The organism is Intestinimonas butyriciproducens (assembly GCF_004154955.1).
Lineage (GTDB): Bacteria > Bacillota > Clostridia > Oscillospirales > Oscillospiraceae > Intestinimonas > Intestinimonas butyriciproducens.
The window spans coordinates 1131187-1187253 of record NZ_CP011524.1 but is presented as its reverse complement, the minus strand read 5'-3'; the positions used below and the strand labels follow the sequence as shown (position 1 = coordinate 1187253).

Annotated in this window: 60 protein-coding genes and 1 pseudogene (2 of these 61 cut by a window edge); 28 read left to right on the top strand and 33 right to left on the bottom strand. The window is 61.3% G+C overall.

The annotated features are described in order from the left end of the window. The 6 genes and pseudogenes from SRB521_RS05845 to SRB521_RS05820 form a co-directional block, all read left to right on the top strand. On the top strand, positions 1-648 hold the 3' portion of the coding sequence (locus SRB521_RS05845; RefSeq protein WP_116721949.1) for a DUF6017 domain-containing protein. The gene continues 291 nt to the left of window position 1, outside the view; only the last 648 of its 939 coding nucleotides appear in the window; its start codon lies off the left edge, out of view; it ends in the stop codon at positions 646-648. Between the two features lie 139 nt (positions 649-787). After that, entirely contained in the window at positions 788-2503 is a 1716-nt protein-coding gene (locus SRB521_RS05840) for a ParB/RepB/Spo0J family partition protein (protein ID WP_165366583.1), read from the top strand. Between the two features lie 76 nt (positions 2504-2579). Next, entirely contained in the window at positions 2580-3437 is an 858-nt protein-coding gene (locus tag SRB521_RS05835; RefSeq protein ID WP_165366582.1) for a DUF3560 domain-containing protein, read from the top strand. Between the two features lie 13 nt (positions 3438-3450). After that, entirely contained in the window at positions 3451-5361 is a 1911-nt protein-coding gene (locus SRB521_RS05830; protein WP_129868811.1) for an LPD25 domain-containing protein, read from the top strand. Positions 5362-5454: 93 nt separating this feature from the next. After that, positions 5455-5613, top strand: a pseudogene (locus tag SRB521_RS16915) (Fic family protein); the annotation flags it as partial. 196 nt (positions 5614-5809) lie between these two features. Continuing rightward, positions 5810-6010 carry an LPD28 domain-containing protein gene (locus SRB521_RS05820; protein WP_116721945.1) on the top strand — a complete coding sequence of 67 codons (201 nt, stop codon included), beginning with the start codon at positions 5810-5812 and terminating at the stop codon, positions 6008-6010. A gap of 395 nt (positions 6011-6405) precedes the next feature. Here the strand turns inward: SRB521_RS05820 and SRB521_RS05815 are convergent, their stop codons facing one another. Beyond that, the gene (locus tag SRB521_RS05815) at positions 6406-7191 is read right to left on the bottom strand and encodes an NYN domain-containing protein (RefSeq protein ID WP_165366581.1); all 786 of its coding nucleotides are present in this window, start codon (positions 7189-7191) and stop codon (positions 6406-6408) included. Between the two features lie 115 nt (positions 7192-7306). Here SRB521_RS05815 and SRB521_RS05810 point away from each other — a divergent pair, with 115 nt between their 5' ends. The 17 genes from SRB521_RS05810 (at position 7307) to SRB521_RS05735 (ending at position 28423) form a co-directional block, all read left to right on the top strand. Further along, positions 7307-7615 (top strand): MobC family plasmid mobilization relaxosome protein, encoded by a 309-nt coding sequence (locus tag SRB521_RS05810; protein ID WP_242976542.1) that lies wholly within the window; start codon positions 7307-7309, stop codon positions 7613-7615. Beyond that, on the top strand, positions 7615-8169 hold the full coding sequence (locus SRB521_RS05805; protein WP_116721942.1) for a relaxase/mobilization nuclease domain-containing protein: 555 nt from the start codon (positions 7615-7617) through the stop codon (positions 8167-8169). Before SRB521_RS05810 ends, SRB521_RS05805 begins: the two co-directional genes overlap by 1 nt. A 272-nt stretch (positions 8170-8441) precedes the next feature. Then, positions 8442-8990 carry a hypothetical protein gene (locus SRB521_RS05800; RefSeq protein ID WP_116721941.1) on the top strand — a complete coding sequence of 183 codons (549 nt, stop codon included), beginning with the start codon at positions 8442-8444 and terminating at the stop codon, positions 8988-8990. After that, positions 8959-9453 (top strand): hypothetical protein, encoded by a 495-nt coding sequence (locus SRB521_RS16085; protein WP_165366580.1) that lies wholly within the window; start codon positions 8959-8961, stop codon positions 9451-9453. The genes SRB521_RS05800 and SRB521_RS16085 overlap by 32 nt, the downstream gene beginning before the upstream one ends. Continuing rightward, the gene (locus SRB521_RS05795) at positions 9437-10024 is read left to right on the top strand and encodes a PcfB family protein (protein ID WP_165366579.1); all 588 of its coding nucleotides are present in this window, start codon (positions 9437-9439) and stop codon (positions 10022-10024) included. The genes SRB521_RS16085 and SRB521_RS05795 overlap by 17 nt, the downstream gene beginning before the upstream one ends. A gap of 21 nt (positions 10025-10045) precedes the next feature. After that, positions 10046-10945 (top strand): hypothetical protein, encoded by a 900-nt coding sequence (locus SRB521_RS05790; RefSeq protein WP_116721939.1) that lies wholly within the window; start codon positions 10046-10048, stop codon positions 10943-10945. A gap of 309 nt (positions 10946-11254) precedes the next feature. Further along, complete coding sequence (locus SRB521_RS05785; RefSeq protein ID WP_116721938.1) at positions 11255-12172, top strand: hypothetical protein; 918 nt, start codon at positions 11255-11257, stop codon at positions 12170-12172. Next, complete coding sequence (locus SRB521_RS05780; protein WP_116721937.1) at positions 12169-12975, top strand: sortase; 807 nt, start codon at positions 12169-12171, stop codon at positions 12973-12975. The genes SRB521_RS05785 and SRB521_RS05780 overlap by 4 nt, the downstream gene beginning before the upstream one ends. A gap of 77 nt (positions 12976-13052) precedes the next feature. After that, positions 13053-13847 (top strand): hypothetical protein, encoded by a 795-nt coding sequence (locus SRB521_RS05775; RefSeq protein WP_116721936.1) that lies wholly within the window; start codon positions 13053-13055, stop codon positions 13845-13847. A gap of 138 nt (positions 13848-13985) precedes the next feature. Next, positions 13986-19733 (top strand): SpaA isopeptide-forming pilin-related protein, encoded by a 5748-nt coding sequence (locus tag SRB521_RS05770; RefSeq protein WP_116721935.1) that lies wholly within the window; start codon positions 13986-13988, stop codon positions 19731-19733. A gap of 44 nt (positions 19734-19777) precedes the next feature. Then, positions 19778-21547, top strand: coding sequence for a VirD4-like conjugal transfer protein, CD1115 family (locus SRB521_RS05765; protein ID WP_242976541.1), 1770 nt, complete (start codon positions 19778-19780; stop codon positions 21545-21547). After that, positions 21544-21852: a TrbC/VirB2 family protein gene (locus SRB521_RS05760; protein WP_242976540.1), complete on the top strand. Its 309-nt coding sequence runs from the start codon at positions 21544-21546 to the stop codon at positions 21850-21852. The genes SRB521_RS05765 and SRB521_RS05760 overlap by 4 nt, the downstream gene beginning before the upstream one ends. Positions 21853-21959: 107 nt before the next feature. Continuing rightward, positions 21960-22799, top strand: a complete 840-nt coding sequence (locus SRB521_RS05755) for a VirB6/TrbL-like conjugal transfer protein, CD1112 family (RefSeq protein ID WP_116721933.1) — start codon at positions 21960-21962, stop codon at positions 22797-22799. 366 nt (positions 22800-23165) lie between these two features. Further along, entirely contained in the window at positions 23166-23507 is a 342-nt protein-coding gene (locus SRB521_RS05750) for a PrgI family protein (protein ID WP_116721932.1), read from the top strand. After that, positions 23503-25827: a VirB4-like conjugal transfer ATPase, CD1110 family gene (locus SRB521_RS05745; protein ID WP_116722081.1), complete on the top strand. Its 2325-nt coding sequence runs from the start codon at positions 23503-23505 to the stop codon at positions 25825-25827. The genes SRB521_RS05750 and SRB521_RS05745 overlap by 5 nt, the downstream gene beginning before the upstream one ends. A gap of 193 nt (positions 25828-26020) precedes the next feature. Further along, complete coding sequence (locus tag SRB521_RS05740; RefSeq protein WP_116721931.1) at positions 26021-26284, top strand: DUF6514 family protein; 264 nt, start codon at positions 26021-26023, stop codon at positions 26282-26284. 66 nt (positions 26285-26350) lie between these two features. Further along, positions 26351-28423, top strand: a complete 2073-nt coding sequence (locus SRB521_RS05735) for a C40 family peptidase (protein WP_116721930.1) — start codon at positions 26351-26353, stop codon at positions 28421-28423. A 144-nt stretch (positions 28424-28567) separates the two neighbouring features. Here SRB521_RS05735 and SRB521_RS05730 read toward each other — a convergent pair whose 3' ends face one another. Together SRB521_RS05730 and SRB521_RS05725 are read right to left on the bottom strand one after the other, a co-directional pair. Then, positions 28568-29011 carry an RNA polymerase sigma factor gene (locus tag SRB521_RS05730; RefSeq protein WP_116721929.1) on the bottom strand — a complete coding sequence of 148 codons (444 nt, stop codon included), beginning with the start codon at positions 29009-29011 and terminating at the stop codon, positions 28568-28570. Continuing rightward, positions 29008-29385: a helix-turn-helix domain-containing protein gene (locus tag SRB521_RS05725; RefSeq protein ID WP_116721928.1), complete on the bottom strand. Its 378-nt coding sequence runs from the start codon at positions 29383-29385 to the stop codon at positions 29008-29010. The genes SRB521_RS05730 and SRB521_RS05725 overlap by 4 nt, the downstream gene beginning before the upstream one ends. 244 nt (positions 29386-29629) lie before the next feature. On the opposite strand from SRB521_RS05725, the gene SRB521_RS05720 reads away from it, so the two are divergent. The 4 genes from SRB521_RS05720 (at position 29630) to SRB521_RS05705 (ending at position 31955) form a co-directional block, all read left to right on the top strand. Beyond that, complete coding sequence (locus SRB521_RS05720) at positions 29630-30196, top strand: RNA polymerase sigma factor (protein WP_165366578.1); 567 nt, start codon at positions 29630-29632, stop codon at positions 30194-30196. After that, entirely contained in the window at positions 30193-30918 is a 726-nt protein-coding gene (locus tag SRB521_RS05715) for a DUF4367 domain-containing protein (protein WP_116721926.1), read from the top strand. Before SRB521_RS05720 ends, SRB521_RS05715 begins: the two co-directional genes overlap by 4 nt. Positions 30919-30994: 76 nt before the next feature. Continuing rightward, on the top strand, positions 30995-31396 hold the full coding sequence (locus SRB521_RS05710) for a hypothetical protein (RefSeq protein WP_116721925.1): 402 nt from the start codon (positions 30995-30997) through the stop codon (positions 31394-31396). A 181-nt stretch (positions 31397-31577) separates the two neighbouring features. Next, positions 31578-31955, top strand: a complete 378-nt coding sequence (locus SRB521_RS05705) for a sporulation initiation factor Spo0A C-terminal domain-containing protein (protein ID WP_116721924.1) — start codon at positions 31578-31580, stop codon at positions 31953-31955. A 956-nt stretch (positions 31956-32911) separates the two neighbouring features. Here SRB521_RS05705 and SRB521_RS05700 read toward each other — a convergent pair. The 17 genes from SRB521_RS05700 to SRB521_RS05620 all read right to left on the bottom strand — a co-directional run bounded on the left by SRB521_RS05700 (position 32912) and on the right by SRB521_RS05620 (position 46287). Next, positions 32912-33109 carry a helix-turn-helix transcriptional regulator gene (locus tag SRB521_RS05700; protein ID WP_129868809.1) on the bottom strand — a complete coding sequence of 66 codons (198 nt, stop codon included), beginning with the start codon at positions 33107-33109 and terminating at the stop codon, positions 32912-32914. A 375-nt stretch (positions 33110-33484) separates the two neighbouring features. Continuing rightward, the gene (locus SRB521_RS05690; RefSeq protein ID WP_129868808.1) at positions 33485-33973 is read right to left on the bottom strand and encodes a phage holin family protein; all 489 of its coding nucleotides are present in this window, start codon (positions 33971-33973) and stop codon (positions 33485-33487) included. A gap of 16 nt (positions 33974-33989) precedes the next feature. Further along, positions 33990-35510, bottom strand: a complete 1521-nt coding sequence (locus SRB521_RS16875; RefSeq protein WP_420810021.1) for a peptidoglycan recognition protein family protein — start codon at positions 35508-35510, stop codon at positions 33990-33992. Then, a complete protein-coding gene (locus tag SRB521_RS05680) occupies positions 35503-35826 on the bottom strand; it encodes a hypothetical protein (protein WP_129868793.1) in 324 nt (107 codons plus the stop codon). The genes SRB521_RS16875 and SRB521_RS05680 overlap by 8 nt, the downstream gene beginning before the upstream one ends. A 140-nt stretch (positions 35827-35966) precedes the next feature. Continuing rightward, the gene (locus SRB521_RS16075; RefSeq protein ID WP_207216001.1) at positions 35967-36104 is read right to left on the bottom strand and encodes a hypothetical protein; all 138 of its coding nucleotides are present in this window, start codon (positions 36102-36104) and stop codon (positions 35967-35969) included. 37 nt (positions 36105-36141) lie between these two features. Next, a complete protein-coding gene (locus SRB521_RS16780; RefSeq protein ID WP_243647719.1) occupies positions 36142-37500 on the bottom strand; it encodes a collagen-like protein in 1359 nt (452 codons plus the stop codon). Next, on the bottom strand, positions 37500-37631 hold the full coding sequence (locus tag SRB521_RS05670) for an XkdX family protein (RefSeq protein WP_195417317.1): 132 nt from the start codon (positions 37629-37631) through the stop codon (positions 37500-37502). Before SRB521_RS05670 ends, SRB521_RS16780 begins: the two co-directional genes overlap by 1 nt. Before the next feature lies 1 nt (position 37632). Beyond that, positions 37633-38013: a hypothetical protein gene (locus SRB521_RS05665; RefSeq protein WP_129868806.1), complete on the bottom strand. Its 381-nt coding sequence runs from the start codon at positions 38011-38013 to the stop codon at positions 37633-37635. Positions 38014-38027: 14 nt separating this feature from the next. Further along, complete coding sequence (locus SRB521_RS05660; protein WP_116722670.1) at positions 38028-39176, bottom strand: Kelch repeat-containing protein; 1149 nt, start codon at positions 39174-39176, stop codon at positions 38028-38030. Positions 39177-39188: 12 nt separating this feature from the next. Beyond that, on the bottom strand, positions 39189-39962 hold the full coding sequence (locus SRB521_RS05655) for a hypothetical protein (protein ID WP_129868805.1): 774 nt from the start codon (positions 39960-39962) through the stop codon (positions 39189-39191). A gap of 1 nt (position 39963) precedes the next feature. Beyond that, entirely contained in the window at positions 39964-40497 is a 534-nt protein-coding gene (locus tag SRB521_RS05650; RefSeq protein ID WP_116722671.1) for a putative phage tail protein, read from the bottom strand. Then, a complete protein-coding gene (locus tag SRB521_RS05645; RefSeq protein WP_129868804.1) occupies positions 40494-41537 on the bottom strand; it encodes a baseplate J/gp47 family protein in 1044 nt (347 codons plus the stop codon). The genes SRB521_RS05650 and SRB521_RS05645 overlap by 4 nt, the downstream gene beginning before the upstream one ends. Then, positions 41530-41958, bottom strand: a complete 429-nt coding sequence (locus tag SRB521_RS05640; RefSeq protein WP_075704232.1) for a DUF2634 domain-containing protein — start codon at positions 41956-41958, stop codon at positions 41530-41532. The genes SRB521_RS05645 and SRB521_RS05640 overlap by 8 nt, the downstream gene beginning before the upstream one ends. Beyond that, positions 41955-42230 (bottom strand): DUF2577 family protein, encoded by a 276-nt coding sequence (locus SRB521_RS05635; RefSeq protein ID WP_129868803.1) that lies wholly within the window; start codon positions 42228-42230, stop codon positions 41955-41957. The genes SRB521_RS05640 and SRB521_RS05635 overlap by 4 nt, the downstream gene beginning before the upstream one ends. A 166-nt stretch (positions 42231-42396) precedes the next feature. Then, the gene (locus tag SRB521_RS05630; RefSeq protein WP_129868802.1) at positions 42397-43398 is read right to left on the bottom strand and encodes an XkdQ/YqbQ family protein; all 1002 of its coding nucleotides are present in this window, start codon (positions 43396-43398) and stop codon (positions 42397-42399) included. Between the two features lie 10 nt (positions 43399-43408). Next, positions 43409-44170: a LysM peptidoglycan-binding domain-containing protein gene (locus tag SRB521_RS16650; protein WP_116722655.1), complete on the bottom strand. Its 762-nt coding sequence runs from the start codon at positions 44168-44170 to the stop codon at positions 43409-43411. A 2-nt stretch (positions 44171-44172) separates the two neighbouring features. Then, entirely contained in the window at positions 44173-46287 is a 2115-nt protein-coding gene (locus SRB521_RS05620; protein WP_116722654.1) for a tape measure protein, read from the bottom strand. 67 nt (positions 46288-46354) lie between these two features. On the opposite strand from SRB521_RS05620, the gene SRB521_RS05615 reads away from it, so the two are divergent. Then, a complete protein-coding gene (locus tag SRB521_RS05615; protein ID WP_116722653.1) occupies positions 46355-46564 on the top strand; it encodes a hypothetical protein in 210 nt (69 codons plus the stop codon). A 202-nt stretch (positions 46565-46766) separates the two neighbouring features. Here SRB521_RS05615 and SRB521_RS05610 read toward each other — a convergent pair whose 3' ends face one another. From SRB521_RS05610 to SRB521_RS05555, 13 genes are all read right to left on the bottom strand, one after another. Continuing rightward, positions 46767-47156: a phage tail assembly chaperone gene (locus SRB521_RS05610; RefSeq protein ID WP_075703956.1), complete on the bottom strand. Its 390-nt coding sequence runs from the start codon at positions 47154-47156 to the stop codon at positions 46767-46769. Continuing rightward, complete coding sequence (locus SRB521_RS05605; protein WP_075703957.1) at positions 47153-47479, bottom strand: hypothetical protein; 327 nt, start codon at positions 47477-47479, stop codon at positions 47153-47155. Before SRB521_RS05605 ends, SRB521_RS05610 begins: the two co-directional genes overlap by 4 nt. 12 nt (positions 47480-47491) lie before the next feature. Continuing rightward, the gene (locus SRB521_RS05600; RefSeq protein ID WP_075703958.1) at positions 47492-47920 is read right to left on the bottom strand and encodes a phage tail tube protein; all 429 of its coding nucleotides are present in this window, start codon (positions 47918-47920) and stop codon (positions 47492-47494) included. A 13-nt stretch (positions 47921-47933) separates the two neighbouring features. Continuing rightward, complete coding sequence (locus SRB521_RS05595) at positions 47934-49001, bottom strand: phage tail sheath C-terminal domain-containing protein (RefSeq protein ID WP_129868801.1); 1068 nt, start codon at positions 48999-49001, stop codon at positions 47934-47936. Between the two features lies 1 nt (position 49002). Then, on the bottom strand, positions 49003-49452 hold the full coding sequence (locus tag SRB521_RS05590) for a DUF6838 family protein (RefSeq protein WP_129868800.1): 450 nt from the start codon (positions 49450-49452) through the stop codon (positions 49003-49005). Between the two features lie 14 nt (positions 49453-49466). Then, positions 49467-49907: a hypothetical protein gene (locus SRB521_RS05585; protein ID WP_129868799.1), complete on the bottom strand. Its 441-nt coding sequence runs from the start codon at positions 49905-49907 to the stop codon at positions 49467-49469. A 50-nt stretch (positions 49908-49957) separates the two neighbouring features. Next, a complete protein-coding gene (locus SRB521_RS05580) occupies positions 49958-50515 on the bottom strand; it encodes a hypothetical protein (RefSeq protein WP_116722620.1) in 558 nt (185 codons plus the stop codon). A gap of 155 nt (positions 50516-50670) precedes the next feature. Further along, positions 50671-50958 (bottom strand): head-tail connector protein, encoded by a 288-nt coding sequence (locus SRB521_RS05575; RefSeq protein ID WP_116722619.1) that lies wholly within the window; start codon positions 50956-50958, stop codon positions 50671-50673. A 5-nt stretch (positions 50959-50963) separates the two neighbouring features. Further along, positions 50964-52211 carry a phage major capsid protein gene (locus SRB521_RS05570; RefSeq protein WP_116722618.1) on the bottom strand — a complete coding sequence of 416 codons (1248 nt, stop codon included), beginning with the start codon at positions 52209-52211 and terminating at the stop codon, positions 50964-50966. Next, a complete protein-coding gene (locus SRB521_RS05565; RefSeq protein ID WP_116722617.1) occupies positions 52208-52924 on the bottom strand; it encodes a hypothetical protein in 717 nt (238 codons plus the stop codon). The genes SRB521_RS05570 and SRB521_RS05565 overlap by 4 nt, the downstream gene beginning before the upstream one ends. Next, positions 52924-54210 carry a phage portal protein gene (locus SRB521_RS05560; protein ID WP_165366576.1) on the bottom strand — a complete coding sequence of 429 codons (1287 nt, stop codon included), beginning with the start codon at positions 54208-54210 and terminating at the stop codon, positions 52924-52926. The genes SRB521_RS05565 and SRB521_RS05560 overlap by 1 nt, the downstream gene beginning before the upstream one ends. Then, the gene (locus tag SRB521_RS16070) at positions 54207-54389 is read right to left on the bottom strand and encodes a hypothetical protein (protein WP_165366575.1); all 183 of its coding nucleotides are present in this window, start codon (positions 54387-54389) and stop codon (positions 54207-54209) included. The genes SRB521_RS05560 and SRB521_RS16070 overlap by 4 nt, the downstream gene beginning before the upstream one ends. 16 nt (positions 54390-54405) lie before the next feature. Next, a protein-coding gene (locus SRB521_RS05555) for a terminase large subunit (RefSeq protein WP_116722615.1) crosses the window boundary here: on the bottom strand, positions 54406-56067 show its 3' portion. 123 nt of this gene lie beyond the right edge of the window; the window shows 1662 of its 1785 coding nt (coding positions 124-1785); its start codon lies off the right edge, out of view — the gene reads right to left on this strand; the stop codon is at positions 54406-54408.

Here is a 56067-nt window from a genome sequence, read left to right as displayed (position 1 = left end):
CTTATCGAGCGCAAAAAGCAGGGGCAGGGCAAGCCCGCCCGTATCTATGTCAAGCGGTTCTATACCCAGGAAGACCGCCCGACACCGCCTTCTGAGCCGCTGGGCCCCGGTACGGGTGCTCCAGACTTCTCAAAATCAGAACCCCAGAGTGCTGAAAATCAGAAGTCAAGACTTCCCCTTTTCAGAAGTGCAGACTTCTCAACATCATCCCCTAATTATACTTACCCTAGTCAGCCTTACTCCAGCCAGCCTTACCCATCCATCTACCCCCCCTGCCCCCCACTGGGACGATTGGATGGATGGGACCGGCGGGAGGAGATAAAAGAGCAGATCGGCTACGGCGTATTGTCCGAGCGGTACGGTACAGAGGACATGGACGAGTTGGTGGAGTTGCTGGCCGACGTGCTCGGCACCACTCGGCCCACAGTCCGTATCGGCGGAGAGGATATACCGACGCAAAGAGTCCAGGAGCGGTTTACGCACCTGGACTTTTCTCATGTGGAATACGTATTCGACGCCCTGGCGGAGAACACCACGAAGATACGAAATATCCGCGCCTATCTGCTCACTGCACTGTACCGGGCCCCCACCACCAAAAACCGCAGCTATCAGACGCAGGTCCAGCATGACATGTACGGCGGCCCGTAATCATCCTAACAATTTGTCCAAAGAATGGACGCAAAACCACGCATTTGATACGTTTGTGGCATTGTTTCTATGGTTTGGACGTAACAATGCGAAAATAAAATACGGAGAAAATCTAAGATTATTTAGGGAGGTATTGACTATGGCAGACGAAGAAAAAACGAAAACCACCCCGCAGCCCCCGCCCCCTGATGCCCCGCAGAACATCAAGCTGGAGGACATCCACGACCTGCCCGGCGTGATGGTCCGCAAGCGCATCGACCGTGACCTGGGCGGACTGGTGCAGAGCATCAAGAGCCAGGGCGTGATGGAGCCTGTGGTCCTGCGCCAGCGGGAGGACGGCAAGTTTCAGATGGTTTCCGGCTACCGCCGCCTGTGGGGCTCTGAGCTGGCCGGCAAGACGGACATCCCGGCCCTGGTACGCGCCGCGACGCTGACGGAGGCCCAGGAATACTTTCGGGCCGTCAACGGCCCAAATCCCGGTAAGGTCCCCCTGCCCGGGAAGTCCGTGGCGCCAGAGGCACCCAAGCCCCCTGCCCCTCCTGAAGAGCCCAAGCCCAAAGTCAAAGCGGAGACTCCAGCCACCCCCGAACGCAAAGAGGAAAAGCCCATCACCCAGCCTGTGCCCAAAAAAGAGCTGGGGCCGGATGGCTTAAATGCGGAGGGAGGAAGCCAGGACGCCGATTCTACAGCCAATGCCGTGAAAAAGAAAATCAGGGAAATGGAGGCCGAAGCCGAAAAAAAGAGCAAAACTCCGGCCCCGCCTGTGGCATCCACCGCCGGTGCCAATGCGGCTAAGGGGAAAGGCGCTAGTCCCCAGGCTGCGCAAGAGGCCGGGCAGGCTTCGGAAGAAGCGGATTCCTTCTCTTTGCCGCTGTCCCAGGAGGGCAAAAAGGTCCGAATCAAAATCTCCGAAATCCATGACTTCCCGGGCCATCCCTACAAGGTCGTGGAAGATAAGGACATGAAGGACCTGGCCGAGAGCATCCGCAAGTTCGGCATCATGGAGAACACCACCGTAATCCCCAGACCGGAAGGCGGCTATTATATGGTCTCCGGCCACCGCCGAAAACACGCCGCTCTCCTCGCCGGATTGACCGACCTCCCGGCGGAGGTCAAGAATTGGGATATGGACGAGGCCATCATAGCGATGGTGGATTCCAACCTCAAACGGGAGACCATCTCTCCCATGGAGAAGGCCCGGGCGTATAAAATGAAGCTGGAGGCCATGAAGCGCAAGTCCGGACGGCGCACGAAGGAGGAGGCCGCTAAGGGCGCGCCGGAAAAGCGCTCTGACCAGCAGCTTGCCGAGCAGGTGGGTGAGAGCCGCAATACGATACAGCGGTTTGTGCGGCTCAATGAGTTGGTGCCGGACCTCCAGGAACTGGTGGACAGCGGCAAGCTGCCCGTCAATACCGCCGTGGAGCTGTCCTTTGTGCCGAAAGAGCGCCAGGAGGACGTGGCGGACATGCTCAACCGAGGACATACCATCTCCGGTACTCAGGCCGCACAGCTCAAGGAGGTGAGCCAAAAGGCCCCCATCACCCCCCAAAAGGTGGCGGAGATCCTGGACCCCGCCCGGAAGGAACCGGATGTGAAGATCGTACTCACCGGAGACCGCCTGCGAAAATATTTTCCCGATGTCTCTATGACCCCCAATGAAATCATGGAGAGCGTTTATGGGGCGTTGGAAGAGCGCCGTAAGCGCGAGATAAAGCGTCAACGAACCCAAGAGAAGGGGGCGCAGACCCCCGCCCCGAAGCGTGAAGACAAACCTGGGCAAAAGCCTGCACTGCTGCCCCCGCAAGGTCCTAAGAAGGCTGAGCCGTCCAAGAAAACACCCGGCCTGTCCCGATAGGTACATAACTCACCAAACAACCTGTCCAAAATAGGGACAGGTATTTTTGTGCCCATTTTACAGAAAGGACATGTACATGAACGACTACGAAGACAAAAAACAGGCTCGGATTGACTACTACCGGGAGCAGGCGGAGAAAGCCCGTGCCGAGAGCGGCGCACTGAGCCGGGAGGCCAGTAAGATGCTGGAGGCCATTCCCCTGGGTCAGCCCCTCATGCCGGACCATTATTCCTATAAGTCCGATCAGCGCTACCGGGAGCGGGCCTGGAACAAGCAGGCCAAGGCCGTGGAGGCCGAACGGAAGGCCGCCTATTATGAAGGGAAGGCCGAGGCGGCGGAGCTCAACACGGCTATTTCCAGCGATGATCCGGAGGCCATTGAAAAGCTCAGGACCAAACTGGCGGGGCTGGAGGACTGGCAGAGCCATATGAAAAGAGTCAACGCATATTACCGTAAAAACGGCACCTGCCTGGGGTGCGAGGGACTCACCCCGGACCAGGCCCTCAAGCTGGACCATGCCGTGGAGACGGGCTATTCCTGGGAGAAATGCCCCTACCCCAGCTATCAGCTCTCCAACAACAACCAAGAAATCCACCGTATCCGGGGCCGCATTCAGCGGCTGGAGGCGGCCCGGTCCACGGAGCATGTGGGGTGGGATTTTGAGGGTGGCAGCGTCAGTCCTAACCAGGAGCTCAACCGTCTTCAAATCTTCTTTGATGAAAAACCCGCGGAGGAGCTGCGGACGGCGCTCAAATCCGGGGGCTTCCGCTGGGCCCCGTCGGAAAAGGCGTGGCAGCGGCAGTTGAACCGTCAGGCCATTTACGCCGCCGGGCGCATCCCCGCTCTGCGGCCCCTGTCCGGGGAAGACCCACTCTCCCTCCGGCCCAGGCCGCCCAGACGGGAGCCTCCTGCCCGAGGCGGCCCCCAGCGATAGGAGGTGAGAGGTATTGTCGTTGGAATATTTGCTGGACCGCACCCTGTTCAGCCCCGGCCAGTGGGCGGAGATCCGGCGGGGTGACGATGAGGGCGTGGACATCCTGGCCTACGCCGATACAAAATTCACCGAAGGCCAGATGCACGAAATCTACCTCGGCCTCAAGGATGGGCTGGACGTGTCCATTTATGCCGACCCGGTATACAGCGAAGCGCAGATGTTTTGCCTCCGGCGTGGTCTGCACCGGGATCAGAACATCCTTCCCTATTACTCCCCGGCAAAAAGCCCGGAAGAGATGAAATTTCTCTATGACGACCAGCGGCGGGAAAACGCCCCCCCTCTGTGGGCAGAGCTGTTCCCCATGAGCCGTGGGACCGCGCAGCACATGCTGGAGGCAAAGGCGCAGGTCTGTCCCTTGCTTGCAGACGGCACCATGGGGCCGCCCCTGTCCGACTGGAGGGGGCTGGCGGACCACCCCGGCCTGTTCGCCGCCAAAAGGAATGATAAGCAGGCCGCGGCGGCCTACCGGGCCTATCGCGGGAAGCGTCGGGAGGAGGCCAACTTACTGACCTCCGACGTAGACAGGTTCGGTATCTACCAAATCCCGGACGGTGAAGCCCATCTTTCCCTGCTCTTCGAGCCTCTGGAACGGCTGGAGGCCTACGTTCTGTCCGTCCGCAGGGAGAATTACCGTCTCATTTATACAGGTTACCTGGACCCTGGCGATTCCCTGAACCGTATCTTTGAAGCCTTCAACCTCCGCCATCCGCCCGGCTATCGGGGCCGCTCCCTCTCCATCAGCGATGTGGTGCTCCTACACCGTGACGGGAAAAATGAGGCCTTGTATGTGGATAGCTATGGTTTTACCGGGATACCCCGTTTTTATGGGGAGCCCATGCGGGCCTGGAACGACGGCCGGACAGCGGCCTATGCGCTGGATCAGGGGCGCCATCTCACCCTCCGCTTCAACAGCAAAGGCGGGCCGGACTTTTTCCTGGACGGACCGGACTTTCTGGCCGTGGACGGCGGTGCGTTGGAATCCCCCGTTCCAGTCGTAGAGGAGGCCCGACAGGAGGCAGCTTCCCGTCTGGGCCTGACGGAGCCCATGCGGGAGGTCAATTACGAGGAGTACGAGCGCAGGGCACGGCTTGCTAACCAGGAGCCCACCGTCACCATCCTCTGGAGCGAGAGCAGAGGCGTCCACAGCGGCCAGACCTTATCACTCCACGAGGCGGACCGGCTCTTTCGAGAGCTGGATGCCCAGCGGCGCGCCGAAGCCGGGGGCCGCTACTACGACAAGACCAAATTCGAGATCGAGTATATGATGTGCGGCACGATAGAGACCTACCAGGGCCGCCAGGACTTCGGGGACGGGGACGGCAGCCTGATCGACCACATCCGGGGCCACTTCACGTATACCCGCAACGACCCGTATTGGCAGGATAGACTGGCCGCCAAGGGACTGAAGGGCCAGGCCAACGAGCGCTGCGACTATGCCTTGGACGTGTTCGTCCCCTTCCTGGAGCAGCACGTGGAGCTCGCCGCAAAAGCAGAGCATATCGCCGGGGTATACAACGACCTGCCGGACCCTCGGGGGAAAGACCAGCCTGTGGCGAACTATTGTCTGGCGATGCTGGAGCATATCAAGGCGTGCCGGCGGGAACTCAACACCGCCGAGCGCCCGGAATACCCCGCACAGCCGGAGCTGGCGGACTTTTTCAAGGACCCGGACATGGGCGCGGACAAAGAGCGGAGCAAGCGTGAGATATGGCATGAGGCCCGGAGCCTTGGCATGACTCCCTCGGAATACGCAGCCCAAGACTACCAGCCTCCCGGAGTATCCGAAGAGAGCGGCCATCGCAAGCCTCCCTCCCAACTGCCCCACCGCCGCATATCGCCCCGCCGGAGTGGCCCGGAGCGGTAAAGCGTCCAGACTTTGGACAAGTTTTCCCGTCCCTCAGCCGATGATGGAAGACGCCACATCGCCAACGTCAGCTTTGGCAAGGACCGTTTAGCCATGTTGTTCCGTCTGATCGCCAAAGGCTGGGCGCTGGACGAGGTGGTACGGGAGCTGGACCAATACTTCAAAATCGGCACCACCTATTCCAGCAACGCACTAGAGGGGAATTCCCTCACCCTCAGCGAGACGAAGGTGCTGCTGGAGGACGGCATCACCGCCCTCCAGGCGGCCCAGCGGGACGAGAACCCCACCGACAGCCCCTTCCAAAAGATAATCGCGGAATGTGGGCTGGAGGCCCAGCGGGACTACTGCCGCATGTTCCGCATCCCGCTTCAGGACAGAGCCGCCCACGCGCCCGAACGATAATAGCATACCACCCACCTGCCCGCCGTGAAAACGGCGGGCTTTTTCTATGACAGTCCCCTCGTATCGGACCAACGTAAGGAAAGAGCGGTTGGAGGAGGCGGAGCTTTTGGGCGTCCCCATTCTCTTCACCACGCTCCGGGTGGACCCGGCTACGGTCCCGTCCGGTATGTACGTCTACGACCTCCAGGCCCAGCCGGAGGACTGGGCCCAGCCCGGGCTGCTGGGCAGGCAAAGTAGACATAGGTGAGGCCATGGTGGCGGTCAAAGCCGCCGCTTTGAGCAACTATCCCGGTATGAACGTGTTTTCGGGGACCTGGGCAGGAGGGCGTACCTACCTGACGGCCCCCTCCTCATTTTGCGCAAAGTCACGGTAGCGGTATCGGCTGGCATTTCAGCACACCCCATCCCTTGAACAACAAAGGCGGCGGGGCCGGATACGGCATCCGGAAACGGCGCAAGGGAAACAGCCTCCGGCAACGTTCATGCGCGGCTTTGACGCGCATGAACAGCAAGTACGGCATGTGGACACCCACATGCCACTTGTTGGGGGCACAGCCCCCAAGCCCCGGCGTTTTTGTCCCAAGTTTGGACAGAACAACGGAGGGGCGGCAATGACGCCGCCCCTCCGTATCTATCCCTGATTCAGACCGGATATTCCCACAGTCCGGCAGTGTGCAGCTTCTCCCAGTCGGGCGACAGGGCCTTGATCGTCCTGTTAAATTCCACGCGGTAGTCCCCGCGGCGTACATAGCCCAAATCAAGCATCTGCTGGAGGGCTGCGTGGACGATCTGCTCCCCCATGCCGCTGTGACGGGCCACCGCCGCCACGGTATTCTGGAAGGTGGGTATGATCCGTTTCTCCGGGTGCTCCGCAATATAGTTGAAATTATCGACGATAAGGCGGTAGCACGCCGCGATCACCGTCCCCTCCGCCGGAAGCTGGACGGCGTTGGTGGCCGCCGCCTGGAGCTGGCGGCTGAAAGCCTCCCGGACTCCGTAGACCACCACCGTCTTATGCCGCTTCTGGGTCAGGTAGCGGACCACAGATTGGAAATGTCCGTCTCCTGTGAAAATAACATAAACCTCGTTTCTGTCATTCTCCAGCTCCCGCTGGTAGATGTAGTCCAGCATGATAAAATCCGTCATGTCCTTTTTGTGGAAGGGGCTCTTATTGTCCGTTGCTATGATCGTATTGGTCAGCGCCCTGATCTTAGGCGCTTCATACTTTAGGTCCGCCTGCGCAAACGCGCCGAAAAACATCAGTTCGGCTATCTCATAGGTCCTTGCCAGCTCGTCGTACCACCCGCGCAGGTCCGGCTCCATATGATAGAGCTTCTTATAGGAATAATACCAGTGTTCATAGTCTACGAATACCACAGCCCTGGGCTTTTGTCCCATTCTCCTGAAAAGCCGCTCGAAAATCGTCATTAATCCCCCCCTTGCCGCTTCCACGGGCAACCCCATTATAACACTCCCGGGCGGTAATGGGAAGAAAAACCAAGAAAACATCTCGTCCCAGGTTTGGACACAATAGGAGGTTGTCGTGAGAAGAAGACCCAACCGCATCGGCGTATGGTTGAGCGACGCCGAATATCGGTATCTGAAGCAGCAATCAGAGTTTTCCGGCCTGGGCATGGAGGCGTTCATCCGCAGCCTCATCATGGGCACGGAGATCCGCCCCCGTCCGCCTGAGCAGTACGCCGCCCTGCTCCGCCAGCTCTCCGGCATCGGCACCAACCTCAACCAGCTTGCCCACATCGCCAACGCCTCCAAGGCCGTGAACGCCGACCAGCTTGGGGAGGCTGAGGAACTGGCCCGGCAGGCGTGGCGGCTGTTGAAGGAGGCGTTTTGATGGCCTACGACAAGATCATCCCCATCCGCAACCGCCTGGACCGCTGCCTCAATTATGTGCTTAACGATGGAAAGACCGCCCTGGGCCGCGCATTGGAGTACATAGAGGACCAGGAGAAGACGGCGCTGGAGTGGGACGGCGGGACCGTCCGGCTGGAGACCGCCCTCAACTGTGAGCTGGATTCCGCCCGCAAGGACATGGAGGCCACCAAACGGCGCTGGGGCAAGGACGGCCCCGGCCACGTCCTGGGCTATCACCTGATCCACGCTTACACCCCCGGCGAGGTCACGCCCGAAGAGGCCCATGCCGCCAGCCTGGAGTTTGCCCGGCGGCTCCTGGGGGACCGCTATGAGGCCGTGGTCTCCACCCACCTGGACCGGGATCACCTGCACGCGCATATCGTCTTCAATTCCGTGTCCTTCGTGGATGGGAAGATGTACCGCAACAACTTCAAGGACTACTTTCGGGGACATCCGGGGGATCTCCAACGAGGTGTCGCGGGAGCGCGGCCTGTCCGTCATCGAGCCGGAGGGGCGGGGGAAGCAGTACGCTGAATGGGCGGCGGAGCAGGCCGGTCGGCCCACCCTGCGGGGCACGGTCCGGGCGGACATAGACGCCGCCCTGGTCGGGTCCGCCAGCCTGCCGGACCTGTTCACCGCGCTGGAGGTGCGGGGCTATACGGTGAAGCGCGGGCCCGGCGTCAAGCACACGTCCCTCCGGCCGCCGGGCGGCCAGCGCTTTCTGCGCCTAGATTCCCTGGGAGAGGGCTACAGCGAAAGCGGACTGCAAGCGCGTATGGCGGCCGCTCAGCGGGGGGGAAACACATGTGTCGCAGCCCATGGCACGGGCCGCACCCCTGCCCGTGAAATACTACCGCCTGCGGGGCCCCCGGCCCATCCGTGGCCACAAGTTCCACGGCCTCCGGGCCCTATATGTCAAATACCTCTATCTGCTGGGGAAGATACCGGTCTGCAAGCCGTCCAAGGGGGCGGCTTTTTTGTTGCGCGGCGAGGTGGTCAAATTCAACCGTTACGTGGCCCAATTCAGGCTCATTCAGCGCTACCGGATCGAGACTACGGGCCAACTCGGCCTATTGGCCGACGCGCTCCAGGCGGAAATAGACGCCCTAACGGACCGCCGCAAAGCCTTCTATCAACTGAGCCGCCGGGGGCGGGACGACGGTACGGTCACGCAGGCTATCAGCGCCGCCACTGCCCGGATCCGCTGCCTGCGGCGGGACCACGGGCTCTGTACGCAGGCCCTCGGGGACTTGCCCCGCATCCAATCACAAGTACCGAAGCCCCAAGAGAAAGAGAGGGGCCGCGTTAAGGAGGACAACAGACATGTTAAAAATCGTGGACACCGATCTCGTTGAGGCTCTGGAGGCCCTGGCCGCCCGCCGCCCTAGCCTGGACCGCCGTGATCTCGCACTGGACCTTCACCGTCTGAAGAAGGGAGATTCCCATCATTACCTGTTCCTGGCCCGCCGGGAAAAGACCTTTCTCTTTCCCTTGTCCGAGGTGTTTCAGGAGGGGAGCTATGCCAACCTCAGCTTTTTATCTCCCCTCGGACAGGTGCATAGACGGCCAGACGTACTTCTTCTCCAGCCCAAGCAGGCCCCAAAGACACGGCCCCGTGGAAATCTCACGGTTTTGAATTACCCGGACGTGGCAATGGATGTGGAGGTGTTCTCCCTCCTCACCTGCCCTTTGGACAAAGAGACCCATCTCCGGGCGTTTCTGCGCTCCTGCCGGAGAGAGGCAAAGCCGGGGAAATGGTCGGACTATCTGTGGCATCTCAGCATGGAAGGAGTTGAACCGTATGGGCATGGAAGGTGACGCCGCCGACCTCATGGCCCGCCAGTGCATCCAGATCGCGGAGGCTACGGCCAAGCTGGCCGGGGCAGGGGCCAAGCATCTGGTGGCATTTCTCTACGCGCTGGCTAAAAACCCGCACCAGCTCCAGGGTAAGACCAAAATGAAGAAGTTTATCAAGGGCTGCAACGGCGCGGCGCGGGTATTCCCCCTCCAGCATTCCGACCTCAAGCGGTTCGGCCAGTATGCCAGGAAGTACGGCCTTCTGTGGGCCCCCATCAAGCCCAAAGACCGGGACGGCACGGTGGACATCCTGGCCCGCTCCGAGGACGTGTCCGCCGTCAACCGTATTTTTGAGCGCATGGGCTACGCCGCCCCCGCCCAGGCTCAGGGGGATGAACCGCCAAAAAAGCCTGTGTCCCACGCTCCCCAAGGCAGGGACTCCGGGAGGCGCGGGAGTGGATCGGGCAGTTTGGAGGAGACTGCGACGGTTACGACCAGTGACCGCCCCACTGTCCACGGCAGGCTGGAGAGCCTGCGGGCCGCCAACGGCCAGAAGCGGCCCCCGGTGAAGGGGCCGGAGCTCACCAGATGAATGATGATGGGAGGAAATCAAATGGCAGACATCAGAGGTCTCCTGGCCAGCAAGCGGGCCAGCGATAAACAGTGGCAGGAGCAGCGGCAGGCCGAGCGAGAGAACATAGACACCATGCGGGACGCGGGTATCACGGACGTGACCAGCACCCCCGCGGCTTATCTCAGCTATCTGGACTTGCAGGCCGTGAACCCAGACTACAGCGCCGGGAACGTGGTGCTGGCTATGTACCAGCTCCCCAGCGTGATGGATGAGCCCGCGCAGATCGGCACAGCGGAGCGGTGGCAGGGGCTGGGCCGCTCGGTCATCCCGGCGGAGCGTGGGCACGGGGCCAAGATTTTTGTACGTCCCAAAGACCCCAAGCGGCGCGGATATGACATTGGGGAGGCGTTCACTCTGGACCAGACCCAGGGCCGCACCCTGCGGGAGCTCCGGCTTGCTGAGGATACCCATCAGATGGAGAAGGCGCTGGCTACCCTGATGAACTACGCGCCAGGCGGCAGCATCCGGGCGGTGGAGGGGCAAGAGGCCCCCGCCGTCTATGACGAGCGAAATATGGAGATCACCATCGACCCGGACGCACCGGAGGGGGAACTGTTCGCGGCCCTGGCCGTGGAGCTCGTCCATGCGCGGGCCCACAACCAGGGGCGCAACCCATACTACCGCAGGGAGGACACCCAGCTTGACGCGGAAAGCGTCTCCTATCTGCTCTGCAAACGGTTCGGTATCGACCGGGAGCCCCCGGACGCAGCCCAGGCGAGCAGCGCCTTCCTGGACTGGTCCACAGAGGACCGGGCCGAGGCGTTGAAGGCCGTCCAGGAGACGGCGAAGAAGATCGGCGGCAACATTGAGCGGTCTATCGAACCGCTCGGACGGGACCGGGGCCGGGGCTACACGCCAGCGGACAGGCGGGGGCGTTGACCCCTGCGGGAGCCTATCCCAACCCCCGCCCCCCGTCAAGGCTGGTCAAGCCGCGCTGCGGCTTGACCATGAACCGGTCCAGTCTGCGGACTGGCCCGGGCCTTGACTGGGGCCGTGGCCTGGGATAGAGGGTAATCAAGGGGGCATCGCCCAAGTGCGCCGGGCTCCGCTCGGCGCACTTACAAATATGGGGAGCGGCTCCGCTCCCCCCGCCCCGAGCAATACGGTACATCCAGCGCCCCCGCAGGAAGCGGGGGCGCGTCCCTACTTAGTAAACCGTCCAAACTTTGGACAGAAAAGAGGCGCGATATGAAAAGACTTTTGACTCTGCTGGCCTCAGCACTGATCCTCTCCAGCGTGGTGTTTGCGGCGGAGGGGGCGGCTTCCGAGACTTCCCCGCCCCCGGAGACGGTCCCGGATATTTACCCGGTGGAGGTGGTGGAGACCCAGGCGGGGGACTACCGCCGCATTGAAAAGGTGTATCTTCTGGAGTCCGGGACCGATCCCGCCGCCATCCCCACGTTGGATTTTCAGCGGGAGGGCTATGGCTATGCCCTGCTGGATCTGCTACGGGAGGACCAGACCGAGACGGAGACCAGGGAACACACCGAGACCGTCACCATAGACAGCGAGACCAAGGACATGTCGGCCATCCTGGAAAAGCTGGAGGCCAGCATGGAGCTTACCACCGACGACGGCTTTACCGGCACGCTGGATCTGGACCCCAAGAGCATCACCGTGGAGGCGGCGGGCTACCAGTCCAGCACACGGATCGTCTCCGCCACCCGCACCTATCCCGGCCTCTCCGACGCTGACACGGCCCTGCTCCCCAAGAGCACCGTGGAGAATGGCCGGACGCTGGAGCTGGCCGATGTGAGCTGGCAGACCGTTCCCGGCGGCAACGATACCCTGCCCCCCACCTATACCGCCACAGCCGTCTATTCCGGCACCGCCTCCAGCCGCTCCGCCACGGGCTACACCGTCACCGCCAGCTATACCGGGGAACTGATGTGTACTGTCAGCGGAGCGGTACGCTATACCGCCGTGTTCGCCGGGGCCCCGCTGGAGCCTTTAGAAGAGGCCGCCCAGGATATAAGCGAGACCCCGGCGCAACTGGCCGTTCACTACGGGCTCCCCGCCCTGGCCGTGGCCTCCGCCCTGGTTCTGGCGGGGCTGGGGCTCCACCATCTGATCAAATGGCGGAACGGCAGGAGGTATGCCGCATGAAGCTGAGACAGTTGTGTTTGACCGTCGCCCTGCTCCTGACCGCACTGACCCTCCCGGCCCAGGCCCTGGAGTACAACGTGGAGGCCCTGGACGGGGGGCTCTTCGGACGGCCCACCACAGACGATACCGTCTACGTGAACAAAGAACCAGTCAATCAGGACAGGAGCAAGAACAACGCCCTGGTGGCCCCGGCCTTCGGCAGCCCCACCAGCTACCTGCCCGGCAACGGCGAATACCTTACCCCTAGCCTTGCCGATGATACCGACTCCACATCTGGCGGCGCTGTGGGTAGCTGGACTGCCATCGGCGGCGGCTCCAATCCGGCGGACGCCGTACCGCCCGCCCAAGTAACCCCTTCCCCTGACTTTACGATCACCTGCCCCACCGCAGCCTTCACGGAAGTCACCAGCGACCTCTACTATTCCGCCGGGCACCTGGGGACGCTGAAGATCCCAGCCATCGACCTGAGCGTCAGGATCTATGAGGGCACGGGGAGCAAGCCCCTCTCCAAGGGCGCGGGCCATTTCGAGGACGCCAGCATTTGGGACGGCAACGTGTGTCTCGCGGGGCATAACCGGGGCGTGACGAACCATTTTGGCAGGATACATACCCTGGAGATTGGGGACAGGCTGACGCTGACCACGAGGCTGGGCACGCGCACCTACGAGGTGGTCTGCGTGGCACAGGTGAGCGAGACCGACAGGAGCGGACTTGCCGCCACGGCAGACAACCGTGTCACGCTCTATACCTGCGTCCGGGATCAACGCGATCTGCGCTGGATGGTCCAAGCCGTAGAGGTGTAAAAAAGCGACAAAATATGCTCATTGTGGTATCCTGTTAGTAGAAGAACAGGCCATCCGATTCTACTGGGGGTATACAGATGCACGGAAAGAGTCCATCCTTTGCAGCGGGGTTCACCGCCGCCGCGCTCCTGTTCGGCGGGGGCACGGCCCTGGCCGCCACCGTCCTCACCGCCGCGCCGTCCACACAGACCTTTTGCGTGGACGGCCAGGAGGCGGCGCTGGAAGCCTACGTTATCAGGGGCCATAATTATGTCCAACTTCGGGACATCGGACGAGCCGTGGACTTCGGTGTGACATACGACGGGGCCGCCAATATCGTCCGTATCGACAGCGCGGCCCCCTACGTGGAGGAATCCCCGACTACTGGCACACTCACCGTCCCACAGTCCGACGAGCCCTTCCGGCCTTTGGCCGGGGATGTGGTCCAGCTTGACGATGGCACTACCCTCACTGTCACCGGGCCCAAAAAGGAAGAGCCCGCCTTGCCCGAGCCCACCTGCGACTGGAGCCAGTTCCCGAACTTGGAGCTTCCCGTGGCCCGCACAATCCATTGGGAAAATGGCACGGTAACGATCCTGAATCTGCATGAGACGCGCAGGATGCAGTATACGATTTACAATTCCGTCCCCAACTGCCCGGAATTGTGGGAGAGCGGGAAACTCAGGCGGGATTCAAAAGGGGAACCGATTTTCCATCTTGCCCTGGGAATTGAGGTACCCACGGGAGTACAGCCATTCTGGCCATGGAGGGATGAACAGTCGACCCAGGTTTTCTATTCCGCCCCTGCCGCACAATTTGCCGTAGAAGCATGGGACACCTATAACAGCATGGGGAAGTTTCTATATACCTGCTACTATGTGCAAGGCTTATAACATTCTGTCCCAAATTTAGACGCGTCCTGGGGCCCCGTTTACAAAACGGGGCCCCTCTTTTGCGCCCATCGCCTCCATAATATTGAATTTCTTTTGGATTATTCCGTCCCGATTTGAGACAAAAAGGAGATGCATCCTATGAAGCGAATCATCAGTATCCTACTCGCACTGTCTATCGTCCTGCCGCTTTTCTGCACGTCTGCCGGCGCGGCGGAAACCCCGGACGAGGCGCTGGGGGAGGTCGGCATTTTCAGCGGCGGCTTTCCCATGGCGTATCTTGCTGTCAATGGCAAGGTACAGAAGCAGGAATATACTTACTTCCTGTTTCCAGATTCTACTTCGGGTGAGATGAAAGAGATCCCCGCATATTGCGTCAACCCGTCGCAGCACGGTGTCCCGCAGACGGTGGGAAAGGGAGAGAGCATCGAGTATCTGGCAGAGGAGCGGGCCAGCGACCCGAAGGTGGTGGGTCTCGTCGCCAACATGTACCCGCACCGCTCCCTGCAAGAGCTCAAGCTGGACAACCTATACCAAGCCTTCTACGCCGGAAAGATCGCTTTGTGGTGCTATCTCATTCCTGAATGGGATATCTCCAAGGTGACGGTTGCCCCCGGACTGTCCGGCATAGAGCGCGAGAGAGGCGAACGGCTCTTGGCCGCCGCCGTGGACATCTATAATCGGGGCATGGCCTGGGGCTCCGTCCCGGAGCCCCGGCTCACCACCACCCCGGACCGGGAGACCGCCTACCCCGTCACCATCGACGGCAAGGCATATAAGCAGCAGGTTTTCACCGTCACGTCGGACACTTGGGTATGCGACTATGCCGTCCATATCAAATTTCAGACCCCCAACGATGTGCCCCAGGGCGCACGTATCACGGATATGGACAACAAGGATATAGATACGCTCCTGGTGATGCCCAACGGCGGGAGCTACAACGGAAAATTTAAGGTGCTGTATCCCGCTGAGAGTGTGCAGGGTGAAAACGGCAGCGTCCAACTCGCCCTGACCGCCGAGGTCTACAAATATGCCGTCTTTTATGCACTGTGCCAAGAAAAGGACAAGTACGGAAATCTCCAAAGCTATCTCTGCGACACCGACCCGCAGACCACTCTGCTGCGGACGGCCATCAGCAAATTTGAAGACAGCTCCACACCCCCGCCGCCGGACACCCCTGATACCGCTTTGAAGATCGTCAAGCTGGATGAGGGGACGGACCGGCCCCTGGCCGGGGCCTCCTTTGAGGTGGTGGGGCCCTCCGGGGATACCATCGGTATCTACACCACCGGGGCGAACGGTACTATCACCATACCCCTTACCACAGTCGGAAATTATACCGTTTATGAGCGCGTGGCCCCAAAGGGATATCTGCTGTCAGAAGAGCCCGCTCAAAACGTCACAGTAACATACGGCCAGACGGCCACCGCCGCCTTCCACAACGCCCCCTATGGGAACCTCCGCATAGAAAAGATCGACGCCGACACCGGGGACAGCCTGGCCGGGGCCAGGGTACAAATCAAGCATATAGAATCGGGAGCCACCCATACCGGGATCACCGGGACGGGCGGCTCTTATACGTTCTCCGGCTTAAAACCGGGCGCTTACGAAATCCTGGAGCTGTCCGCCCCGGAGGGATGGCAGAAGGACCCGCAGACCTACACCGCCACCGTCGTTACCGGGGAGACCGTTGTCTTCACGCTGAAAAACGATGCGCTCCCCGGCCTTCGGATCGTCAAGTACGACCGGGAGACCCACGCCACCATGCCCGGCGTGTCCTTCCGGGTCTACCGGGACGCCGAGCTGCTGGGGAGCTACGAGACCGACGCTCTGGGGGAGATCGTCCTGACTGACCTGCGGCCCGGCACCTACCGTGTGGAAGAGGAGGACGCCGGGGGCAGCGGCCATATCAAGGACCCCATCCCACAGGAGGTGGGGCTGAGGGCCGGGGAGGGTATTAAAACCCTCTATTTTTACAATGACCGCAAGCCCGGCATCCATCTGGTGAAGGTGGACGCAGCGGACCCCTCCATGGTAATACCCAACGCCGTGTTTGAGATCAGGTCCGTGGACGGCAGCTTCGGCCCCCGTGAGTTCACCACCGACGAGCACGGGGAAATTGACTTGGCTGAGCTGGACCCAGGCGCGTATATGGTGACGGAAAAATCCTGCGCGGGGTATATCATCGACGAGGCCCAGCGCATCATCCAGCTCCGCCCCAATCACGACGAGCAGTTCGTGTTCACCAACGCAATCCGTCCAAGCTTGAGACTTATAAAGCTCAGCGCAGACGGCTCCCCGCTCCCCGGCGTCACCTTCCGCATCGCCAAAATCGAGGACGGCAGCCATTACCTGGACCGCACCACCAACGCCCAGGGCGAGATTCTCATTGCCGACCTTGCTCCCGGCGTGTACTCGGTGAAGGAGACTGCCACCAGGGAGGACCACCTGCTCGACCCAGTGGAGCATCACGTGGAGCTCTTCGCCGGGCGAACAAGCACTATCGTGCTCAACAACGACATGCGGCCTTCCCTCACCATCCACAAGAGCGACGCCGACACCGGGGCCCCCGTGGCCGGGGCCGTGTTCACCGTTAAGGCCGCAGACGGCCATACCGTCAACGAGGTGGAGGCCGGGCCGGACGGCACGGCCACTCTGGAAAATCTCCTGCCCATCGTCTACGAGGTAGCCGAGAAATCGGTCCCGGCCACCTACCTCCTGGACGCTCCTAGCCAGCTCATCACCCTGTACCCCAATCGAAACAGCGACATTTACTTTGAAAACCACAAAAAGCCGTCCCTGGTCATTGAAAAGCTGGACAGCATCACCGGGGACCCCATCCAGAGGGCCAAATTTGAAATTTGGTACGGCAGCAACGACACCACCACCGGGGAGCTTAACAGCCTGGGGACCTTCTTCACCGACGAGTCGGGGCGCATCGAACTGACCGGCCTCCAGGATGGCTGGTACAAGGTGACGGAGCTGGAGCCCGCCAAGGGCTACGCCATAAAGGCCCCGGATACCCAGGAGTGCTACATCAAGGGTGGAGAGGGCAAGGCACTTACCTTCCAGAACGTTCCGCTGTCCGCTTTGGTAGTCTACAAATACGACGAGAAGACGGGAGCTGCCCTGGAGGGGGCCGTCTTTGAGGTCCGTTACCTGGGCGGCACCAGCGGCACGGGGGGCACGGTCATTGGCAGCTATAAGACCTCCGCCAACGGCAGCTTTGTGGTGACGGGCCTAAAGGCCGGGGCTTACGTGGTGGAAGAGGTTCGGAGCAGCCCCCATTACACCATCGACTCCGCCCCACAGACGGCCTACCTCTCCGGCGAGGACCAGGATGTGGTGAAGCTTTACATTGGCAACCAGCCCCACGGGGCCGTGCTTATCAAAAAGCTGGCCGACGGCACCGGGCATACGCCTCTGGCCGGGGCCGTGTTCATGGTGACGGACGATAAGGGCGCGGTGATCGGCACGGGCAACGGCGCGTTCACTACTGACAAAAATGGCGCTATTCTCATTTCAGACCTCACGGCGGGTACGACCGTCATCGTCAAGGAGCTACGGGCCCCGGCGGGCTACGCCCTGGACGGCACGCCGCAGACCGTCCGCGTGGAGGCAGGGGAGACCCACACGCTCCACTTTTACAACAAGCCCCTGTGTGACCTCACCATCCTAAAGCGGGACAGCGCCACCAAACAGCCTCTGGCTGGGGCGCAGTTCCTGGTAACAGACGGCGCAAGCGCGCCTATCGGCCCCAACAACGGACGGTACACAAGCGGGGACGACGGGCTCGTTTCCATTACCGGTCTCACCCCTGGCCAGACTATCATCGTCCGTGAGGAACAGGCCCCTGTCGGCTACGTGAGGGATTGGGAGCCCAAGAGCATCACAGTTCAGAGCGGTATGACCAACAGCCTCACCTTTGACAACGCTCCCAAGGGAACGCTGATTATCGTCAAACGGGACAGCAAGACCAAGAAGCCCCTGGCGGGGGCCACCTTCAAGGTGACGGCTTCAAATGGCGAATTGATTCCCAACGCGGGCGGGGCGGTCTCCTCCAATGGGCTCTATACCACGGACGCCAACGGCCAAATCGTCATTTCCGGGCTGGAGCCCGGTACGCTGGTGGTAGCGGAGGAGCAGGCCCCTTCGGGGTACATGAAGGATCCCACACCGCAGACGGTAGTAATCAATACCAACGATACTCAGACGCTGACCTTCGAAAACACCCCCACCAGCACCCTCACCATCCAAAAGTACGTCGAGGGCACCACCACCCCCATCCGGGGCGTCACCTTCCTGGTCACGGACAGTAGCGGTGCCGTGGTAGGCCCCAACAACGGCGAGTATACCACCGACCGCAACGGGTGCATCGTCATCACCGGGCTTACACCTGGTACGACCGTTACAGCCAGGGAGACCAGAACCGCCGGGGGCTTCGTGTTGGACGGCACGCCACAGAGCATCCTGATTAAGGAAGGCGAGGCTCAAACGCTCACCTTCCACAACCGGCGGGAGGGCGGCCTGGAGCTTACCAAGGTGGATGCGGACAATCGGAGTGTACGCATCCCGGATGTGGAATTCGAAATCCACCGGATGAACGGCGGGCTGGTGGATACCGTGATCACGGACAGGCGGGGCCGCGTCCACGTGGACCTGGAGGCCGGGGACTACTACGCTCTGGAGGTCTCCTGCCCTAAGGAGTACAAGCTGGACCCCACGCCCCATTACTTCACCGTGGAGGATGGAGCCGTCACGGAGCTGATTGTAAAAAACACCGCTTTTTCCGGCATACTCATTCACAAGGTAGATAGCGTGACCGGGAAAGGCATCCCCGACGTGACCTTCCTTCTCTATGACGGCCAGCACAACCCTGTGGACCAGTTCACTACGGATCAACGCGGGTACGCCTACGTGGACACGCTGGACTTCTCCGGCCGGGTATATTTGCGGGAACTTGAGGCCCCTGGTTATGTAGTGGATGTGAGGTTAAAGACGGTCTATGTCAAGCCCGGCGAAACCACGGAAATCACTTGGAAGAACACCCCCATCACGGGACAAATCCAGATCGCAAAAAAGTCCGCCGATGATAACCCCATCAACGGCCTGCCCGCCGGAACGGGCCTTGAGGGGGCCCGGTTCGAGGTCTACGATAAGGCGGGAAATGTGATGGACACCATCGTCAGCGGGAGCAATGGATTAGCCGTGTCCCAGCCTCTACCGCTGGACCGCTACACCATCCGGGAGGTTCAGGCCCCGGCCTACTACTCTCTGGACGGAACACCCGTGACCGTCTATCTGGATCACTCCGGCCAGATCGTCCGGCTGGAGATGGCCAACAAGAGCGTGAGCACGGGAGTGAGCATCGACAAGACAGGCCCCAGGGAGGCCATGAGCGGCCAACCTGTCCGATATGTCCTCCGGGACATCGCCAACACCTCCACCGTGCCTCTCAGTTCCTTCTACTGGAGGGACTACCTGCCCTCAGCCGTCCGGCTGGAGCAGGTGGTGACGGGCACTTATAACAAGTCCCTCACCTATAAGATCGTCTACCGGGTGAACGGCGGGGACTACCGTACCCTGGCCGACAGCCTGAGCACGACGAAAAACCATACTCTGGATGCCTCTCCCGCCGCCCTGGGGCTGGCCGTCAACGAGAAGGTGACGGAGCTCATGTGCGTATTCGGACAGGTCCCGGCAGGCTTCGCCCAAGTGGATATCCCCTATCTCTATACCACGGCTCTGCCCGGCCTTGCCCCTGGCTCCAGCTTCACCAACACGGCGGAGGCGGGCGGCGTCTTCAACGGGGTGTGGGTCCAGGCGGTGGCCCGCTGGGTGACAGCCGTTTACGGCAAGCCCGTGCCCCTGCCCAGGACAGGCTATTGAGCGCCGCGCATCGTGTCCCAAGTTTGGACAGATAGGAGCCGGACGTGAAAGCGAACCATACCGATACGAGCTGGAAGAGCGCCGCCCTCACCTGGGCGGCGCTCTCTGTTCCCGTGCTGTGGGCAGCGGCTATCCTGGCCTATGCCTATACCGACGGCATAGACCTCTTTATGCTCATGGACCGTTTCATGGTGACGCTCCAGCACCCCTTTGACATCCGCTGGACGCCCCACACGCTGAAATTCCTGGCCGGAGCCCTGGTTCTGTACGGCTGCGGCGTGGGCATGTACTACGCAACCCGGCGCACCACCCGCTTTGGAGAGGAGCACGGCTCCGCCAGATGGGGCAGCCCGGCCCAGCTCGACGCCAAGTACGCCGACCGCAAACGCCCCGAGAACAACGTCATCCTCACACAGCATGTACGCATGAGCCTGGACAGCCACAAGCACCGCCGCAACCTCTTGGAGATCGTGGTAGGCGGCTCCGGCGCGGGCAAGACCCGATTTTTCATCAAGCCTAACTTGATGCTGGCCAACTGCTCCTATATCGTCACCGACCCCAAATCCGAGATTTTACGTGCGGTGGGACCGCTCCTGGCGGAGATGAGCTACACCGTGAAGGTGCTGGACCTTATCGACCCGGACCGCTCGGACTGCTTCAATCCCTTTGCCTATGTCCAGGACGATAAGGACGTGCTCAAGCTCATTCGCAATTTTATCAAAAACACCACGCCCAAGGGGGCCCATGAGAGCGATCCGTTTTGGTCCAAATCGGAGACCGCCCTGGACACCGCCCTCATGCTCTACCTGCTCCATGAGGCCCCGCCCGAGGAGCAGAACTTCGAGACCATGACCTACATGATTGAAAACGCGGACGTGCGGGAGGACGACCCGGACTATCAAAGCCCCCTGGACCTCCTGTTCGCCGCGCTGGAGGAGGAGGACCCGGACCACCTGGCCGTGCGGCAGTACAAGATTTTCAAGCAGGCCGAGGCCCGCACGGCCCGGAGCATCCTCGTCACCGCCGCCGTCCGTCTGGCCCCCTTTACCCTGCCCTCCATCAAGCGCATCACCAGCCGGGACGATATGGAGCTCTCCCGGCTGGGAGAGCGGAAACAGGTGGTGTTCTGCGTCATCCCGGACTCAGACGACACCTTGAATTTTCTGGTGGGGATGCTCTATACCTGCGCCTTCCAGGCCCTCTACTATCAGGCGGACAAGGTACACGGCGGCAGGCTGCCCGTCCATGTGCGGCTCTTGATGGATGAGTTCAGCAACGTGGCCCTGCCCGATTCCTTTACACGCCTCCAGTCCACCATGCGCTCCCGGGAGATCTCCTCCGTCATCGTCCTCCAGAACATCAGCCAGCTCAAGGCCCTGTTCAAAAATGACTGGGAGGGCATCATCGGCAACGCGGACAGTCTGCTCTACCTCGGGGGGAATGAGCAGAGCACCCATGAGTACATCTCCAAGCTCCTGGGCAAGCAGACCATCGACACGCAGACGCGAGGGGAGACCAGGGGGCGCAGCGGCTCCAGCTCCACCAACTTCCAGAACGCCGGGCGGGAGCTCATGACTCCCGACGAGGTGCGGATGCTGGACAACGACTACGCCCTGCTCTTCATCCGCGGGGAGCGGCCCGTGATGGATCAAAAGTATGACCTCCTAAAGCACCCCAATATTGCCCTCACTGAGGACGGTGGGGCCGCCCCCTACCTCCACGCTCCGGGCCTTAACTTTTCCATGGCGGACCTGGACTTTCCCTTTTCCGGCATTGACGAGATTGAAATCATCGAATGGGAGGAACCAGCATGAAACATACCGACTGTACCCGCAGGGCATTTAAGGCTCTGCTTACCGCCGCGCTTCTGCCCCTCTGCCTCACCGTCCCCGCCCTGGCCGTGGAGGGCGACCCCCTCCAGGTGGTCAATAACCTGAGTGACTTTGTATTCCAGTGTATCCAGGCCATCGGCGTGATCCTGTTGGGCTTTGGCATCGTGCAGATCGGCCTCAGCCTCAAGGGCCACGACGCGGGCCAGCGGGCCCAGGGCTTCATGTGCTTCTTCGGTGGGCTCCTGATCGCCTTCGCCAAGCCAATCCTGGACTCCATCATGGGGTAACACAGCGCGGGGCTGTCCTCACTGGGCGGCCCCGCCTTTTATATCGGATGGCCGCAGAATCCTGTCCAAAGCTGGGACACGATTTTGCGGCATGGAGGTGAACCGACATCAGCGACAACTGGATCGTAGGCGCTCTGCAAAACGCCTTTGACATCTGGAATGACAAGCTGACCGAGATATGGTCCCTGCTGACTACCACCCCCCAGGACTTCCGGGGCGGCGGCATCTGGGACGTGATGGTCGATATCAACGACGGCCTCAAGGCCGTGGGCTATGGGCTCCTGGTCCTCTTCTTTGCCGTGGGTATCTTTTCCGCCACGGCCAACTTCCGGGAGCTCCAGAGGCCGGAAAACGCCTTGAAATTCTTTATCCGCTTCGTGGCGGCCAAGACCGCCGTTAGCTACTGTATGGACCTTATGACGGCCATCTTCACCGTCTGCGGGGGCATCGTTCAGTCCGTCATGGGCCATGTGGGCGGCATGGCCGGGGCAAGCGTCACCCTGCCGGAGGAGATCGTGACCGCCATCGAGGAGGTTGGATTCTTGCAGAGCATCCCCCTTTGGCTGGTCTCCCTCCTGGGCAGCCTGTTCATTACCGTTATGAGCTTCCTCCTCATTATGACGGTGTACGGCAGATTTTTTAAGATCTACCTCTACACCGCCCTGGCCCCCATCCCCCTGTCCACCTTTGCCGCTGAGACCACAGCAGGGACCGGAAAAGCCTTCGTCAAGGGCTATATCGGCATGTGCATGGAGGGGGCGGTCATCGTCCTGGCCTGTCTTATCTTTTCCGCCTTCTCCGAGAGCGGCGGCCCAACCGTGGACGCGGGGGCCGACGTGGTGACGATGGCTTGGGATTACATCGCCTCCACCATCTTCAATATGCTCATCTTGGTGGGGCTGGTCAAGGGCGCGGACCGGGTGGTAAAGGAGATGTTTGGGCTATAAGTCTATTTCCTTTGAGACCTTCGATTGACTTTTACCAGTATACGCCCCAATTGCCTTTCGGGCAGTTTGGGGAACATCTGCAATCATGAAATCATTTGTTGTTGAGCCATTTGGGGGTATGCAATCAACCTCCCTATTTTTTAACTTGTCGATTATTTCTTTCCCTTTTGTTAACTCGTTAACTCGTTATCAGCCAAATGAGAAGGGGCTAATCTTTCAGTTGATACAGTCTGCAATTTCTTCTTATCTTTACTCATCTTTTCATCCTCCGCCGCTCAAAACATTTTCTACGCTAATTGTAGCACAGGCTTTGCGAAAATCCACATTCGTTTCAACGTAAAACAATCGAATATGCGAGGTTATGTAATGGAAATCAAAATCAATAAGGAGATACGCCAGCACAAGGAAAACGTGTTTTTTGGCCTCACGGTCCGGCAGTTCTTCTGCTCCCTCCTGGCTGTAGGCGCGGCCATAGGCGTGTACTTTCTCCTCCGGGACCCGCTGGGGAGCCGGGCGGCAAGCTGGCTGTGCATCCTGGCTGCGGGCCCTCTGGCCGCCGCCGGCTTTTTCAGCTACAACGGTATGAGCTTTGAACAGTTTGCCTGGGCGGTCATCAAGACGGAGCTGCTCTGCGCAGGCCCCCGCACCTTTCGGGCGGAAAACCTGTACGAGAAGGCCCTGGACGGGAAGGGAGGCCGCCATCATTAAAAAGGTGACGAAAGGGGCGGACAGGAGCGACTGGGGCCGTTTCACCATTCCCCGGAGCGTTCAGAAGTCCATCCCCGTGGGGTGCATCTACCGGGACGGCATCTGGAAGGTGGCGGAGCGGTTCAGTCGGACATGGCGCTTTGCCGACATCAACTACGCCGTGGCCTCCCATGAGGACCAGCTTAACATGTTCATGGCCTACTCAGGCCTGCTCAACAGCCTGCCCGCCGACGCCGTGGCCAAGATCACCATCTCCAACCGCCGCATGGACCCCCACAGCTTTGAACGCACCGTGCTTCAGAAGGAGCAGGGCGACGCCCTGGACAAGTACCGCAGGGAGTATAACCGCATCCTCCTGAACCGGGCGGCGGAGAGCAACAATCTGGTTCAGGATAAATACCTCACCATTTCCACGGCCAGGAAGGACATTGAGGAGGCCCGCACCTTTTTTGCCCGGATGGACGCGGAGCTATCCCGAGGGTTTGCCAAGCTCTCCTCTGGGGCCTGGCCCCTCAGCAACCAGGACCGGCTGCGTATCCTGCACAGCTTCTTCCGGCCCGGTTGGGAGCAGTATTTCCATTTCGATCCCGCCGAGACCATGCGCAAGGGCCACGACTTCCGGGACTACGTGTGCCCGGACAGTCTTTTGTTCAAGCGGAGCTATTTTGAAGTAGGTGATAAGGTGGGCCGGGTGCTCTTCCTCCGGGAGTACGCCAGCTACGTCAAGGACACCATGCTCACCGAGCTCTCGGATTTCTCCAGGGACCTCATGCTCTCCATCGACATCCTCCCGGTCCCCATGGGGGAGGCGGTCAAGGACGTGCAGAACCGCATCCTGGGCGTGGAGACCGAGATCACCCGCACCGAACAGCGTCAGATCGCCAACAACAGCTTTTCCGCGGGCATTCCCTACGAGCTGGAGCAGTTCCGGCGGGAGGCCAAGGAATTTTTGGATGATCTCACCACCCGGGACCAGCGTATGATGCTCTGCGATGTTACTCTGGTCCACACCGCCGGCACGCTGGAGGAGCTGGACGCCGACACCGCCTCCATTGTCTCCATCGCGCAGAAGCACTCCTGCGAGCTGGGCGTGCTTAACTATGAGCAGGAGGACGGTCTGAACACCGTTCTGCCTTACGGCCTGCGCCGCATCCACGCCCGCCGTACCCTCACCACCGAGAGCGTGGCCGTGCTCATGCCCTTCAAGGTCCAGGAGATCCAGGACACCGGGGGGCTGTACTATGGAGTCAATGCCGTGAGCAAGAACCTCCTCATCTGCGACAGGAAAAAGCTCCAGAACGGCCACGGCTTCTGGCTGGGCGTTTCCGGGTCCGGCAAGAGCTTTTCCGTGAAGGAGGAGCTGACCCTGGCCGCCCTCTCCACCGACGATGATATTCTGGTGGTGGACCCGGAGCGGGAGTTCGGGCCCCTCGTCTGGGCCCTGGGCGGCGAGGTGGTCACACTGGAACCGGGCAGCCCCCACCACATCAACGCCCTAGCTATGCACAAGGGCCATGGCAAGGAGGAGAACCCGGTCATCCTCAAATCCGAGTTTATGATGAGCGTCTTCGAGCAGCTCATGGGGGCGGACAAGCTGGGGCCCAAGCACAAATCCATCCTGGACCGCTGCACCGCCAACGTCTTCCGGGCTTACATCAAGAAGTACGAGGGCCCGGAGCCCACCCTGCCGGACTTCCGGGCGGAGCTCCTGCGCCAGCCGGAGCCGGAGGCCCAGGAGATGGCCCTAGCCCTGGAGCTCTTCTCCGACGGCAGCCTGGACCTGTTCGCCCATGAGACCAACGTGGATATGTCCCGGCGCATCATAGGCTTCGACATGTTCGGCCTGGGGGACCACCTGCGGCCCCTGGGGATGCTGGTCATGCTCAACGCTCTGGAAAACCGCGTGGTGGAGAACAAGGCCCGTGGACGCTTCACCCGTATCTACATCGACGAGGGATACCTCTATTTCCTGTACCAGTACAGCGCCCAGGTGCTCTATAAATTTTGGAAGCGCCTGCGCAAGCTGGGAGGGATGATGACCTTGATCACCCAAAACGTGGAGGAATGTCTCCGCTCCGATACCGCCCGGCTCATGTTCGCCAACAGCGAGTTCCTGGTCATGCTCAATCAGGCCCCCACCGACCGGTCGGAGCTGGCCCGGCTCCTGCATATCTCCGATACCCAGCTCTCCTACATCACCAACGCCGACGTGGGCTGCGGTCTGGTCAAGGTGGGCGGCTCCATCGTGCCCTTCCAGAACGAGTTTCCCAGGGACACCGAGCTCTACCGGCTCATGTCCACCACGCCGGGAGAGAAATAGGGCTGGATTTTTCTGTCCAAAGTTTGGACGGAAAACGCCGCGGCCGGGCCCTGTGGCGCTATGTCGCTCGACCTGTTCGACGGCAGAGCGCCGCGCCGTGCGCGGAGGCGTCGATTGCCGTCCATGGGCATATCTGTACAGCAGCGGGGTCAGCCCTTATGATGGAAGCATCAAACATAAGGAGGGAACCCCCATGAGAGAACTTTTCGTGGAGACCTGTACAGCCGCCGGGGAAGACGGCGCGGCCAGCGAGTACGACTACTCCATCCTGATCGAAGAGCTGCCCGGCGGACTGGAGAACTACGGGGTCAAGATCACGGAGCACGGGACCGGCAAAGGAACGACCGTCCCCGGCGTTACGGTGGACTTCTCCCGTATCAACGAGCTCATCGCCCTGCTCACCCGGAACGTGGTCACGCCCACCGGCCTGCCTGATGTGTTGGCCGACTGGCTGTAGGGCCGGACGCAGCTTGCCCCCGCCCGGTTGGGGCGGGGGCAAGTTCTATCTATGGAGGGATATGTTATGCCGAAACCCAAGGAAAAGAAAGCGTGCGGTAAGCCCAAGCTCCTGGAGCGGGCCGCCCTGGCCCCGAAGGAGATCGGCCGCCTCTTAAAAAAGCAGTACGCCGCCCAACAGACCCGCAGCCAGCCGGAGGATGAGAGGGAGACCAGGTATGTCACGGATTGGGTGGAGGGCACGGTGGAGGGCACAGCCAGTTATACGGCGGACGCCGCAGGGCGGGGCCTTCGCCATATCCGGCGGGAGAAAAAGGAGAGGGCCCGCCGCAGGGCCTCCGCCGAAGCTGACGCGCAGGCCGCCGCAGGGCCGGAAGGACAATCAGGACCGGGGCCGTCAGCGACTGGACAAGTGCCCAGGGAGCAGATTCAGGATGTGACCGGACACCCGGATTCCGCCGAATTCCGTCCAACTTCACCCCGGCCTGTAGAACGCCGTCATACAGTCTCCTTATCCGCCGAGGTCTACTCTAGAGAGCATCTGCGGATGAGCGGCCATCAGGATCCCAGGCAGATGGCCAAGCTGGAGCTTGCTAAGGAGCGGGCCTACCATCGCGGCGGAAGCGGGCCTGTATCGGCCCCGCCAGGTTATCCAGATACCCCTATGGCGGATTTGCCCCGGCCCAAAACGGCCCCGGGTGCCCCACGTGGCCGGGTACCCCAATCGTCCCCAATGGTCCCTGCACGGCCCAAGACGGGGCCGCAACCCCACATTGCTACACCATCTCACAAAGCCCCCATGCCTCCGAAAGCCCCTGGCCAAAAACAAGCGGGGCTCCCGCGGACCAACCCAGCCGCCGCCAGCCTGCGCCAGAAGGCGAAACAGCAAGCTGCCAAACGGGCCTCCCGGCCGACGGCGGCGCAGGCACAGCGCGCCGCCAAAACGACCGCCAATGTGGCCGTGAAGGTGGGGAAGGCCGTAGTCCGGGCCGTGACCGCCATGGCGGGTTCCCTCATGGGCCTTCTGGGCGGAGGTGTGCTGGTGGTGATCCTGTCGGCGGTAGCCGTGATAGGGGCCCTGGTAGCCTCGCCCTTCGGCATCCTCTTCTCCGGCGAGGCGGCAAACCCCGATTCTGTCTCCCTGGCCGTGGCCGTGGGCACGGTGAACACGGCCTTCAGCGACTACCTGAACGAGCTTCAATCCGCCAGGGACTACGACAGCATCCAGCTCCACGGCTCCACCACGGACTGGCCCGAGGTCCTGGCCGTGTTCGCGGTGAAGACCGCCCTCTATGACGGGGAGAACGCCGCCGATGTGGCAGAGCTGGACGCCGACAGGGTGGAGCGCCTGGAGGCCGTGTTTGGGGACATAAATCCGGTCCGGCCCCAGGTAGAGGAAGTCTACCACGAAGACAGCGATCCGCTGGACGGGGTGGACGATAGCTGGACCGAGTATATCCTGCACCTCTATATAGAAAACAAAACCGCAGACGCCATGATTGCCGCCTACGGTTTTGACGCTCAGGAACAGGAGGCTCTGGCCGAACTTTTGGGGGAGCGGGAGCTGTTGGGTGAGCTTTCTACGAATCTTGCCGTCTCCGACTATACGCCCCAGGAGGTATTGGAAAACCTCCCGGAGGGCCTGGCCCCGGAGCGGCGGGCCGTCGTGGAGGCCGCCCTCCGACTGGTGGGAAAGGTCCCCTACTTTTGGGGCGGAAAATCCTCCGCCATAGGCTGGGATAGCCGCTGGGGAACGCTCCAGAAGGTGACTTCGTCGGAGAGCTCCAGCACGGGGATGTACCTGCCCTACGGCCTGGACTGCACGGGATTCCTTAACTGGGCCTTCCGCAACGCCGGACTTCCCAGTGACGGCCATTGGTACATCGGGGCCAACCTCACCGAATTAGACTGGGCCGACTCCCTCCCCGGCGACATCGCTCTGTTCCCCGACGCCTCCCACGTCGGCCTCGTCATAGGCAGGAGCGCCGACGGCGGAATTCTGGTCTGCCACTGTTCTTACTCGCAGAATAACGTGGTCATCACCGACTGCGCTGCTACCGGCTTTACCGCCATCGGCAGGCCGGATGTTTTAGCCCGAAAAGATTGCCGAAAACAAAGTCCAAATCGGACTGCATTATAAAGCTACCCCCGCACTATCTGGATGGGTACGGGGATAGTTTTATATACTGCAATTGATTGGGTAGCGCACAGAAGCCTCCCCGCATATCATGGTAATTTGTTCAATACTTGATTTATCATTATTAGTTGCGGACGCAAGTGTTGGTCAAGATAAGATGTAGTAGCCCTCCAGCAAGTGGCGGCTCCGCGCATCCAATTTGGGCCAGGCACGGGCCAAGCGCTCCAGTTCTTCCTTTTTCATCAGGCGCATCTCAATCGCGTGACCGTCGTTGGCAAAATCAGATACATCCAGATAGTCCTCATAGGGAGAATCGTTGGGACGCGCATTGTCGCGCACATAATTCAGCGCCGTATTTTTGCAGGTCGTAATGATATAGTTGACGCGCTGATCCCGGCCTTGGCTTCGCAATAGAGAGATTTTATCAATGAGTTTTATCAAGGCGGACTGCATCACATCCTCAGCGTTCCACGGGTCCTTTACAATATTGTTGATTTCCTTATACATGAGCTTTTTGTATTGGAGGAAAAGGTCCTCCATAAAAGCTCGGTCATCATCGTCTTCGATGACCAAAATGCAATACGGTATCATTGGCGCTCCTTTTTGTTGTAGCGGTTGATCGCCATGCGGAACTCCATATCATCTATGATCTGCGTCAATATGCGTTTTCGTTCTTCCGGAAGCTGTTGGAGTGCGGTGATGATGTCCCCTACTGTCTTCTCTTCCGTCACCATATTTTTGAAAACATCCGGCGACAAATTGCTCCCACAGCGTCCGAGCAGGTAGTCCGTTGTAACATTAAAAAAATCGGCCAAATTAACCAATTTCTCAATGTCGGGGAAATGTACGCCAGTTTCATAATTTGAAATCGTACCAACGGACACGTGAAGCACATCGGCCAACTCATGCTGGGTCATACTTTTGTCCTTTCGCAGTTCTGCCAGCAATTCGCCAAATCCGGCCATATGATCCGCTCCCGTTCCATAATAATTAATATTATATGTATGCTGTGGAATAAGCGGAGAAAGTAATAGTAATACAATAATTATTATTTGAATTTTTGATTAAATTTTAGTATAACTAGAGTGCAGACAAAAACAGTGATTAAAGACTGATTCATATTTCAACGCCTGCATGTTGCACATTCTTAGTTTCAGCGTCTCCTTATAAATAAAGATTAAAAAAAGCTGTATCATGGAGGCAGATAGGTTGATTGCATATATCATCAGCACCTTGGAGGACCAGGGAGACCGGGCCTTTATGGAAAATCTTTATCAGGATTTTGAACGGCTCATGTTTTCTACAGCACGCAGATACGTCCAAGCTATACCGGACCAAAAGGACATCGTGCAGGATGCCATGGAAAAGCTGATCAAAAAAAGTGCAACGATTCGCTCCATGAACCGTTGCGCTTTGGCGTGCTATATCGTCTATACTATTAGAAGCACTTCCATTGATTTTCTTCGGGCGCGCAATAAAAGCGTGGAACACAATGTAAGCATAGACTTGCCGGAATCTTCGGAACTGGAGGCCGTGGCCCCATCCATGGATGATTTGGCGATTTCGGCTGAACGGATGGCGCTATTACAGAGCCTGTGGCCCCACTTGCCGGAGGACGACCGCACGCTTTTAGAGGGAAAGTATGTATGGGGCTATACCGATCAAGAGCTGGCCTCTTTATTAAAGTGCAAACCAAGCAGTATCAGGATGAAGCTGACCCGGGCACGCCGCCGGGCCTTTGAGCAGATGACTGAGAAGGAAGGTATGATTGGATGACGAGACGCGAGCAGTTACAAGAGCAGTACGAGGATGCGCTCTTTGCCCTTATGATGGATGACGTGGCGACCGCCGAGGGGAAAAAATATCTGGAGGAAAATGAACGGCTGAAAAACGATCCGGATGCCGCAGTACCCGAGGAGATCAGCAGGGAATGTCTGCGGACGATCCGCAGGCAATTTGCAAAGCGGAAGGCCAGTGCGGCGGGGCGGGTCACTGCAAAGGTCTTTGGTCGGGTGGCCATGGTGGCCGGTGTCGCCGCAATGCTGTTTACCGCGGTCTTCGCAACGTCGGAAACGGTGCGGGTCAATACGATGAATCTGGTTGTCAAGGTCTATGAGGAATGCACAGATTTCTATGTTGAAAATGGGCAATCGGCTGATACGATCCCGGAAGTGACCACCGGGTGGTTGCCGGAGGGCTATATCCTGGAAGACCACAGCAAAGATGATGTGTTTGCATGGTATTTATACCAAAAGTCAGACAATGAATCTATTAAAATTAAGTATACCTTGAGTGAAGGACTGGTTTTAAGTGTTGATACAGAGGATGCAGCGGTAGAGCATATTGAAATTCATGGGGCACAGGCAATGCTGATCACAAAAGGAGATGTGCAGCAGCTTGTTTGGTTGACGACGGATAAAAGTGCGTTTATACAGGTTCTTGGTATAGAAGTGTCAAGGGATGAACTGATCCATGTGGCACAAGAACTCAGGTATTAAAAACGTCGTTGCACTTTCTAAAATCTTGTGTCTCCTATTTTAGCGATCTCCAAATAGAAATAGGGAGGCAATTTAAATGAGAAAACGCTTTGTTCGCACGACCCTTTCCATGTTCTTGCTTGTCAGCATCTTCGCGGCAAGTCTTGCCGGCGCGCACGCTGCACAGGTGGAACCCAGGTATGCCGGCATTTCTGATATTGGGGCTTATTTAACGATTTCTTCCGGCGGGGGCGCCAAGTGCAAGGGAACTGCCGAGGTAAACCGCGGCTATACCGTAGACCTGACCGTCGAGCTCAAGCAGGATGGCGAGACCATCAAGACGTGGACCGACTCCGGCACAGGGATGGTCAGCACGGGCGGGACTTACTATGTCACGTCCGGCCACGATTATGTAGTGACGACCACTGCGGAAGTCAAAGATTCTAACGGCAGAATTGTCGAAACTCCCAGCAAAGATTCCCCGGTCAAATCCTTCTAAAGTTCAGCCCACGGCGGGTACTCTTTCCCCAAAGAGTGCCCGCCTTTTTTGTGTGCGCGAATGAAAAAGCGCTGCATAGAGAGGGGTTTTGAACCGTTGCATGCCGCTGCCGATCCCCGCCTGCCCATTGATTTCCACCTACTACCCAAAACCACCGCAAAGATAGAAAGGATGGTCATCAATGGCTATGTACTTAATCGTTCCCGAGCAGGATAAGGAAAATGCGGGAAAGCCCCTCACCGCCGAACAGCTCCTGCGCCGCCTCGGCGTGACGGGGCGGCTGGCGGGGTTCCGCTACGCGGCCTCCCTGGTGGAGCAGGTAGCGGAGGACCCGGACTGCATCCGGCTGATCACCAAACGGCTCTACCCCGACACGGCCCGGCAGTTCGGCGTCACGGCCTCCTCCCTGGAGCGCTCGGTCCGCACACTGGTCCGTATCTGCTGGGAGCGCGAGGAGCATGAGTTTCTGGACCACGTGGCCGGCTGCCATGTGGAGCGGCGACCCTCCAACACGGAGTTCATCGACATGCTGGCGGGTTATCTCAGGCAAAATCAGTAAACTCCTAAACGGAGGCGGGCACAGCTCGCCTCCATTTTTTATGTCCGCGTTCGACGCCGCAAGGCATTTTATCCTGTCCAAACCTGGGACAGATACCCTATCGTGTCGATTAGATGTACTGCGCCGTCTAACCATATCGTCCCATATCGACGGATTCAATGGCTGATTCGACTGAATATCTTAGGCGAATACCATAAATTTACATATAATAGAGCACGTGAGGGACAAGCGCAGGTTATACCTACCTCCCACGTGTTCTTTGAAAACTTTACACAGCAACAGGTACGTTTGATATGCGGTCCCATCCGTGGGCAGCCGTGTGGGGCGTAGTGTGCCATGACCCCAAGGATGAGGAAGGAGGGTATGGGAGAGCCACACGCCGCGCACAAGCAAGCCGTGGCGGCTTGCGGCGATGACCCGCATATCTGATCATGATACGTCTTCCCGGCCATGGTTCGAGCGTTGAAGCGTTAAAGGGTCCCCATAAACTTTGATAACTTTATGGGGAGAGGAGGGGTAACGGAGCGGGTGAGCTTTTCGCCGCAAGGCGGAAACGAACAAGCGAAGTTTGCTCCGACGACGTGAGCCGTCGCAAGCTGTGGGGGAGCCAGAGACCCTGGGGGTAAGTCCCGCGGAGCGGCCCAGCCAGCCGCCGCCTGTTGCTTTTTCCTATGCAAGCTGGAACACCGCGCCGGGAATACACCCGGCGCGGCGCTCCAGCCGTGTGGAATAGGACAATTCAGCCTTCGCATAAGGATTCCCCGAAAGGGTGTGGTCACATGCGAAGAAACAAAGTCAGAGCGATCCATGTACATATCGTTCCCTCACAGGACGGCGCAGCTCTCACTGAAAAAATTTATGACTGGCAAATCAGGGTGATTGAACGGAGGCTGAACGAGGCTGGGTTGTCAACCAGTGAAAAGCTCACCGTCATTGATGCGATGATGGCGGACCTATCATCCGGCAATACCGCCAAACAAAAGTGACTTGATTTGTTTCCATATCTCGTATGGCGGCGACGCCACGTTCTGCTCCCAGGCTCGAAGGGTCAAATGCTTGACCCCCACCATCTCCGCAAGCTCCTTTTGGGTCATGTGATTGGCCTTTCGGTAGACCTTCATCAATGCTGCGCAATAGCTCTTATAATCATCCATGGGCAAAATCAGCTTTTCGGAGGCGTTTTCACTATCGGCTCCAAGGAACCTTTTTGTTGCCCTTTGTGTGGTGGCGCGAATCGCCCGTTGCAGGGTACAAAATTATTGGTCAGGATGGCGATCAGTCGTTCTCTTGGGGAGTCGATGATCCGACAGCCTACGATTCCCGCAGCGTTGCATCCAAAGCCCATACATATAGATAATATAATTTTGTGCTCGCAAAGTAGCCCCCACCACCCCCTACTGGGGTGGCGGGGGCTTTCTTCGCCTATCTCACGATCTGCGCCGCGATGAACCCCAGCGCCCCGGAAACGGCCAGCCAAATGAGCTTGTCCACGATACCGTCCCAGCGCTTGGCGGGGGCCGTTTAATTGGTCATTCCTTCTCCCGGTCCTCTCCACCGCCCAGCTTATCCCCGGTTTGGTCCACGCCGGATTTGAGGGCGGAGACGGCCCTTTTGAACCACGCGGGCTGCTTACCGTCCCCCAACTTCCCCGCGTTCTCCAGGATGGAGCCCAGCTCCGTGAGGATGTACCAAGCCACCACCAGGGGGCCGAAGATCACCGTATACTCAAAGGGAAGCGTGATCGACGGAATATTGTTGACGATCATGCCCACTACTGTGTCCAGAATAGCGGCCACCAGTACAGCCACAAGGATGGCCAGCTTATGCCACAGCCCAGTGCGGGCCGTCTTGGAGGACCACTCCCCCGCCTTCATTCCGGCGGCGGAGCCGGTGATGTAGTCCAGCAGCATGCACAGGGCCAGAATGCAGATAAACCAACCGTACCACCCCCACAGAGCGGTCAGCGCGGCGATGACGGCGGCCACGGCGGCCTTGATGCCGTTGATGTTTTCGGTCATGATAAGTACTCCTCTCCTAATTTGCCGCGGCCAGCTTTTGCAGCAGGTCCGCGCCGTATCGGTACGCCTCCAGGTAGTCCATGGTCTCCTCGGCCAGCCCGAAGCGCGCCTGTACCTGGGCCCGGTAATCCGGCTCCTGCGCGCCCAATGCCTTGTCCACCGCCGCCCGGAGCATATCCATGGTCTTACTGTGGTAAGGCCACCAGTGCATCACATCCGCGTGGTTGGAGGCGATGCCCTTGGCATAGCCCTCCGAGTGGCACAGGATGTCGGCGGCGGTCAAGCCGTAGGTCTTGCAGAGCTGGACGCACAGCGCCACGGCGCGGCCCCACACGGCGGCAAAATATGCCGCGGTATCCTGGGGGTTGTAAGCCAGATACGAGCCCTGGCGGCTTGCCAGCTTGGCGAGGGTGGCCGGTCCGCAGGACCCGTCCGCCGTGAGTCCCAGGTCCTTTTGGCAGGCCCGCAGCGCCGCGTCGCAGCCGGGCCCGAAAGAGCCGTCCACCCCCTTGGGGTCGTATCCTCTGGCCTGGAGCTCCATCTGGAGGCGCTGGACAGCCCAGCCAGAGGACCCCCGTTTGAGGGCAATCCACTCGGCGGGGATCAGGCGGCACTCCTGGGGCTCGCAAATCTCAAGGCTCAGGTGGGTGTTGTTGGCCGCCCCGCCGCAGTGCCACGCCCGGCAGGTGTCCGGCAGGGTCTGGAGCGTGCGCTGGTCGTCGATGATGTAGTGGACCGCCGCCTCTGCGCCTGACCGGTCCCAGGCGGACCGGATGGTCTGGGCATCCGCCCCCGGGGTGGCGGTGGAGTGTACCATGATCCCCTTGGGGATAATGGTCCTCCCGGCCTTGTAGCAGTCGCTGTTGGTCATGATGGCCTGGGTGATGTCGTCCATAGGCTTGTCCTCCTTATCGCTGTCGTCGGGCTTGGATGAGTGCCCCTTGCGCTTGTAGACCAAAATCAGATTCTGGCTTGGGTCACGGCCCTGCACCATATCCCCAGTGGCCCTGTTATAATAGTTCACCTTGCGTCCACCGTCGCCCATGATGCAGTCGGACCATCCGAGTCCCTGCACATAGTCCCGCAGCTCCTCCGGCTCCATGCCGTCGCTCCCATCCGGGAAGGCGATGAAGGCGAGCGCCCCGCCGCAGAAGCCCCACCCCGTCCGGCCGCGACGCCCCCGGACATCTGGCTTGCAGTACATGGTCTCCGGCTTGCCCTGGTAGAGTCCGGCGGAATTTGCAATATAGTTCGCCTTGCCGCAGGCCCCGCCGGGCGGGACTATGCCCATGGAGATGTCCGGCCCGGTATCCCAGATCAGAGCCGGGTAGTGGTATGCGTCGGTCGCCAGCACCTTCCCGTCAGCCTTGATGGGGCACGCGGGCTGATAGCTGCCGTAGAGCCAGAAGTTGCCCGTGATCGCAAGGTCTGGAGCCTCTTGGGCCACAATCTGTCGGAGGGGCAGCTTGCTGGAGTTGATGTAGATTTGCACCCTGTCTATGTCCCCCAGTGGGATAGAGGTGATGTACTTACTCATCGCCCTCAGCCGCCTCCACCGCCCCGCGCATCAGCTCCACCGCCTCGGCGTACCGCCCCGCCCTGCGGAGCTCCACCAGCGCCTTGTAGTGGTCAAATAACGCCTGAGTGAGGGCCGCTCCCTCATTGGTTAGTCTGGGCAGGTCCTCCGCCAGCGCGGCGTAGTCCACATCCCCCGCGCCCCTGTAGTGGGGCAGCGTGGGGTCCCCGGCGTTCCGGATGTTGGCCAAAAACATATCCTTGGCGTTCTGCGGCTCCGCGTGATTGACTGCGGCGATGTCCATGATCTCGTTGATGTACTCGTACAGATGCTTCATAGCTGACTTCCTTTCCGGCCAAGTTGGCCTGTCACATATGGATAATCTCTTCCGCCTGATCGGCGGTGATCCACTTCGGGGCCATGGAGCGCACCTGCTCCGCCGTCAGACGGCCCAGACGATACTGAATGCGGATAAACTCAACCATCGCCTGTCCCTCCCATCATCAGCTCCAGCATGGCCGCCTCCAGCGCGGAGAGCCGTTCCGCCTCTGTGGGCGAGATGGGGGGCTGGGCCTGTCCCATGGCCTCCAGCTCCGCGAGTTCTTCTGCTGTCATGAGGATTTTGACATTATCTATTACTTTGTACATATCGCTACCTCACCCAAATCTTTACTTGTCCGCTATATATCTGGTAGTCCTGTACGGCGCTTTGGGCAAACTGGATCGTTTGGGCTTTACCATCTCCCATATTTGCGCCAGTGGGCGATGCCGTATTATTTAGCGAGGACGCAGACATCGCGTCATAGTCATAGGTGGATATCCGTGTGATCCAATGGGCTCCGGCAAATATGGCATGTATGATTTGATGCTTGATGCCATCCGTGTTGCGGACGGCCACGTTATTTGTGAGGCTTGCCCCATTGACTTTAAGCTGCCACCCCATCGTTTGATTTGACTGTAGCCCCCAGGTCCTGACTGATATCTCTGTTATGTCGGGTACATTCCATTCCCAATATGCCGTACCCACGTCAGATTCCGAAAATGTATGTTCCCATAGCAGTGTCCACTCTCTGCCCCCACCCGGCGCGCTCACTTTGCCCCACGCTCCGTCCACCACGCCCGCATACATGCCGTTGTCCTCTGCGGTCACGGTGGGGAGGCCGACGCCATCCGCACCTGCGGGACCCTGCGGGCCGGTGTCTCCGGTGTCACCTTTTGGCCCCTGCGGGCCTTGGATGCCCTGTTCCCCCTGGTCTCCTTTTGGGCCTTGCAATCCCTGGGCGCCGGTATCGCCCTTCGACCCCTGCGGGCCTTGTGGCCCCGTCTCGCCCTGGATGCCCTGTAGACCCTGCTCTCCTGGATCTCCCTTCTCTCCCTGGGGACCGGCGGGACCGATAGGTCCCTGTTCTCCTCTGGGACCGGTCGCCGATACGCCGGTATCCACGCCGCCGACGACCCAATTCCCGCCGGGCCCAATGTTGGGGGCCGCCCCGCCGGAGTAGACGCCGGTATCCTGATACGCCCCGCTCTCCAGGTCCCACACCATCCACGTCTGATCCCCGGACAGCTTGGGCGGGTGGACCGCCGCCGCTTCCGCCCGGTCTGCGGCGGCCACTGCGGCGGCCTTGGCCTGCGTGACCCTGGCCTCCATCTGGGCAAGCTCCGAGGGCTCGACGCTCGGAAATGCCTCCGCAGCGTTGATGCTCCCGCTCACCAGCAGCTCAAACTGGTTGCTGTGGGCCACCGTATCCCCTTTGAGCCCCCGGAGCTGACAGCGGTACAGCCCGTCGGAGGCCAGGATATCCCGCGTGAGGTCCACCCACAGCACGTCCCCGGTCCGCTCCAGGTCCACCACGTTCTTTGCTTGCCCCAGAGCCATATCCAGCTTCACCGCCCACCCCGCGTCCAGGTCCGCGGCGATCTCCAGCCGCCGGTGCAGGTGGTCCGACTCATACCCGAGCTCCCGGTCCCTTACTTCCATCAGCACACGCCAGTTCTGCAGCTCGATCATCAGGCGTAGTCCTCGCCGGTGATGTCCTTGTACTGTTCTTTGGTGATGACGCCCTTGCGCACCGCCGTCTTCACCATCGGCTTGCTCCACAGGCCCGCCTCGTAATAATACTGGATCCGTTCAAAGCTCATGTTATACCACCTCCGCATCGTCCAGGGTGAGCATGTTCTGATATTCCAGGCTGGCGGCGATGGACGCCAGGCTCGTGGCCGTCAGTTCCTCGTTGGAGACCGCCTCGCCGGGGGCGTTCTGCGCGTCCTCGAAGGCTTCGATGGCGTCCAGCACCTCCTGGTCGGTCCCGCAGGCGGAGAAGTCGCACCCCTGCTGGGCGCAGATCTGCTTCATCTGGGCAAGGGGCGTGCAGAACGCCCCGTTCACCTCCCCGGCAGCCAGCACGTAGGGGATCGCCGCCGCCGCGGGATACCGCTCCATCCACTGCCCCGCCGTCAGCACCTCCCCAATGGGCGTGATGACCTGACTGGCCTTGTCCCAAAGCTGATATCTTTTGCTCATGTTTCTATTCCTCCTTAAATTGTATAGACATCGACGACCGCGCTATAACTGCCGCTGGAGCTACCGTTGTTGCCGCCGGCAAACAATCCGTAATCTCCAACCTGGATCCCCTGCGGATATTCCCGCGCAAGGCTCAACGACGTTGCCACAGTCATAGTCAAAGAGGCGTCGTAGCTATCTACTACTGCGCTGCGGCTACTGGAGCTAGTGCATCCGCCCCCGAAAAGAGCAAAGTCGCCCAATGTCATAGCGGCGAGGTCATATCTGGCAGTGCTTAATGATGCGGCCGTACCCTTAGTTAGAGATGCGTCAATACTGGCAACGACTGAATTTGCACTATTGTTCCTGACATATAGGATATAATCGCCGACAGTGGCCGCCGCATTGCCGAAACAGACTTGGGCAGCCGTCATCGTGGACCGTGTAAGTGATGTATTGTATACGTCTATAGTAGTGCTGTTCATTTGATCTTCGCCGTCGTAGTAATATCCGCCAATGAATAGGGCGTAATTGCCGACTGCCGCCGCCGCAAGTTTGTATCTGGCTACGCTCAGGGCGGTAGGCGTACTCCGGGTAAGGGAGGCGTTGTAGGCGTCCACGGTGGAATAATATCCGGATTTCGAGCTAGTCCCCTGGTGGCCCCCGGCAAATAGAGCGTAATTGCCGATTGCGGCCGCACCCAGCGCCGTCCTAGCCACGCTCAAGGCGGTAGGCGTACTCCGGGTAAGAGAAGCGTTGTAAGCATCTACGACTGTAGACGCGCCGTATGTGGAGGAGTTACTACCGCCGCCAAATAAGGCATAGCTTCCCACAGCCACACCCGCCAAGTCATATCGGGCCTCGCTCAGGGCGGTAGGCGTGCTCCGAATGAGGGAGGCACTGTAGGCGTCTACGGTCGTCATATATCCCGAGGAATACGAGTACCCCCCTCCGAACAGCGCGTAATTTCCCACCGTCGCCGCCGCGTGATAGGTTCGTCCGGAACTGAGTGCCGTGGCCGTCCCATAATACGCCAGTTCTCCCCCGCTCCAGAAGATGCGCGCCACTCCTCCCACGCCGATGTACGCCTTTTTGACCTTCCGGGCCACTCCTGCCACACCGATATAGATCTTCTTCACCTTGCGGGCCTTGCCGCCCACGCCGATATAGACTCGTTTCGCCATTTCGTCGTCGCCTCACTCGTACACCAGGTAGATGGTTCCGCTGGTCAGGCTGGAGCTTCCGGCGGTCAGGTCCGTGGTGCTGGCCTGGATGGCCCGCATCATGGCAGTGGTATAATTGGTGTCCGCCGCCCCGGGCCCCGTCGTGCGATTGAGGGCATAGCGCAGTGTGTTCATGGTCACAAGGGCGGAACTCGCTGTGAGAGCGGCGGACGCGCTGGTGTTGTCCTTAATGGCGCGGGTGGTCACTGCGCCGGTGCCCGCCCCGATGAGCGCCGCGCCGCTGGTCAGGCTGGCCGCCCCCGTACCGCCCCGTGCCACAGGCAGCGTCCCGGAAGTGATCTTACTGGCCACCAGATCGGGGATGCGTGCGGCGTCCAGCGTCCCGGAGGCAATGTCACCCGCCCCATGGCTGTGGCCGGCGGCCGCCGCCCCCACGTCGGCCGCTGCCAGGGTGACGTCCGCACTGAGCGCCTTGCCGTTCACCTTCCGGGTCGTGGGCACCGCCCCCACCTGGGCCGCCGTCACCCCATGGGGGTTGTTGGTGTTGGAGATGTGCGCGCTGGTGGACGCCCCGTCCGCCTTGGCGTTCCAGGCCGTCCGCTCCGCCGCGCTGACGTGCTTCACCCCGTCCGCTTCGTGCGCCGCCAGCGCCGCCCCCTCCGCCTTGCTCTCCTCCAGGTCCTTCAGCGCCGCGTCGACGGCGTCCATATTGACGTTGAGCGCGTCGACCCTGGCATAGTCGCTGCCGCCCGGCTTATTGAGGCCATAATTCGTTGTCTGCTCCATCTCAGAGCTCACCTCCTAAAATCTCATCCCAGGTCCGGCTCTCCAGCTCTCCCCAGGTCTTCTCCTCCAGCTCTCCCCAAGTCCGGTAGAGGATGATGTAGTCGTATGCCAGGTGCGCGGGCTTGATCTCCTCCAGGGCCGCCGACAGGTCGTCCAGGTTGGGCGGCACCCCGATGCTGCTCAGGAACCGGATGTCGAAACGGTATGCCTCCGGCTGCTCCTCCACCGCCACCTGGCCGTTGTAAAAGCTCTCGGCCACGTTCTGGATCATGGCCACGGTGGTGGTGCCCTGCCCCCGCAGCTTGGAGAGGATGCGGGTCCGCCGGTAGGCGTCGGGGCGGGACACGTCCACATCCAGCCCCAGGGACGCCTCCCAGCAGGACAGTCCCCAGGTGGCCTTGTTGACGTCCAGTTGGTCGATGAGCCCGTTCTCCGCCGTCCACAGGGCCTCGGTCTGCTGCTCCAGCGCCCCCTGGAGGGCCGCGATCTGGGGCGAGGCGGCGTAGAAGTCCGGCAGATAGCCGATCAGTTTCACGTCAGCGTCACCGTCCCCTTCACAGGCACCTGCTCATCCCCGATGCTCACGTTGCCCGTGCCGCCGTTGATCGTCAGCGCCGTAAAATCGGACACTCCCGGGATGCTCAGCAGCAGATAGGCCACCTGGTTATATCGCAGGGTGGAGGCCGAGAAGGCCAGCTCCATGAGATAGGTGTCCAGCGCCGCCTCGAACTCCGTCTTGACTTGGCTGAGGGGGGCACTCCCATCCAGCGTCACCGCCGCCGTCACGTTGATGCTCAGCGGCGCGGCCGCCGCCACCGTCACCGTGGCCCCGATGGGCCGTTCCGCCTCAATGTGGGCCTGTACCGCCGCCACGATCTCCGCCGAGGCGGGCTCCATGCCGCCGTCCACCAGCACCACCTTGACCGTCCCCGCGCCGTTCCACAGGGGGAATACCCTGGCGGCGCCCACGCCCGCCACCTCCAGCGCCCACTGCTCGTAGTGATAAGCGTTTCCGGAGGTGGCCGGGCGGCTCAGGTAGGCGTGGATGCGCCCATAGAGGGCCCCGTCGCTCTCCGGGTCCGTGCCGCCGGCGGCGGGGCCGTTGGTCCAGGAGGACAGCCCCGGCAGCGTCGCCGCCATCTGAGACAGCTCCCCCGCCTCCACGTTGTACGCGCTGCCCACCTCTGCCGCCTCCGCCGTTCCCGCGTCGCCGCTCCCGGTGAGGACCACCGCCTCCGTCAGGGCGAACTCCAGCCCGCCCGGCGTGACGAACACCGTCCCCGCCGGTACCGTCGCCCCCGCCGTGCCGGTGAGGGTCATGGCGCACCGGGCGCGGGTGCCCGGCTTCCGGGTGATGCCGTACTTGGCCCCCTCCAGGTCCAGGTAGCCCCCCGAGCTCTCGTCCACGAAGGCGATGGACACCACCGCGTTCATCGCCTGGTAGACCTTCCAGATCTCCAGCGCGGCGGGCCCCGCCATGGAGTCCAGAAAGCTCCCCTCACGGGTCTCCAGGCTCTCTCCGGCCTCCGCCAGGATGGCCGCCTTGATGCTCTCAGGTGTGATATCTTCAAACATGTAATCTCACCTCGCTTGTTCCATAAATGGTCCGCACCGTGCAGGAGATGGACAGCCGCCCGTCGTCGAAGTCCACGCCCACGTCCTCCACGGCGCTGATGTAGGGGTTGATCTCCAGGGCCTCCCGCACGTACCGCTGGGCCTCGGACTGCTTCAGCGCCTCGGTGTACGGCTGCCCCATCAGGTTCTCCAGCTCCGTCCCGTAGGCCCGGGAGTAAATCTCATGCCGGAACCGGGTGGTGTGCAGGGCCAGCCAGGCCCAGACCCGTACCGCCTCCGCGCCCTCCACCGTCTCCGGTTCTCCGTTGCGGAACACGGGCCGGTTCCCGTCGTAGTCCCATTTGACCTCCCGGCACAGCGGAAGCGCCGTCCCGGTCTGCACCGCCTCCGGCTGCACCACGGGGAACAATGTCGTGCTCATACGCTCACCGCCTTGCACAGAATGATATACCGCTGGTTCTCCTCAATGGGCAGAAGCACCACCTGGTCCCCCGCCGCCAGACCATAGGGCAGCAGTCCCGGCGACGAGAGCAGGTCTTCCCGCTCCTGGGACGTCCCCCCGGCGATCACCCGATGGGGCCGTGTCGGGTGGTCCTGGTCCGGCCAGGACGCCACCGTCCCCAGGCACAGCCCGCCCTCCGCCGCCCCGGGCGTAAAGATCCGCGCCAGCCGCTGATAAGGATTTTCTTCCACGTCCTCGCAAACTCCTCTCCGCTTCGCCCGCCTTCCGGCGAGCATCCGCTCCACTCCGTTGCTCGTCCTCTCCCCACAAAGCCTCGCGGCTTTGCGGGGACCCCTTCTGTTGCATCGCCGGGCCCGTGTTGGGCGCCTTTCCCTGCCTGTCACCCTCCGCGCCCTCTCAGGCGTCCGGCAGCTTTCCCGCTTCGGCCTCATCCATCAGGTTTCTAAAATTCAGCACCAGCTTGGTGGTGTATACCCCGCCCTTCCAGGTGTGGGTGTCGCTGTCGATCCAGCACAGGCCGTACAGCCCCGTCACCGGCTCCTGGAGCACCGCGCACTCCCCGGCGATGAGCGCCGGGTTCCCCCGCACCTGCGCCGTGATCTTCTGCGCCGGGGCGTTGTCCTCCAGCAGCTTCCTTGCCTCCGCCGCCGCGTCCTTCCCGCTGCTCTCCGTCACCATCTGCTGGAACAGGCCGTACCGCGCGATGGACGCCCCGTCCTCCACAGGGCTCCCCTTGGCCGTGCCGTCCTTGCTCAGGATCTGCACCCGGTTCACCAGGCGCTCCACGCTGTCCGTGGCCGTCAGGCTGATGAGGTTGGACCCCGGCCGCAGCGCCAGGGTCCGCTCCCCCTGCTTTTTTTCGATCACCTCCAGCGCCTCGCCCCGGAACCGCACCATATACCGCCCCCCGGTGGCGGCTGACGCCTGGGTGTACGCCGTCTGGATGATCTGGTACAGGCTCACCCCGGGAAAATTCCGGCTGATCGCCGTCCCCGTCCGGGCCAGGCTCCCCACCGTCAGCCCGAAGTCCGCCGCCACCCGCCCCGTGATGGCCTCAGGGGTCTGGCCCCGGAAGCGGTACGCCCCCTGGTTCCGCTTTAAGTACAGCCCCCGGTCCGCACAGGACACCTCCACCGTGTTGGACAGCGTGTCCCGCTGCCGGGAGAACACAAAGCCGTCGAAGAGCAGCGGCTCCCCCCGGTAAAACTGCACCCGGCTCCCGGGCGGGCAGTCCACCGCCGGCAGGCGCTTGTCCTCCGGGCACACCAGCAGCGGGAAGTCCAGCGTCCGCGCCGCCTGGTCGTAGCTCCCGCCCCACGTAACGCTCCGGCACAGCGCCGCCGCGTCCCGGGTCCCTCCCTCCGGCGGGGTGATCAGCAGCTTCAGCTTTTCCTCCATGACGGCCTCCTCACATGATCTCAAGCAGCTTGTCCCGGGAGAGGTTCAGATAGGATTTTCCCGTCTCCGGGTCCCGCCCATATACCGTCGCCGCCGCCGCTTTCTGGGACCGGGAGGGCGTCGCCGCCGCCGGCAGCTCCTCCCGGGCGGGCAGCCGGAGCACCTGGCCGGGGTGGATGAGGTTGGGGTTGGCGATCCCGTTGGCCGCCGCCAGGCGCCCGTACAGCGTCGCGTCGCCGTAGAACCTCCGGCAGATGGCCGACAGCGTGTCCCCCGCCGCCACCGTGTACGTCTCCGCGCGCTCCGGCTCCGCCTCCACCGTCCGCGCCCCGTTCCCCGTCTGACGGCTCTCCGTCGTCTCTGCCGCCAGCGCGCGGTAGCCCCGCAGCGGGATCGTGCAGTAGAGGTCCCCCGTCCCGTCCTGCTCCCGGTATCGGATCGGGTCCAGCAGCACCGCCGCGTTCACCGGCGTCCCGGACACCACGAACCGCAGCACCGTCCCCGCGTCGCTCCACTTCTCCAACTGCTCCAGGTATACCCACGGGTTCGTCCCCGCGCCCGGCTGGTTGAAGGGATACCCCTGGGCCGGCAGCAGGCAGGTAAGCTCCGTGTCCAGCAGCACCGCCGGGCCCGGCAGGTTCACGTCCCCCGACTCCTGCATCGTAATGCCCGCCGCCTTCCGCCCGTGCTCGACGTCATAGCTCCCGGGTGTCACCGGCAGCACCAGCTCCCGCCCCGTCTCCGTATCCTTGAAGATAAATTGCCGCGCCATGCCTATACCCCCAGTTCCGCCGCGCGGACCACATTGGCCGCCAGCTTGGCCGCCAGCCGGTCCAGGTCCGCTTCCTCTCGAACGGTAACCGGCCCCGAGAACGTCACGTTTACGCCCATCCCCCGGTCCGCCGCGCGGGCCTGGGATGCCGTCAGCACCCGCTCCCCCTGGTGCAGCAACGCCGGAAAGTTGTCGTAAGGCACATAGCCCAGCCCCCAGGCGTGGGGGCTCCAGTTCGCAGGGTCCACGTCGAAGGGCCCGTTGTATCCCGGTCCGGTGAAGTGGTCCACGGACTCCCGGATGCCCGCCGCCTGCTCCTGAAGGTCAAGGGAGTCGATATACGCGCCTCCCCTCCCCACAGACAGCTCCTGCTGCTTCTCGTAATCCCCCAGGTAGGCCGCCTCACCCAGCGCCAGCGTGTTCTCCCGGATGGCTGAGATCAGCTCCAGCTCCACGTCCCTGACCTCCTGCATCTTGTCGCTGGCCCCGAACGCCCCCTCCGCCAGGGCCTCCGCCTGACTTTTGAGGGAGTCCGCCTTTTCGCCCAGTGTGATCTTTTCCTCCTCGCTCGCGTCCTGGAACGCCGCCTCCAGCGCGGTGTACTCCTCGTGCAGCCGGGCCAGCGTCTCCGCCTGCTCCCCCTCGTACAGGCTTCCCCCCGTTCCGGTCAGCAGCGTGGTCATCGCCTCCCGCAGATATTGCTCCTTCAGATTCTCCTGGGCGGCCTCTCCCGCGCCGATCATGGCGTTGAGGCCGGACATCTCGTCGGCGATGCCCGAATAGTAGTCGATCTGCCGCTGTTTCCCCTCGCTGCGCAGCGTGTTGTACGCCTCGCCCTGGGCGTTGGCCATCTCCTGCTCCCAGCCCTCCAGCGTGGAGCTCCGCCCCGCGAAGGTTTTGCTCTGCTCCTCCATCGCGCCGGAGAATCCGTCCGTCAGGGCCGACAGGATGATCTCCACCGCCTCCGTCCCGGCGATCTGTCCCTTGGAGATCATATTGTAGATCTCCCCCCGGCTCTTTCCCTTCGCCTCGGCCAGCATCCCCACCGCGCCGATACCACGGCCGTTGAGGATGTTCAGGTACTCCAGCGTCGCCTTGTCGCTGGACTTCATCTGTCCCAGGGCCTGGGCCACCGTGGTCATATCGCTGGTGCTCATGCCCAGCGCCGCCCCCGCGTCGCCTATGGTGGACAGCACCGGCAGAATGCTCTCCGCATCGTATCCGAAGGTGGCCAGCGTCTTGCTCATGGCCGTCAGGTCGTCGTAGAGGAAGGGCGTGGTGTTGGCCATGCTCACAAGCTCCGACAGGTACGTCTTTGCCGTCTCCCGGCTCCCGAACAGGGTGGAGAACGAAATGAGGTCCGTCTCCCGGCCCGACGCGATCCCCGACCCGCTCTCCAGCTCCGCCGCGTGCCGTTCCCCCGCCGAGCTGTACAATTCTCCGTAGTAGCTCTTGAATGCGTCGTCCCTGGCCTTGAAAATCTCCGTCCCGCCGGATATAGCGCCTGATATGCCGCCTACCGCCGCGCCAATGGCAGCCCCTGTAGGCCCGAGTACGGCCCCCATAGTCGCCCCGGATATCAACCCGGAAACCATAGAGGAAACTAACTGTGCTTGTGGTTCCCCTATGGCGCTGGTCAGGACTGACCCGGCCAGACGAGACAGCGAATCACTTGCCAGTTTCCCCAGGCCGGCAGACATCAGCCCCTTTGCCAAGCTGGTTTCTCCCCCCTGATTCTCCGCCTTTCGCTGCTGGTCCATCAGCGACTTCAACGCGCCGTAGTTGCTCTTCATGGCCGTCTCCGTCTCTTTGAGCCTGCGCCGGTATTCCTCCTGTTCCTCCAGCGCCTTATCCAGCGCGCCTTTATGCGCCTCGTCCTTGTACTTGGCGAACGCCTTCCGCGCCTCTCTGACCGTCACGCTTGACTGCTCCAGCTTCTTCCGGTAATCTACCGTCTCCTTGGACAGCTTGTCCTGTATCTTGCTGTAGGCCTGTGTAGTCTGCTCCAGCTCCTGGAGTTCCTTGCTGAATGCCTTTGTCTTCGTCCCGATGCCGCTCAGGGGGCCGGACACCTTGTCGACCAGCGACATATAAATGTTGATGCTTTCTTCCGGCATAGTCTCGCCTCCTCTTGACTTTTTACCTTTTTGGCGATATGATTTCCACAGAAGGAGGGTTGCGGTTATGAAGCGTTTTTGGAAAGAATTTCGGGCGCTCTCTCATGAACCAGTCATCCTTATGATCGTGTGGCTCCTCGTGGTTGGCACTCTCTTCTGTGCCGCCTTCTTCTCTTTGGTGGGTAATATGTCTCCCTACGACGGCATGATGTGGGGAGGGTTCCTGCTCTGCTTACTCTGGGCCGTTTGGGCCAGCTTTCCGCCCAAAGATGAATGACCTCTCCGCCGCCCTTCGGGGCGGCTTTTTTGCGCTCATTTTGATCTCTGCTCCGCCTATCCTCGCGCTTCCACCTCATAGGACGCCAGCGCCCAGATGAGGTCCCGCTCCCCGGGGGACTTCCGGTAGTAGTCCCCCGGGGCCCACCCCTTCACATGGAAGAGGTAGTAGACGAGACCCAGCTCCGCGTCGCTGCCGTCCTCTAGGCGTTTTTTACTTCTTCAATGGTCGCCGTCCGGTATCCGCACAGCCGCTCCACCGCACGGCTCAGGTCCTCGATCTCACCCGGCAGCAGCAGCGCCTTTACCGTCTCCGCCGGCGTGGCTCCGCCGAATTTAGCCTGGAGCGCAGGGTCCTTCAGGTCCGGTGAGACCACCCCAGAGAGCACGATATGTACGCTCAGATCCTCCGACATACTCTCCTTCAGCTCGCTCACCTTCCCGTAGGGCAGCGCCCGCAGCTCGAATACCACGTCCTCCCCCAGCAGCTCGCTCAGCCGCTTCACACGGTACCGCGCCGTGGGCAGGCTTTTCCGCACATTGGGCGTCTCCTCCCGCAGCAGCAGCTCCAGAATGCTCCTCTTTTCGTTCATACGCTTCTCCCTTCTATCGTAAGCGCAAGGTCCGCCGCTTGGAACGATCCCCGGCGGAGGTTGAATACCCGCGCGAAGTCCAACGCAGACAAAATCATGCCCCCATACTCGTAATCTGGATGTTCTTGGGCGAATATCTCTGTCGCCGCAGTACGCATAGCCTCGATGTCCAGCCCCTCCGGCGTCATATACTCGTTTAGAACTCCAACCAGTTCAAAGGCGTACAATGGCGTTCGTCTCCTGTGGATCGCGATCCGGGCATATTTCTCCTTGCCGTCCACTATGGCGTGGCGCATCAGCCCCTCCGCAGGTTTCTTTTTCATCCGCGCCGCTCCTTATACGTTGATCTCGTCCAGGAACTCATAGCCGGTAAAGGTGAAGGGGCACTCCACCTTGCCCACGCTCTTGGCCTCCCAGTCGGCCAGGGTGAGGTCGTCGAAGCTGACGTTGCTCAGGACCACCCGCTCCGCCCCGTAGGCGTCCGGGTCCTTCAGCTTGCTCACAATGGTAAAGCGCACGTCCTTTCCGTTTCGGATGTTCTCCCCAATGGCCAGCGCCATCCGGGAGGTCACCTTGTGCATCCGCAGGGACCCCGTACACTCGATGCTCGTCACCTTTTTGTCGCTGGCCATCTGCCCGCACAGGGCGATGTCCTCCTTGTTGAAGCTCACCTTGGCCTGGAGCCCGTAGCACTCGGATACCTTGTCTCCGTCCAGCCACACCTCGCCCCAGGTCCCTGAAATCACTCGCTTTGCCGAATCCATGTTTTAGCCCTCCTCAGATTGTGATATTGAGGCTGATATCCTCAATGGCGTCGAGGATCTTGATGGACGCCTCCAAAAACACCTTGTCGGCGGTGTTGGCCTCCTTGATCTCCTGCTGGCTCATCCTGGAGGTGTCCGTGCCCACAGACTGGAGGTATGCCTCCTGGTGTGCCAGGTCGATCCCCACCGAGGAGCTCCCCGCCTGGAGGATGCCGGACTGCTCCAGCCCCACCAGGTAGCCCTTGATGGCCGTCACCAGCAGGCACTTATTGTCGTAGCTGTTGGCGTACTTGCCGATGTAAGCGTCCTGGGCCGTGGTCCGGATGTCGGTCTGGATCATATCCATGACCTCCACCATCTTGATCTTCTTCCAGGCGTCCCCCTTGTCCTGGGTGGTGGTCTGGAGGGAGTTCACCCCGCGGGCCACCTTCACCTTCTCCCCGTCGTGGAAGAGGATGAACTTGCCCGCGTCCACCGCGGCGTCCATGGCCTCACGGGTCAGCCGCCCCACGTCGCTCACCTCGGGGAGAGGGGCGTAGGTGCAGGAGATGGTCATGGGCGTCCCGGCGATGAGCCCCGCGATCCGGGAGCAGTACTGCGCCGCAGTGAACTCGGTCGTGCCCACCAGGATATCCCCGGTGGCGAAGTTGACCACCGCCTCGCTGTCCGCCGCCTTGTTGGGCAGCACCGCCTTGCAGATGGCCGCGTCGTTGCTCCTCCGGCCGGCGATCCAGGTCGCGATGGCCGTGGCCTCGGCCTCCGTGCAGTCGGGGGGCCCCGCCAGATAGTCAAAGGTCTGGGTGGCCAGCCACGTCAGGGCGTCGGTCAGCGCCTCCGCCGCTGCGGGCAGCACGTAGACCAGCACCTGCCGGGGCGGATTCACATACCCCGTAAAGGCCCGCTGGATGTATGCCTGGTTGTCCGTCCCCAGGGTGGCCGGGATCTGGCTGGCGTTGGTGTAGGCGTGGCCGCCGTTCTCCTTGGCGTCCTTGATGATGAGCGCCACCACCCCCTTCTCAGAGCGCTCGATGGCGCTCGCCGCTGTGGATTTGAATGCGATGTTGATGCTGGGAAGTCCCATTTCAATTCCCCTCCTTGATTTTTGTCTGTATTTCGCCCATCAGGGGCCACTCGTCCCCGCCCGGGCGGTCGTCCTGGTACTGAAACGTAATGCTGGTCTCCGCGTAGTCGAATTGGCAGTTCCCCTTGTTGGCCGTCACGTGGAGGAACCGGTCCTCCACCTGGAGTCCGTCCACCGCGAAGAGCTCCTGTACCGCCCCCATCCGGGTCATCAGGTCCGGCACGTGGCTGTTATAGTAGTCGTCCGCCTCCACAAAGGCGGTGACCACCACCGTGGCCTTGACCTCCAGGCAGCCGCACGAGGCGTCCAGCATCTCCACCGGCCCCAGCTCCACCAGGAAGGACGGCCGCGCAAAGTCCACCGGTACCTGCGCCATATAGACCGTATTCTCCGGATACCGCTCCTCCACCAGCCCCTTTACCGCCTCTGTGATCGCCAGAAATGAAAGCATTGTAATCCTCCTCATTAAAGATCGAATAAGTTCTCCAACTTGACCAGCACCTTCTCAGCCGCCCGCATGGCCAGTTCTTCCGCCCTAGGCCTTGTGAACGAGTAGAATTGCCGGGCCGGTACAATGACATTCCTTTTGCCCAAAACTACCTTATCCACATTGATACGCGCTTTGTACCGCTTGGCTTTCCCCGATGGCGGACGAATGGCATGCCCTTTTTCCAAATATTTGGTAATCTTGCGGCTTGAAGCTTTTTTCCCCTGTACTTTCTCTTTAGCCGGGTAGATCGCAACATAGCCGCCACGCGTGCCCACGCGATATCGCTGCCAATTGCGCACATGATTTCTACCGTCTTGCACCCCCCTCTGGATAATCTGACGCTTTACCTCGGCCAAGACGGCCCTACCCATTTCATCCAGGGCCTGCCGCTTGGCATCCGGGATTTCAGATATCACATGTTCCCACCCATCAAAGAATCGCTTAAACTCCCCGTAAGCACATCCCATCAAAGGTCACGCTTTCTCCATATCTCATATTCATTTTTCCAGCTGTCCAGTGTGTGAGCTATCTGTACCACATACGGTTCCCCGGCTACGTCCACCAGCCCCCCTGGTGCCAGCTCCACCGCCTTGGGCGTCACCAGCACGTAGCACACGGTGGTGGTGGCCATGGGGTGGTCCTGCTCGTGGCGAAGGTACTTCTCGGTGAGAACACCCGGGAACGTGGGGCCGTTCTCTCCCCGGTGGACGTTGCCTTTGCACGCCATCGGCTCTACCAGCGCGGCCTGGACGTCCAGCCACCCGGGGATGTTCTCCACGATGGAGGTCAAAAACAGATGCTGTCCCTTCCAGCGCAAGGCGTTGTGGAGGGTGAGGTTCTGCCGCCGCAGGACCAGGCGCACGTCCCGGGCCCCAATCCCCACCTTGGAAAAGAGGTTCGTCTGGTCCGTCAGCTCCGCCTCCGCCCAGGTCCGCCGCACACTCTCCCACGCCCAGCCTCCCTCCACCGCGGCCAGCTCCAGCACCTCCACCCGCTCCCGCAGGGCGCTTGCATTGTAGTGCATCTTGTCCTCCTCTTAACCAGCGGCGGGCTCCGGCGGAGCGCCCGGACGTCCCCTACTGCGGCAAAATGCCAAAAAGCAGGCTGGTCGTCGTCCGTAATGGCATAAGCCCCGCCCGGACGTTCCGCCGGGGCCCGCCGCCCCGGTCCTTGATTATGCTATAAAACCCCCGGTTCGCCGAGCTTGAGCTGATTGATGATTCTGCGCAGCGCTGGGTTTTCCTCCACCCGGGGGTTGTCCTGGTCGGTCCGGCGCATCTCGTCATAGTAGCCCAGAGTGAGGCCAAAAGCCGCCAGCTCGTACAGGGACGCTCGGGCCGGCGTGTCTGAGATCCCGGCGCCGCTCAGGTACGTCACTGCCGCCTCATACAGGGAGCAGAGCAGCCCGTCCTCCTCATCCTCCGCGTGCATGTAAGCTTTCAACCGCGCCAGCTTGTCCGCGTCCATGACCGTCAGCCGCTGCTCTTCGGCAGCGTCGCCACCACAAAGCCCTTGTCCACGATGAGGTTTCCGCCCACCATGGCGTCACCCAGGATGGTGAGCATCCGTTCCACCGCCTTGACGGACTCATCTACCCGGACGGTGTAGGCGCCGAACAAGCCCAGCTCGTAGTTCATGGGGTCTCCGTACACCATGGTCTGGATGGCGGCGGCGCCCTGGGTCGAAGCGGACAGGGCGGTCAGCTTGGAAGAAATGGAGTAGGGTATGATGGTGCCGCCCTCCCGGATGGTTCCTGTGTTTGGATTTCCGGCATCGGGCACGATGTCGAAGAGCCTCCGCTTCTCGTTGGTCCCCCGCAGCTTTCCCAGCGCCAGCAGATCCATTTTGTTGAGGTACAGCCGGCAGTTTCCGCCCAGCTCCTCGTCTCCGCCGTAGGAGAACATCAGCTCCGTGAGCAGGTCGGGGCCTACCTCATCCACATCCAAAGAGGCATAGATGGTGCTGCCCGCCATGTTCTTGGCGGTCTTGACGCCAAACATCTCGTTGGTGGCCTGGCCGTCGCCGTTGAAGATCATCCCCACCGTGTCCCTGCGCATCGCCCGCATGGCCATGCCGAACACCTTGGCATAGTAGTTGGCGGGGGTGAGGCGGGAGATGTTCCGGTCCACGTAGCTGGTGGTGGTGAGCTCGTAGGGGGCGATTTTGGCAACGCCGAAGGTGGGATCGGCGGAGGCAGTGCGGGCCGTCCCGGCGGCGGTGGAAACCTTGGCCCCGTTGGCGGCAGGCTCGGAGATCACATAGGGCTCCAGATAGGCGGCCATACCGGTAAGGTCCTGGACGTAGACCTGATCGATGATGGCGCCCACGCCGTAGCCCATGGCGTCCCGGATATCCGTACCCGCTCCGGTGGGCTGAGCTAGGGTGCCGGTGGCCAGGGTCACAGCCTTCTCCGTCTGGCGGGGCGCAAAGAGGGCCTTGGCCACCTCCATGGGAGCAAATTTCACTTCATCGCCCTTCATCAGCGCATTGCCCCGCTCCTCCGCCTTGTCCCTCTCCTCGGCCAGATCGGGGGCCTTTTCCAGGAACTTGCGGTCCTGCTCCCGGACCAGCTCCTCCACGTCCTTGATCTCATCGTTCATGGCCGCCACCTTGGCCATCTCGGCGCGGTACTCCTCCCGCTTGCCATCCTTCAGCAGAGCCTCAGCCCCCTCCAGCAGGGTGGTTCGCTGGGTTTTCAGGTCGATCAATTTTCTTCTCATGCTTGATACCCTCCATAATATCTGTTTTTTTCCAGCTCCAGCAGGGCTTCGTCCTGCCAGTTCTGACTATCTTTGCCGGGCGCTTTGCCCGGAGGCGACCCTTCCGGGCCCTCTGGCCCGCCATAGCGTTTGACCACCCCCGCCGCCGGCTGCGCCGGGACCGGCAGCAGAGACACCTCATAGGCGTCGGCAGCTCCATCCAGCTCGACACAGCACTGCTTGCCCTCGTAGCAGCAGCCCTTGACGTGCTCACACCAGGCAGTGGCCCGGTCTGTGCCGCAGATGGTGCAGATGGCCCGCTCCATCGCCACCCCGACGCTGCACTCCCGGAGCAGTCCTGTCTCGATGGCGGCGATGGTGTCACCGTTGCTCTGGAGCCTCGGCATGTAGCACCGCAGCACCAACTGTTGTCCTCCCTCCACGTCGGGCATCCCCTCCACGCCGGCGCTGTACACCCGGGCGGTCTGGCTCCCTGCGGTCCACTTGTGGTCCAGCAGTACCGGCCGTCCCACAAAGAGCTTAGCGAGGTCCTCCAGGGTGGCCTCGGTGAATCGCTCCAGATCCCGGTCCACCTGGTTGTTGCACGCCGCCAGACGGAAGGTATAGACCTCCTCCGCCGCCAGGGGGCGCAGGGCCTGCCGGGCAATGAGCGCCAGGTCCTCCTCGGTGGCCTCGGCCTTCAGCAGCCGGGCCGATTTCATGATCTGTTCCATTAACTCTCCCTTCTGCCGGTCTCCGCCCGGATACGGCTCAACTCCGGCCAATCCCGCAGGGGTACATAGTTGAGGCTGGCCCGCCGCTCGTCGCCCCCCGGCACATCCGGCATATCCTCCAGGGCCCTCACATCGTTGACGGAGAAGGGTCCCTCCTGCATCATATCCTTGTACCACTGGCCCCGGGCGGAGGTGTCGCCCCGTAGCTCCGCCATCATGTTGATGCGGACTTCCAGACCAGCGTCCACCTGGCTCCTGGTCAGCAGTTTCCAGGTCCGCTCCTCCTCGTACTGGCTCACATTGGGGTGAAGCGTTCCCACCACGTACTCGATGGCGTTTTGCTCGTTGGACCCATATGCCTGTTTGCCCTCCTGGAGTTTGTAGAGCGGCACGCCGAAATACCGGGCGATATCCCGGACCGACACCTCCCTGCTCTCAATAAACTGGGCGTCCTGGTTGCTCACCGACAGGGGCTTGTAGTCCAGGCCGAAGTCCAGGATGGCCACCCGGTGGCTGTTGTTGGGCCCGGCGTGGACCTTCTCCCATTCGCTCCTCAGCTGGTCCTTCCGGGTAATCCATGAGCCGTCGGAGCGGGTCAGCGGCTTCCCCTCCGGGTCCTCGGCATATCCACCCAGATCGCTCTCGGTGCGCAGCACGCCGGAGGGCTGGCCACCGTTTTCATAGTAGGCCCGCTCGTATTGTTGGGCCGCCAGGCTGGAGGCGATGACCTCGCTGGCCCGGCGGAGGACCCCCACGCCCTTCAGCCCGTCCCGGGAGGCCGCTTTGTAGTGGCAGATATCCTCCTGCGGCAGGCGCATGGGTTCCCCCGTCCAGGGATGGGTCACCGTGTACCACACCCGGCCGCTCTGATCCCGCCATGGCTCCACCAGCTCCCCGGGCACCGGGATAATCTCGGTGATGCGCCCGGTACGTGGGCTGCGCAGAATCCATTCATATCCGTTTCCGGTGACCAGACGGCTGGTCTCCACCACTTTCTTGGCCACAAACGGACTCATAGCCGCGTTGGGACGCACGTTGAGCAATTGAAGCAGCGGCAGGTCCACCCGCTCCCGGGTCCGGCTGTCCATAATGAAGGAGGGCAGCTTCCCCATGGAGTCGCTGAGGATTTCTATGCACCGATCCACCGCTGAGAGCTTGCGGGCGAGGCTTTCGTTGGTGTCCGTCCCCATGGGCGGATAGCCGGCGGCAATCATGGACTCAGCCGTCACTGCTTTACGCCTCGTGGGGACCCGGGCCAGGACCCGGATACCCTGGGCAATACTCACCGCCCCCCACCCCCTCCCAGGATGCTCAGGGCCGCGCCGGCGATGGCCAGCAGCCCGCCGGCGATGAGGCCGGCCGGGAGGTAAATCAGGCCCGCGCCCGCCGCCACCGCTGCGGCGCCCGCCGCCAATGCCAGTTCCGCCCCTCGGCGCCGCAGCGCCGTTTTCCATTTCTTTTCCATAGGACCTCCTTGCGTCTCACAGACTGAAATCAGGCCGTTTCATAGCGGCCGCCAGGTCGATGGGCTGATTTTCCGCCACAATCGCCGTAGCCATGGCGATGATCCAGGCCACCGCGATATCGATGCGCCCAATGCTCCGGTTCTTCATGGGCTTCATGTTCTCGTTGCCATCCACCGCGCACCGGACGTTTCCAAAGCACCACCGGGCGCAGGTGTTATGGATGTGGAGCATTCGGTGGGCCCGGATCAGCCGCTCAAGCTCTTTCATGGCCGGCGACATCGACGGCATGGTCTGCGGAATCTCCACCACCTGGACGCCCCGGTCCATCAGCCGCTGGGTCAGCGTCCGGCTGAGGTAGGGGTCTACCCCCAGCAGCGCCAGCTCGTAGCGCCCGGCAGCGTCGGCCACCGCCTCCTCCACCTGGGGGAAGTCGATCATATCCCCCGGGCAAAGGGTCAGGAACCCGGCCCTCGCCCAGTCCTGATAGGGCACGTGGTCCCGCTGCTCGGCCTCCCTCACGCCATCCTCCGGCCGCCACGCCTGGAACAGCGCCACCCAGTGCTCCAGTCCTGGCTGAGGAGGGAACAGCAGGGTCAGGGCCGTCAGGTCCGTCGTGGTGGAGAGGTCCAACCCCCCGTAGCACTTGAGTCCACGCAGGCGCCCAAGCCATGCCTCCCGCTCGGCTTTGGCGGAGGGCCCCCACTGGGTCTTGTCGTAGAGGGTCAGGGGTATCCACCCCACCGCCTTCACGCTGATCCACTGGTTGAGCCGCAGCCACCGGAACAGTTTCTCCCCCGCCGGGCTCCGTTTGGCCTCCTGGGCCTCCAGACGCAGGGCCCGCAGCTTCAGATGCTGCCCCAGGGAGGGGTTGCAGCGCCGCCAGAATCCCTCGTCCCAGATGTCCACCCCGGCCAGGTCCTCCGGGTCGTCTCCGTACAGGGCGGTGAGTCCGTACAGCACCGGCAGCCAATTGCTCTGATCCCGGGCCAGCAGTTTCTCCATGGCGGACGCTAACTCATCGGGCGCGGCCTTGCGCAGGGAGAGGACCTCTTTGGGGTCTCCGCCCTCCCGCAGGATGGTCCGGAGCCGGCGGGCGTCCCGGATATCCACCGCCTTTTCGTGGATTTCCCATCCGATGCTCTTCCGGTCCGGGTCGTCTCCCGCCGTGGTCAGCACGATCCATACCGGTTGGTCATGGGCCGCGCCGGCGGCACCCGTCATGACGTCCCACATCTCACGGTTGGGCTGGGCGTGGAGCTCGTCGAAGATCACGCAGGAGGGCTTGTAGCCGTGTTTAGAAAAGGACTCCGAGGACATTACCGCCAGTTGCCCCACCGTGACCCACCGCACGGTCCCGTTTTCCGCCCGCTTTCTCTGCCGGTACTCCACCCGCTTCTGAGATCGGATGACCTTCAGCTCGCCCCTGGCGATCATCTTCGCGGTCCAGGGCGCCGTTTCCAGCATGAACACCGCCGCCCGAAACACGATCCCCGCGTTATCCCGGTCCGCCGCGCACAGATAGACTTCCGCGTTCAACTCGCCGTCCCCGAACAGATGATAGAGGGCCAGGGCGGCGGCCAGCTCGCTCTTTCCGTTCTTCTTTGGGATCTCCAGGTAGAGATACTGGTATTTACGCAGCTCCTCCCCGCTTCCCTCGTCCCGATCCATGGAGCCGTA

Excerpts from the sequence above, each read along its gene's own strand:
- SRB521_RS05820 (WP_116721945.1), top strand. The coding sequence starts at position 5,810 with ATGACAGTCCCCTCGTATCGGACCAACGTAAGGAAAGAGCGGTTGGAG.
- SRB521_RS05760 (WP_242976540.1), top strand. The coding sequence starts at position 21,544 with ATGAAACATACCGACTGTACCCGCAGGGCATTTAAGGCTCTGCTTACC.
- SRB521_RS05680 (WP_129868793.1), bottom strand. The coding sequence starts at position 35,826 with ATGAAGCATCTGTACGAGTACATCAACGAGATCATGGACATCGCCGCA.
- SRB521_RS05580 (WP_116722620.1), bottom strand. The coding sequence starts at position 50,515 with ATGCACTACAATGCAAGCGCCCTGCGGGAGCGGGTGGAGGTGCTGGAG.
- SRB521_RS16070 (WP_165366575.1), bottom strand. The coding sequence starts at position 54,389 with ATGGAAAAGAAATGGAAAACGGCGCTGCGGCGCCGAGGGGCGGAACTG.
- SRB521_RS05575 (WP_116722619.1), bottom strand. The coding sequence starts at position 50,958 with ATGGACGCGGACAAGCTGGCGCGGTTGAAAGCTTACATGCACGCGGAG.
- SRB521_RS05780 (WP_116721937.1), top strand. The coding sequence starts at position 12,169 with ATGAAGCTGAGACAGTTGTGTTTGACCGTCGCCCTGCTCCTGACCGCA.
- SRB521_RS16650 (WP_116722655.1), bottom strand. The coding sequence starts at position 44,170 with ATGGCGCGGCAATTTATCTTCAAGGATACGGAGACGGGGCGGGAGCTG.
- SRB521_RS05595 (WP_129868801.1), bottom strand. The coding sequence starts at position 49,001 with ATGGGACTTCCCAGCATCAACATCGCATTCAAATCCACAGCGGCGAGC.
- SRB521_RS05670 (WP_195417317.1), bottom strand. The coding sequence starts at position 37,631 with ATGAGCTTTGAACGGATCCAGTATTATTACGAGGCGGGCCTGTGGAGC.
- SRB521_RS05615 (WP_116722653.1), top strand. The coding sequence starts at position 46,355 with ATGAAGCGTTTTTGGAAAGAATTTCGGGCGCTCTCTCATGAACCAGTC.
- SRB521_RS05835 (WP_165366582.1), top strand. The coding sequence starts at position 2,580 with ATGAACGACTACGAAGACAAAAAACAGGCTCGGATTGACTACTACCGG.
- SRB521_RS05630 (WP_129868802.1), bottom strand. The coding sequence starts at position 43,398 with ATGGAGGAAAAGCTGAAGCTGCTGATCACCCCGCCGGAGGGAGGGACC.
- SRB521_RS05770 (WP_116721935.1), top strand. The coding sequence starts at position 13,986 with ATGAAGCGAATCATCAGTATCCTACTCGCACTGTCTATCGTCCTGCCG.
- SRB521_RS16085 (WP_165366580.1), top strand. The coding sequence starts at position 8,959 with ATGTTAAAAATCGTGGACACCGATCTCGTTGAGGCTCTGGAGGCCCTG.
- SRB521_RS05740 (WP_116721931.1), top strand. The coding sequence starts at position 26,021 with ATGAGAGAACTTTTCGTGGAGACCTGTACAGCCGCCGGGGAAGACGGC.
- SRB521_RS05815 (WP_165366581.1), bottom strand. The coding sequence starts at position 7,191 with ATGACGATTTTCGAGCGGCTTTTCAGGAGAATGGGACAAAAGCCCAGG.
- SRB521_RS05570 (WP_116722618.1), bottom strand. The coding sequence starts at position 52,211 with ATGAGAAGAAAATTGATCGACCTGAAAACCCAGCGAACCACCCTGCTG.
- SRB521_RS05805 (WP_116721942.1), top strand. The coding sequence starts at position 7,615 with ATGGCCTACGACAAGATCATCCCCATCCGCAACCGCCTGGACCGCTGC.
- SRB521_RS05565 (WP_116722617.1), bottom strand. The coding sequence starts at position 52,924 with ATGGAACAGATCATGAAATCGGCCCGGCTGCTGAAGGCCGAGGCCACC.
- SRB521_RS05600 (WP_075703958.1), bottom strand. The coding sequence starts at position 47,920 with ATGGATTCGGCAAAGCGAGTGATTTCAGGGACCTGGGGCGAGGTGTGG.
- SRB521_RS05750 (WP_116721932.1), top strand. The coding sequence starts at position 23,166 with ATGGAAATCAAAATCAATAAGGAGATACGCCAGCACAAGGAAAACGTG.
- SRB521_RS05790 (WP_116721939.1), top strand. The coding sequence starts at position 10,046 with ATGGCAGACATCAGAGGTCTCCTGGCCAGCAAGCGGGCCAGCGATAAA.
- SRB521_RS05710 (WP_116721925.1), top strand. The coding sequence starts at position 30,995 with ATGAGAAAACGCTTTGTTCGCACGACCCTTTCCATGTTCTTGCTTGTC.
- SRB521_RS05655 (WP_129868805.1), bottom strand. The coding sequence starts at position 39,962 with ATGGAGCAGACAACGAATTATGGCCTCAATAAGCCGGGCGGCAGCGAC.
- SRB521_RS05640 (WP_075704232.1), bottom strand. The coding sequence starts at position 41,958 with ATGAGCACGACATTGTTCCCCGTGGTGCAGCCGGAGGCGGTGCAGACC.
- SRB521_RS05730 (WP_116721929.1), bottom strand. The coding sequence starts at position 29,011 with ATGATACCGTATTGCATTTTGGTCATCGAAGACGATGATGACCGAGCT.
- SRB521_RS05795 (WP_165366579.1), top strand. The coding sequence starts at position 9,437 with ATGGGCATGGAAGGTGACGCCGCCGACCTCATGGCCCGCCAGTGCATC.
- SRB521_RS05660 (WP_116722670.1), bottom strand. The coding sequence starts at position 39,176 with ATGGCGAAACGAGTCTATATCGGCGTGGGCGGCAAGGCCCGCAAGGTG.
- SRB521_RS05610 (WP_075703956.1), bottom strand. The coding sequence starts at position 47,156 with ATGAACGAAAAGAGGAGCATTCTGGAGCTGCTGCTGCGGGAGGAGACG.
- SRB521_RS05725 (WP_116721928.1), bottom strand. The coding sequence starts at position 29,385 with ATGGCCGGATTTGGCGAATTGCTGGCAGAACTGCGAAAGGACAAAAGT.
- SRB521_RS05665 (WP_129868806.1), bottom strand. The coding sequence starts at position 38,013 with ATGAGCAAAAGATATCAGCTTTGGGACAAGGCCAGTCAGGTCATCACG.
- SRB521_RS16075 (WP_207216001.1), bottom strand. The coding sequence starts at position 36,104 with ATGACAGCAGAAGAACTCGCGGAGCTGGAGGCCATGGGACAGGCCCAG.
- SRB521_RS05605 (WP_075703957.1), bottom strand. The coding sequence starts at position 47,479 with ATGAAAAAGAAACCTGCGGAGGGGCTGATGCGCCACGCCATAGTGGAC.
- SRB521_RS05690 (WP_129868808.1), bottom strand. The coding sequence starts at position 33,973 with ATGACCGAAAACATCAACGGCATCAAGGCCGCCGTGGCCGCCGTCATC.
- SRB521_RS05785 (WP_116721938.1), top strand. The coding sequence starts at position 11,255 with ATGAAAAGACTTTTGACTCTGCTGGCCTCAGCACTGATCCTCTCCAGC.
- SRB521_RS05590 (WP_129868800.1), bottom strand. The coding sequence starts at position 49,452 with ATGCTTTCATTTCTGGCGATCACAGAGGCGGTAAAGGGGCTGGTGGAG.
- SRB521_RS05715 (WP_116721926.1), top strand. The coding sequence starts at position 30,193 with ATGACGAGACGCGAGCAGTTACAAGAGCAGTACGAGGATGCGCTCTTT.
- SRB521_RS05775 (WP_116721936.1), top strand. The coding sequence starts at position 13,053 with ATGCACGGAAAGAGTCCATCCTTTGCAGCGGGGTTCACCGCCGCCGCG.
- SRB521_RS16780 (WP_243647719.1), bottom strand. The coding sequence starts at position 37,500 with ATGATCGAGCTGCAGAACTGGCGTGTGCTGATGGAAGTAAGGGACCGG.
- SRB521_RS05705 (WP_116721924.1), top strand. The coding sequence starts at position 31,578 with ATGGCTATGTACTTAATCGTTCCCGAGCAGGATAAGGAAAATGCGGGA.
- SRB521_RS05840 (WP_165366583.1), top strand. The coding sequence starts at position 788 with ATGGCAGACGAAGAAAAAACGAAAACCACCCCGCAGCCCCCGCCCCCT.
- SRB521_RS05620 (WP_116722654.1), bottom strand. The coding sequence starts at position 46,287 with ATGCCGGAAGAAAGCATCAACATTTATATGTCGCTGGTCGACAAGGTG.
- SRB521_RS16875 (WP_420810021.1), bottom strand. The coding sequence starts at position 35,510 with ATGAGTAAGTACATCACCTCTATCCCACTGGGGGACATAGACAGGGTG.
- SRB521_RS05700 (WP_129868809.1), bottom strand. The coding sequence starts at position 33,109 with ATGGATGATTATAAGAGCTATTGCGCAGCATTGATGAAGGTCTACCGA.
- SRB521_RS05645 (WP_129868804.1), bottom strand. The coding sequence starts at position 41,537 with ATGTTTGAAGATATCACACCTGAGAGCATCAAGGCGGCCATCCTGGCG.
- SRB521_RS05735 (WP_116721930.1), top strand. The coding sequence starts at position 26,351 with ATGCCGAAACCCAAGGAAAAGAAAGCGTGCGGTAAGCCCAAGCTCCTG.